We start from the raw sequence: 57,671 nt of genomic DNA on the forward strand, positions 1-57,671 counted from the left end.
GTCAGCTCTTGCTGACGCTGCACAAGCGTGGTGCGTAACTGCGCCAGTTGCTTTTGCTTCGGTGCAATTTGCCCGTGCAGATTGCTCAACCGCTGGCGTAATGGGCGAAGCTGCGCATGCTGCGCCAGCGCCGTCGCTACCTCTTGCGGCGAAAGAGTCAGCGAGGGTTGCGTCAGCGCATCGAGCTTGCGCGTATCGTTCTCCCGTAGCTGCTGCCACTGGCGCAGTTGGGTTCTGGCGTCGGACTGCTGGGCCAGAAGCGCTTTCCATCCTGCCAGTTCGCTACTCCATAAGCGGAAGTTTTCATGCTCCTTCAGCCAGTCGGTTAACGTTTGTTGTCCGGCGAGCATGGCGGCTGACTGCGTTTGCGCCTGCTGACGAATACGACCGCGCAGCGCTAAGCTGCTTTGTAAGCGAGCATTTACTTCCTGAATCTTCTGTCTTGTGCGGTCAATAGTAGCCGTTTGTTCCTGGATTCGCTCCCAGTGCGGACGTAACGCTCTGGCTGGCAGTGCCAGGCTCAGTACTGCCAGCTGCGGCTGCGCATCTTCTTGCGCCTGAAGCACTGCCTGTAATGCCTGCTGGTGACGGTTTAAATCCGCCTGTAGCTCATTTTGCCGAATGAGCCAGTTGAGGTGCTGTTGCTGGGCTTGCTGGCTGGTAAGGTATTGTTTTTCTTCGTCAGTAAGTGCCTGCAAACTTTCCGTCAGGGACTGTACCTGCTCTGGCGCTAACAGCGCCACGCCGCTGGCCTGGGCCTGCAGTTTTTCCAGCTCCGTGCGCGCTGATTTGTGCTTTTCAAATACCATCGCCGAAATCTGTCCGTAGATCTCGGTGCCGGTCAGCTCTTCCAGCAGTTCGGCGCGCTCTTTCGGTTTGGCATTGAGAAATGCGGCAAACTGCCCCTGTGACAGCAGCATCGAGCGGGTAAAACGGCCGTAATCCAGCCCGGTAAGCTCGGCGGTCATCTCCAGTTTGTCTTTGACTTTATCGGCGAGGATTTTTCCGTCGGCGCAGCGGGCCAGCTCTACGCGCGGAACCTGCAGATTGCCCTCTGGCTGATTACGCGCCCGGTTCTGGCTCCAGAATGCGCGGTAGGCTTCGCCTCGCACCTCAAATTCCACCTCGGCCAGACACTCTGCGGTGTCGCGGGTCATCAGGTCGTTTTGCGACTGTGACACGGTATTCAGGCGAGGCGTTTCGTGGTACAGCGCAAGGCAAATTGCGTCCAGCAGGGTGGTTTTTCCCGCGCCCGTGGGCCCGGTGATGGCGAACAGCCCGTTGCTGGCAAAAGGTTCTGCCGTGAAATCGACTTTCCATTCTCCCTTCAGGGAGTTGAGATTTTTCAGGCGCAGGCTGAGTATTTTCATGCTTCAGCCTCCCCCGCAAGCGTCTGTACGGTTGCGCTAAACAGCTGATTAAGCCGCTCGCGCTGCGGTTCTTCGAGTTCTTCCAGCGCCAGGCGGCGGTCAAAAACCTCCGCCACGCTCAGCTCGCTTAATGTTTCACGACGTTCATTGGCCATAATACGTTCGCGCTGTTCCCGACTGCGGCGCACCAGTAACACCTCTACCGGTAAATCTTCGGTCAAGGCCTGGATTTTACGCTGCATATCATGCAGATAGTCATCGGTGGTAATTTCAATATCCAGCCACACCGGCGGCTCTTGCTGTACGTTGCGCCACTGTTCAAGCTGGGCGGTTATGGCGGCTAGATCGCCTTTCAGTACCGCAAGTTGCTGCGTGATCGGTACGGTGATATTTTCAACGGCGCTGAGTTTCCCGGCATCAAAGCTCACCAGATGCACGCATTTGTTTTTGCCGCACTCGTCAAAACTGAGCGCAATCGGCGAGCCGCAGTAGCGAATATGCTCTGTGCCACCAATAACCTGCGCCCGGTGAATATGGCCCAGCGCGATGTAGTCCGCCGGAGGGAAGTTTTGCGCCGGGAAGGCGTCCAGCGTACCGATATAAATCTCACGGACGGCGTCACTTTTACTGGCGCCGACAGTGGTCAAATGCCCGGTCGCAATGATGGGCAGATTCTGGTCACCACGTAGCGTGCAGGCGTCCTGATACTGCTGCTGGTAATAGTCGGTGATGGCTGACAGCAAATGCTGCTGTTTCTCTTGTCCGGTCAGCCCCGCCTGGCTGGTTATGATGTCGCGCGGACGTAAGAAAGGAACCGGGCACAGGATCGCCCCCGGCGTGCCGTCACGTTGCAGCAGAACCTGCGGCGCATGACCGGCGCTGGCAACGACTGTGGTGTTGAGAAACGCCAGAATATCGCGGGACTCATTGAGTGTGGCGACGGAGTCGTGGTTGCCTGCCAGTACCACCAGATGACAGCCGGTTTGCTGCAGATTAACGACAAAACGGTTATACAGCTCACGGGCATAGCTTGGCGGTGAGCCGGTATCAAAAATATCGCCTGCCACAATAATGGCATCCACCTGATGGGATTGTGCCGTTTCCAGCAGCCAGTCGAGAAAGGCCTGATGTTCAGCGGCGCGGCTCTTGCTGTAGAAATTTTGGCCCAGATGCCAGTCAGACGTGTGAAGGATGCGCATAAGAGTTCCATGACGATAAAACAATGGCGGGGATTATAACCCTGCATGGGAGAGAATATCTTGTCTCCGGGCTGTCATAATTCAATGGCCTGCGTTAAACCTGGATGATCTTTTCATAAATCTGTCATAAATCTGACGCATAATGACGCCGTATTGATACTGATGATGACAAGCAACTAATAACAGGGCAAATCATGGCGAGACGTATTCTGGTCGTAGAAGATGAAGCTCCAATTCGTGAAATGGTCTGCTTCGTGCTCGAGCAAAACGGTTTTCAACCCGTAGAAGCCGAAGACTATGACAGTGCTGTGAACCAACTCAATGAACCCTGGCCGGACCTCGTCCTGCTTGACTGGATGCTTCCCGGTGGCTCGGGTCTACAGTTTATTAAACATCTCAAGCGTGAAGCGATGACGCGGGACATCCCGGTGATGATGCTGACGGCGAGGGGAGAAGAGGAAGACCGCGTTCGTGGTCTGGAAACCGGCGCGGATGACTATATTACCAAACCGTTTTCTCCTAAGGAGCTGGTGGCGCGTATTAAAGCTGTTTTGCGTCGTATTTCGCCGATGGCAGTGGAAGAGGTTATTGAGATGCAGGGGCTAAGCCTTGATCCCACCTCGCATCGCGTGATGACTGGTGATGATCCGCTGGATATGGGGCCGACCGAATTCAAGCTGTTGCACTTCTTTATGACTCACCCAGAGCGTGTCTACAGCCGCGAGCAACTCCTCAATCATGTCTGGGGAACCAATGTATACGTGGAAGACCGGACTGTCGATGTGCATATCCGCCGCTTACGTAAGGCGCTGGAGCACAGCGGGCACGATCGTATGGTGCAGACGGTTCGCGGAACGGGATATCGTTTTTCGACCCGCTTCTGACTGACAAGAATCAGGGCCTGAAGGATTAGGCCGTTTAGGGAGTAAGGCGTTTGCTAGAACGATTGTCATGGAAAAGGTTGGTACTGGAGCTGATCCTGTGCTGCATACCGGCATTTATCCTTAGTGCTTTTTTTGGTTACCTGCCCTGGTTTTTACTGGCGTCGGTAACGGGCCTGCTTATCTGGCATTTCTGGAATTTATTACGTTTGTCCTGGTGGCTATGGGTCGACAGAAGTATGACGCCCCCGCCGGGGCGCGGCAGTTGGGAACCGCTGCTGCATGGACTGCATCAAATGCAGTTGCGCAACAAAAAGCGCCGTCGTGAACTGGGTAATCTGATTAAGCGCTTTCGCAGCGGGGCGGAATCGCTACCCGACGCAGTGGTGCTAACCACCGAAGAAGGCGGTATTTTCTGGTGTAACGGACTGGCTCAGCAGGTTCTTGGACTGCGCTGGCCGGACGATAGCGGGCAAAATATTCTTAACCTGCTGCGCTACCCGGAATTCACACAATATTTGAAAACGCGCGATTTTAGCCGGCCCATCAATCTGGTGCTCAATACCGGACGGCATCTGGAAATTCGCGTAATGCCCTATACCGATAAGCAATTGCTGATGGTGGCGCGCGACGTTACCCAGATGCATCAACTGGAAGGTTCACGACGTAACTTTTTCGCCAATGCCAGCCATGAACTGCGTACCCCGCTGACGGTGCTGCAAGGCTATCTGGAAATGATGCAGGAGCATCCGTTAGAAGGGACAACGCGCGAAAAAGCGCTGCATACCATGCGTGAACAAACGTACCGGATGGAAGGGTTAGTGAAGCAACTGCTAACGCTGTCAAAAATTGAGGCTGCGCCAGCGCTGCAATTGAATGAGAAGGTCGATGTGCCCATGATGCTGCGCGTGGTTGAGCACGAAGCGCAAACGCTGAGCCAGCACAAACATACGTTTACTTTTGATGTTGATAACAGCCTGAATGTGCGGGGTAACGAGGAGCAGTTGCGTAGCGCTATCTCGAATCTCGTCTATAACGCGGTGAACCATACGCCTGCGGGAACGCACATTACCGTACGCTGGCAGCATGTGCCTTCGGGGGCGGAATTTTGTGTGGAAGACAACGGTCCAGGCATTGCCGCCGAGCATATTCCACGCCTGACCGAGCGTTTTTATCGCGTAGACAAGGCGCGATCGCGGCAAACGGGCGGGAGCGGACTCGGGCTGGCCATCGTGAAGCATGCCTTGCATCATCACGACAGCCGTTTGAATATCGACAGCGAACCCGGCAAAGGGACGCGATTTAGTTTCGTGATCCCGGAACGTTTAATTGCCAAAAATAACGGTTAAGGCGTATTCGTAAGATAATCTTTCCAAAAGCCAGCGTAAGCTGGCTTTTTCTATATGGTCAATATAAGTATCCTGAATTTTACGACGTTTGGTTGTTTTTTGTTCGAACTATTACCCATACCTTTTTCCATGAAATGGTGTTTTGTGCTAACCCTATTTTTCATATCGCTATATTGTTCTGGTTTTTGGATCCCACCTTGCTTTAAAACGTTATAAGCGTTTAAATTGCGCTCCAGGTGCTGTCATACCGACTGCATTTACGCGGTAAATCGAAAAACTATTCTTCGCCGCGCCAGGTCGGGAGTGTTTCCCGCTGGAATTGAGCAAAAATGCCGCTGTATTGTCCCCCAGGGAAAGGCAAAAATTTACTATTTTCAACACCACATCCACAGGCAGTAAGACTTTATGACCCATCAGTTAAAATCGCGCGATATTATCGCTTTGGGATTTATGACATTTGCACTGTTCGTTGGTGCAGGTAACATTATCTTCCCCCCAATGGTTGGTTTGCAGGCAGGTGAACACGTCTGGACTGCGGCTTTTGGCTTTTTGATTACCGCCGTGGGTCTGCCGGTGCTTACCGTTGTCGCACTGGCGAAAGTCGGTGGCGGTGTGGACCGACTGAGCACGCCTATTGGTAAAGTCGCTGGACTGCTGCTGGCGACCGTTTGCTATCTGGCTGTTGGGCCGTTATTTGCTACCCCGCGTACCGCGACGGTCTCTTTCGAAGTCGGGATTGCACCGCTGACCGGTGACTCCGCACTGCCACTGCTTATCTACAGCGTGGTCTACTTCGCGATTGTGATTCTGGTTTCGCTGTATCCCGGCAAACTGCTGGATACGGTGGGTAATTTCCTGGCACCGCTGAAAATTCTGGCGCTGGTGGTTCTGTCTGTCGCCGCAATCGTCTGGCCAGCAGGTCCGATCAGCAATGCGATGGAAGCCTATCAAACTGCGGCGTTTTCTAATGGCTTCGTGAACGGGTATCTGACCATGGATACGCTGGGCGCGATGGTCTTTGGTATTGTTATCGTTAACGCCGCTCGCTCGCGTGGCGTTACAGAAGCGCGTCTGCTGACCCGTTACACCGTTTGGGCGGGTTTGATGGCGGGCGTGGGCTTAACGCTGTTGTATCTCGCGCTGTTCCGTCTGGGTTCAGATAGCGCGATTCTGGTCGATCAGTCTGCTAACGGCGCGGCAATTTTGCATGCGTATGTTCAGCATACCTTCGGTGGTGCAGGGAGTTTCCTGCTGGCGGCGCTGATTTTTATCGCCTGTCTGGTCACCGCGGTTGGCCTGACCTGCGCATGCGCAGAGTTCTTTGCCCAGTATGTTCCACTGTCTTATCGTACGCTGGTATTCATCCTCGGCGGCTTCTCGATGGTGGTGTCTAACCTGGGACTGAGCCATCTGATTCAGATCTCTATTCCAGTGCTGACGGCCATCTATCCGCCATGTATCGCACTGGTTGTATTAAGTTTTACCCGCTCCTGGTGGCATAATTCTTCCCGCGTCATTGCACCTGCGATGTTTATCAGCCTGATTTTTGGTATCCTTGATGGCATTAAAGCTTCTGCAATTGGCGACGTGTTACCAGCCTGGACCCAGCGTTTACCGCTGGCGGAGCAGGGGCTGGCGTGGTTGATGCCAACAGTCGTGATGGTGGTCCTGGCCGTTATCTGGGATCGCGCGGCGGGTCGACAAGTGACCTCCAGCGCACACTAATATCACTGACAATAAGTTTTAACCACGGGGCTATTAACATGGCCCCGTGGTTTTTTTATTGTGTTAACAGGTTAGGAATCGATGGAAAGTAATAACAAGCTAAAGCGTGGGCTGAGCACCCGGCACATTCGCTTTATGGCATTAGGTTCAGCAATTGGTACCGGGCTGTTCTACGGCTCGGCCGATGCCATCAAAATGGCGGGGCCAAGCGTGTTGCTGGCCTACATTATCGGCGGCGTAGCGGCGTATATTATTATGCGCGCGCTGGGCGAAATGTCAGTTCATAACCCGGCTGCCAGCTCTTTCTCGCGCTATGCGCAGGAAAACCTCGGACCGCTGGCAGGCTACATCACCGGCTGGACCTACTGTTTTGAAATCCTGATTGTCGCCATTGCCGATGTGACCGCCTTTGGTATTTACATGGGCGTCTGGTTCCCGGCGGTACCGCATTGGATATGGGTACTTAGCGTGGTGCTGATTATCTGCGCCATCAACCTGATGAGCGTGAAGGTGTTTGGCGAGCTGGAGTTCTGGTTCTCGTTCTTTAAAGTTGCCACCATTATCATCATGATTGTCGCCGGGTTCGGCATCATTATTTGGGGGATTGGCAACGGCGGGCAGCCAACCGGGATCCATAATCTGTGGAGTAACGGTGGTTTCTTCAGCAACGGCTGGCTCGGCATGGTGATGTCGCTACAAATGGTGATGTTCGCCTACGGCGGGATTGAGATTATCGGTATTACCGCAGGCGAAGCCAAAGACCCGGAAAAATCTATTCCGCGCGCCATCAATTCTGTACCGATGCGCATCCTCGTGTTTTACGTGGGGACACTGTTCGTCATTATGTCGATTTACCCGTGGAACCAGGTCGGTACCGACGGTAGTCCATTCGTTCTGACATTCCAGCATATGGGGATTACTTTTGCCGCCGGGATCCTCAACTTTGTCGTCCTGACCGCATCGCTGTCGGCGATCAACTCTGACGTCTTCGGTGTGGGTCGTATGCTGCATGGTATGGCGGAGCAGGGCAGCGCCCCGAAAATGTTTGCCAAAACGTCGCGTCGTGGCGTGCCGTGGGTCACGGTGATGGTGATGACCATTGCGCTGTTGTTTGCGGTGTATCTTAATTACATCATGCCGGAAAATGTCTTCCTGGTGATCGCCTCTCTGGCAACTTTCGCAACTGTTTGGGTGTGGATTATGATCCTGCTCTCACAAATTGCTTTCCGTCGTCGTCTGCCGCCGGAAGAGGTCAAAGCGCTAAAATTTAAAGTGCCGGGTGGGGTGGTCACGACCGTTATTGGCCTGATTTTCCTGGTCTTTATCATCGGGCTCATCGGCTACCATCCGGATACTCGCATTTCGCTGTACGTTGGCTTTGCATGGATTGTCCTGCTGCTGGCTGGGTGGGTTTTCAAACGCCGTCGCGAGCGTCAACTGGCTGAAGCGCAGTAATATTTTTGCCGGGTAGCCTGTCGTTACCCGGCAATTTTCTCCTCCCCCAAGCTCCTCCCCCAATAAACGTTAAGATGAGGAGTGATCCTGCACTTCGCTATGGCAAGGTGACGTCATTATCATCAAAGGGGATACGTGATGTTGAACGCCTGGCACCTTCCGGTTGCCCCATTTGTTAAGCAAAACAAAGATCAACTGACGATTACGTTATGGCTGGCGGGGGAAAATCCACCCCAGCGGGTGACGCTACGCGCAGAAAATGATAACGAAGAGATTTCGCTGAGCATGCACAAGCAGCGTAGCCAGCCGCAGTCGGGCGTGACCGCGTGGCGAGCGGCGATCGATCTCTCCAGCGGTCAGCCTCGAAGACGCTATAGTTTTAAATTACTTTGGCGCGACCGTCAGCTGTGGTTTACCCCACAAGGATTCAGCCGTTTTCCGCCTGCGCGTCTGGAACAATTTGCGGTTGATGTGCCGGATAATGGTCCTCAGTGGGTCGCTGACCAGATTTTTTACCAAATTTTCCCGGACCGTTTTGCCCGCAGCCAGTCGCGTGAAGCTGATCAGGATAACGTCTATTATCACCACGCTGCCGGACACGATATTGTGCGGCGCGAATGGGATGAACCGCTTACGGCTCAGGCCGGTGGCTCAACGTTTTATAGCGGTGATTTGGACGGTATCAGCGAAAAGCTGCCGTACCTGAAAACGTTAGGGATCACGGCGCTGTACCTGAATCCGGTGTTTACCGCGCCGAGCGTGCATAAATACGATACCGAAGATTACCGTCATGTTGATCCGCAATTTGGCGGCGACACGGCGCTGCTGCGCCTGCGTCACAACACGCAACAGCAGGGCATGCGCCTGATTCTGGACGGTGTTTTTAACCATAGCGGCGATTCGCACGCCTGGTTTGACCGACATAATCGGGGAACGGACGGGGCGTGCCATAACCCAGAATCTCCCTGGCGCGACTGGTATCATTTCTCAGCCGACGGCGTTGCGCTCGACTGGCTGGGATATGCCAGCTTGCCTAAGCTGGACTTTTCTTCGGAAAGCCTGGTAAATGAAATTTATCGCGGCGAAGACAGTATCGTCCGTCACTGGCTGAAAGCGCCGTGGAGTATGGACGGCTGGCGTCTTGATGTGGTGCACATGCTGGGAGAGGCAGGAGGCGCACGTAACAACCTACAACACGTGGCTGGCATTACGCAGGCGGCGAAAGAAACCCAGCCAGAGGCGTATATAGTGGGCGAGCATTTTGGCGACGCGCGCCAGTGGTTGCAGGCCGACGCGGAAGATGCCGCCATGAACTATCGCGGTTTTACCTTTCCGATCTGGGGATTTCTCGCCAATACCGATATCTCATACGATCCGCAATCTATTGACGCCCAGACCTGTATGGCGTGGATGGATAACTACCGCGCGGGGTTGTCGCATCAACAGCAATTGCGCATGTTCAACCAGCTCGACAGCCACGATACTGCTCGCTTTAAGTCTCTGCTCGGTAAAGACGTCGCACGTTTACCGCTGGCGGTGGTGTGGCTGTTTACCTGGCCGGGCGTACCCTGTGTTTACTACGGCGACGAAGTGGGACTGGACGGAAATAACGATCCGTTTTGTCGCAAACCGTTCCCGTGGCAGCCTGCAAAACAGGACGCTGACCTGCTGGCGTTGTATCAGCGTCTGGCCAAATTACGTCACCAGAGCCAGGCGCTCCGCCACGGTGGATGTCAGGTGATTTACGCCGAGGATAACGTGGTGGTGTTTGTACGGGTGCTAAACCGCCAGCGCGTATTGGTGGCGATTAACCGTGGTCCCGCCTGCGAAGTGGTCCTGCCTGCCTCGCCATTATTGAGCGTCAGTCAATGGCAGCTCAAAGAAGGAACAGGCGTGCTTGTCGACGATATCCTGACGCTGCCGGCAATTTCCGCCTCGGTGTGGTCAGGTCATTGATACAAGCGCGCCACCTCCGGGCTTGCCAGCAGCGCTTCGCGCCACCAGCGCTGCGCCAGCCCATCGCGGTTATTACGCCATGCCATATAGGCCACGTCTTTTTGGCGAAATGAGATGACCGCTTTTTCCACCAGCTCGCCCGTGGCAAGCCACGGGTTGGCAATATGGCGGGGGAGAAATCCGCATCCCATGCCTGCTCGCAATAGCATCACCTTACTGTGGAAATCATCGACGCGGATCTGCGCCTGCTCCTCCATCAGGTTGGTTTGTAACGGATGACAAAAGCGGGCGCTGTCGCTGATAACAATCGCCCGATGCAGACACAGCTGTTCGTTCGTCAGACCGTCAGGTGCTGCAGCCAGCGGATGATCAGGCGCAACGACAAACACATTGTCCAGCGTGCCGAGCATTTTGTAAGACCAGGCCGCTGACGTTGGCGGTTCATTAATCGCCCCCAGAATGATATCTGCTCCATTATGGGTCAGCTCCTCCCATGATCCTGCCAGCGTGTGGTGGGTAAAGCTCAGGCGGGTTTGCATATTAAGCGCGTGAAATTCATCGATAATGGGCAATAGCGCGGCGAAAGGAAAAGAGTCGTCCAACGCAATCGCCAGCTCTTTTTCCCAGCCTGAACTTAGCTGTATCGCTTGCTTTTCGAGATCTTTGGCCGCGCTCAGCAGCAAACGTCCTTTTTCCAGCATCATCTGCCCGGTGTCGGTAAATTTTGCCCGATGCCCAGAGCGGTCAAGCAATTCGATATTCAAATCGCTTTCCAGCTTCTGAATCATATAGCTGAGTGCCGCAGGGGTTTTAAACAGCGATTCGGCCGCCGCAGCAAAGGACCCCTGTTTGTCGAGTGCGTCGAGGATTAGCAATACATCCAGATTGATGCGCATAAGCAAAAAATATCCTGAAAATTAAACCCCTCTGTTTTACCGAATGGAGAAAAACAATGCCAGTGAATAAATTAGATGAGACATGCGCATTTTTTTGACATTGTTTAAGATATATCGCAACACAGAACGAATAGTTTCACTAGACAGTAAGTTTTCTTTAATAACTCGTTAGAAATTTCCCGCTATACTCAACAAGCTTTCTGATTCAGGATCCTGCTGCTGACGGCAGAAACAGACCGTTGCCTTTTAACTTATTGATTAAGAAGGTGTGCTATGTCTATTCGGGAACTGATTGACCCACAAAACTCTACGCTAATTTTTATTGATCATCAGCCGCAAATGTCATTTGGTGTGGCGAATATCGATCGCCAGACATTGAAAAATAATACCGTCGCATTAGCGAAAGCCGGGAAAATATTCAATGTTCCAGTGATTTATACTTCTGTGGAAACAAAAAGTTTTAGCGGATATATCTGGCCAGAATTATTAGCGGTACATCCTGATGTGAAACCGATTGAACGCACCTCGATGAACTCTTGGGAAGATGCGGCGTTTGTGAAGGCCGTAGAAGCGACCGGGCGTAAAAAACTGATTATCTCCGCGCTGTGGACCGAAGTGTGTCTGACTTTCCCGGCGCTGATGGCGCTGGAGGCGGGCTATGAAGTGTATGTGGTAACAGATACTTCAGGCGGCACGTCGGTGGATGCCCATGAGCGTTCCATTGACCGCATGGTACAGGCGGGTGCCGTACCCGTGACCTGGCAACAGGTACTTCTTGAGTATCAGCGCGACTGGTCCCGTAAAGAAACCTACGACGCTGTCATGGCTCTGGTGCGCGAGCACAGCGGTGCCTACGGTATGGGCGTGGATTACGCCTATACCATGGTGCATGGCGCGCCGGAACGTAAAGCCTGAATACACTTCATCCTTCATGCTGCATCTTTGTTGGCTTCGCTTGCGTACCCCGGTCGCTTACTGATGTAAGCTCCCGGGGATCCACAACCTTGCCGCCTCGATGCACCATGAATGATTTTGTGTATTGCTTTCCTGGCCTAAGCGGTCTGTTTCCTCTCAACAAGGAATCCTTCATGGCGCAGAACAAACATGTGACGTTGGTGATTACCCACACCCTGCTGCCTGAGCAGGCACAGCGATATGAGCAATGGCTGGGGAAAATTATGCCAGTGGCGGCCGAGTTTCCCGGTCATCTCGGGGCGAATGTGATTCGCCCTGCGGATGGCGACAACCTGTGGAATATCATTATTCGTTTCGACACGCTTGAGCATCTTTATAACTGGACCCAGTCCGATACGCGCCGTGGGCTGGTAGAAGAGATTGCTCCGATGCTGGCGGAAGGTGATAAAACCGAAATTCGTACCGAAGCCGCGTTCTGGTTTACTCCGCCCGCGCCCCATGTACGTCAGCCGAGACGCTGGAAACAGTTTCTGATAACCCTGCTGGTGATTTTTCCCAGCACCAATCTGGTGCCGTGGTTGACCGGCATTGTGTTGCCTGCATTGAAGGGTTCGTTACTCCTGCATCTGATCAATGATGCCTGTGTGGTTGCGTTGGTGGTCTGGTTCTGGATGCCCATCGTAACCCGTCTGTTTGCCGGATGGCTGAAAAAAGTCTGACCGGTTTCTCAGGAGATTGTTATGTCGCAAACTGCCACACTGATTCTGACTCACGGAAAAATTCATACGCTCGAAAGACAAAACCCGCAGGTCGAGGCGGTGGCGATCGCCAACGGTAAGATTCTGGCGACCGGTAGCCATGATCGGATCATGAGCTTTGCCACCGAAGGGACGCAGATTGTCGATCTGCAGGGGCATACGGTGATCCCCGGTCTGAACGATTCACACCTGCACCTGATTCGCGGCGGTCTGAATTACAATCTGGAATTACGTTGGGAAGGCGTGCCGTCACTGGCGGACGCGCTACGTATGCTCAAAGAGCAGGCGGACAGAACGCCGTCGCCGCAATGGGTACGCGTGGTGGGCGGCTGGAGTGAATTTCAGTTTGCCGAACGGCGCATGCCAACCCTCGAAGAACTCAATGAAGCGGCCCCGGATACCCCGGTTTTTGTTCTGCATCTCTATGACAGAGCGCTGCTGAACCGCGCCGCGCTGAAAGCCGTCGGCTACACCAAAGCAACGCCGGAACCGATGGGCGGCGAGATTGTACGTGACAGCAACGGCAACCCGACCGGCATGCTGATTGCCAAACCCAACGCCATGATCCTCTATTCGACGCTGGCAAAAGGACCAAAACTGCCGCTGGAAATGCAGGTTAACTCGACCCGCCAGTTTATGCGAGAGCTGAACCGTTTGGGACTGACCAGCGCCATTGACGCGGGCGGTGGCTTCCAGAACTATCCGGAAGATTACGAGATAATTGAACAGTTACATGCCAACAAGCAGATGACGGTGCGTATTGCCTACAACCTGTTTACCCAGCGTCCTAAGCAGGAGCTGGAAGACTTTGAACGCTGGACCGACATGCTCAAGCCTGGGCAGGGGACTGACTTTTACCGTGCCAATGGGGCAGGGGAAATGCTGGTCTTCTCGGCTGCGGATTTTGAAGACTTCCTCCAGCCGCGCCCGGATCTGCCGGAGGGTATGGAAGATGAACTGGAGCGCGTGGTTCGTCACCTGGTGGAGCACCGCTGGCCGTTCCGCCTGCATGCCACCTACGATGAATCCATCAGCCGTATGCTGGACGTGTTTGAGAAGGTAAATCGCGATATCCCGTTCAATGGCCTGCACTGGTTTTTCGATCACGCCGAAACGATTACTGAACGGAATATCGAGCGCGTTAAAGCGCTGGGTGGCGGGATTGCGGTTCAGCACCGAATGGCATTCCAGGGGGAATACTTTGTCGATCGTTATGGCAAAGATGCGGTCAAACATACACCGCCAGTGGCAAAAATGCTGGCGGCTGAAGTTCCGGTCGGGCTGGGAACTGACGCCACCCGCGTGGCCAGCTACAACCCGTGGACCGCGCTCTATTGGCTGGTTTCGGGTCGTACTGTTGGCGGAATGGCGATGTACGATGATAACAACCGCCTGCCGCGCGACGTGGCGCTGGAACTGTGGACGGCTGGCAGCGCCTGGTTCTCCAGCGAGCAGGGTAAGAAAGGGCGCATCGAGAAAGATCAATTGGCCGACCTGGTGGTGCTGTCCAAAGACTACTTCAGCGTGCCGGAAGAAGAGATCAAAGGTATTGAGTCAGTGATGACCATTGTCGATGGCAACGTGGTGTATGCGGCCGGGCACTTCACCCCACTTGCACCGCCGGCCATCCCGGTTGTGCCGGACTGGTCGCCGGTAGTGAAGGTGCCGGGGCACTATCGCGCAGCGCCGCCTGGTGCGGCAAAAATTGGCGCCATAGTGCAGATGCACCAGTGCTGCGGTAGCTGCGGCGTACACGGTCATCAGCATGATATTGCGCGTCAATCAGGCATTCCGGTGTCGGATGACCGGGCTTTCTGGGGCGCGCTTGGCTGTTCCTGTTTCGCGTTTTAATCTCTCATTGCAGTCCCTGCCCAGGGGCTGTGCAGTGTGGTGCAAGCGTCTGTGACTCAGACTAATGCCGTCGTGCCAACGGCTGTAGAAGTGCTAACCGGTTAAACGTGTTATACAGAAGTAAGAAGCGGGGGATAAATTAAATAATCCGTAATAATTAATAATCAGCGGTGAATCATATAAATTATCATCGAGCCTACCGAAACAATACCATAATAAAAAGCCCAGTTCCCATAGCCTAAACAAAGCGAAGTGATGGTGCAACTTATTGTGGCAAGTGTCAGTATGAAGAAAATGGCTTGCATCACTTTGTGATATCTAAACATAAATATTTTCTCCTGTACGTCATTCTTGAAAAGAAATACTCGCCTCCCGATTTGAGGAGGGCGAGTATTTTTTAAATCACATCAGAAGTTATAATTAAATACGGCCATTGCCCCCTGACCTGTCTGGTGTTCAGATGCGTCGAGGTTGTAGTTGATACCGAAACTTACATTTCCTTTCTGCGCCTTCACACCGAGTTGTCCTGAGAACGAAGTATCATCAACAATCGTTGAAGACAGTGTATCGGATGCGTTAATACCGTAGGTACGAATATGCGTTTTCGCGTTGGTGTCGCCAGTAACCGGAATGACCGACAGATCGGCTTGCGGGCTAACTGCCCAGCCAGAATCAAGCGAGTATGTGGTGCTTAAACGCACGCCAACCGGGAATTGCCAGAGGTTCTGCTTCTGCTCAGCGGTATCAAACAGCTTCTCTCCGGACTGGGTAGTAGTATCAAAACGTTCAGTTTTGAGTTGTACATAGCGTACACCGGCGTGTGGAACGATATCGATAGAGGACAGGTTGTACAGGTATTCACCCGTAATTCCCGCAGTCAGCATTTCGGAATCAATATCCGCTTTTAACTTACTGCCCATATCCACCCAAGCCGGAAGATTCTGCTCAACGTCATTACTGTTCCTGGACAATCCTAAATCAACGGTCACGCTGAAATTATTATTTGTCCAGTTTTCATAAAACGTTGCACCCCAAAAATCAACATCATTTTTGGTATATTGCAGATCTCCTTTGGACGATGATTTACCGGTTCCGGAATGGAATGCTAAACCGCTGCGCAAATTACCCAGAGAGGTTTGATGAGTGATATCTGCGCCAATCATTAAACCAAAGTAATTAACATTATTGCCGGTTTCCAGTGCGCCAGTTTTAAAACCACTGTTACTGTCGTGGCCATACAGTGTGCTGGCCCAGAAATTCAGACCTTCAGCTCCTGCGTCAGGTTGGAGTTTGCTGTTAAGCACTGAGTTACGATCGTTGATCGCTTTGGTGGCAGACAACCCTGTGGACAGGGTAGTGTTCTGCACACCTCCGGCCACAGCCAACTGCGCTGCACTGTTAATGGTTTTCACGATATCCTGCGTAGAGACGTAAGGATTATCTATCGCACGTGACAGGAAACGAACGCCGGCAGACTGACTTTGCGTGTCATTGATTCCCTGGCTCATCATAGTATCCAGCGTTTGCGTCAGTGCGACGCCAGGTAACGCGTCAGCAGAGGATTTAGCCTCCGTGGTGACCTGCAATTGTCCGCTGTCTACATCCCAGTGACGTGTTGCAGATAGCAGTCGGTTGGTCAGTAAATTTTCACCATTCCATCCCTTTTCCGATACACCTGTTTGAGTGGAATCATCGATAGGACCTGGTGAACCACCGTTAAAACCGTCGACAATATAATAGGTCTGACTGGCTTTGGCGTCGGCAATGTAAAGGCTGGCGCTGTCGCTAACGTTGAGCGTTCCATTTTCAGCTGTGAGCGCATACTGCCCGCCGGCAATGGTTTTGCCATTCACCATTAACAGTGAATTATCGGCAAAAGTAGCCGTATTGGCATTTGCGCTGGGGGCTGAGGTCTGTGAACCATCCACAACCAGACTACCATGGTCTTTATCCAGCAATTGCGGGGCATTAATGGCTAATGCGGCGGTAATCCCGTCAGCAGACCATTGCAGACCCGTTTTGGCAAACTGTGTTTCAGCCCACTCGGTCGTTGCCTCACCCAGGACCAGTAAGGCGTTTTGCCCGGCAGTGAGCTTGCCGTCAATTTTGTCATCGATAAATTGCAGCGCAGCTTTGGAAGCCTGACTGATGGTGCTATTGGTTTGCCATTGCGGATCAAGGAACAGAGATGCCCCGTTCAGGCTTACGTTCTGTGCGAGCAGATGTCCCGCAGCGCCCTGATCTGCGGTAGTGCCCACATTGATAGTCGTACCTGAGTCGGCGTTGAGTGCAGCGGTTTGCAATACACCATTGACCTGCATATTGGCGTCTTTCATATCAATTTTAGACGCTTGTAACGCCGCGCTGTCTGCAATGGTAATGGCGCTGTTTTTGTTTGCTAAAATTTCTCCGGAAACGCTGTATTTGCCACCAGCGACCTGTAAATTCCCATTGTCCAGGTTTACGGTGGCATTCAACGAACCTGTGGCTCCGGACAGAGAAGCATGACCCAACTGCAATGTACCCTCTTTGACATTAACACTGACACTGGCGTCTTCCCCTGCGGAAACAAGGCTGGTGTTGTCTTTACCAGCTACATCACCGGTTAAGGTCAGCGTTTTGTTGCCTTTCACAGTGACACTGGCGGTGTTGCTTTCACTGGCAGCCAACACAAGGTTTTTTACGCCAACACTGTTTGAGCTGCCGTCTTGATCTTCACTGTTTTTTTCACCACCAATAACGATGTCGCTTTTTGTTGATTCGACAGTAACACCGGCAAGCACGGTGTTTTCACCCACAGCACCAACCGTGTCAAAATCTACACTACCAGCAGGACCAGTACCATCAGCAGACACCACGTTGCCCAGCATAATAAGTTTGGCATTGTCCACCAGACCATTAACAGATTTTACATAATCGAGGTTAAATAGCGCATCAGAGAGCGCTAATGTGCCATCGTTGAAAGATACCTGCTGGCCTGTGGTGTTCAGGCCGGTGGCAGAAGTATTAAGACCGTTACTACCCAGACCATCAGTAAATATTTGCGCTGAGCTGGTTTGCAAAGTTCCATTATCGATGGTTAACGAAGCGTCGCTGCTCAAAGAGATATAATCTGCCTGTAGCGTGGAATTACCTGCTACGGTGAGTGCGCCATTGCCCGTTATATTAACATCAGCAATGATGTGATTCCCCGTCAGATTGAGTGCTGACCCTACGTTTGTGTCATTCAGACCATTGAGGATGGTACTTTTACCCAGCACGTTTAACACCGTAAAATCGACAAATTTACTGCCGTCTAATTCAGTGACTTCTTGGCCTAACTCAAGAGTGGAATTGGTTTTGTTGCCGGTGATTTTATTAACATTGCTGGTTGCAACATTATCGCCCAGAGACACCTGGGCTTGATTGCTCTTGCTGACGTTGATGTCGCCGAGTACTTTCGAGTTGTCATTAATACTGACAATACTTGTGCCCTTACCGGTGACAATATTACCGGTGAGTGTTGTTTGCTTTGTCAGTTCAATATTGACATCTTCAGAATATCCGGCTTGTACAGAACCGAAAATGTTACTTTCAGAAGCAGTAATGTTAACGGAGTCAGATCCGCCGGTAAAAATACCTGCTTTCCAGGTTTCTGAGCCTAACTGACTGTTATCAATATCGACAATTACATCGCCTGTGTCACCGAGATCGACATAAATACCATATCCGCCATCACCATTTTGATTTGCCACCCAGTTTTTGTTCTTTGCCACCCCATTTTTAAGGGCATTATCATAGTTGGTATCCATCTGAGCGCCGTTAAGCTGAGCGTCCTTTAAGTTGATGGCTATATTAGTGTCGGTGCCAGACCCTCCTGATTCGATAAAATCAACGGTGGCCTTGGTCAGATTGAGGGTAGACTGATTACCAGCAAGATCGGTTTTGCTAAAATTAATGTAGTATCCGCTCAGGTCAAGATCAGTAACATTTACTGTTCGACTTAGAAGGTCGTGATGTGGAGGGTTAAAATAGATATTACCTTTATTACTGGCGGAATCGAGAGAGGCTTCCTCCTGGGTGTTACTAAAGTTCCAGGCATAAATTCCTTTAACGGCAGTATCACCGGCGCCAGAGTTAGGCTCCAACAAACTCCAGTTAAGCCCACTCACCATACCAGAGCCTTCATCAGAAGCTGTAGCAGTACCTGATATTGCGAGTAGTATAGAGACGACTAATATCTTTTTTGAGAAAGAAACGCTTTTTTGCGACATAAATAAATCCTTATATTTGCTAACACATGGCACTTCTATAAAATAGGGGTGAAACAATAGAAACCGCATCGTGATTGATAGCGATTTTTTATTTTGGAATTTAAATGAGCTCTATATACGCGACATACTATTATTTATGCGCGGCTTTCTTGTCGGGTTTTTTCCAGTTTGTTGGTCCTGCATTTACCGTCAGTGAGTGAATGAAATCTCTGCTGCAATGGCGTATACCTAAAGCTTGCATCATCATCCAGCGATAGTGGTACATCACTTTTTCACTTCTTTTCAATTGTTTTGCAGTTTCCCGAAGTGAAATGCCTCTGGCTAACCAATCCAGCGTAATTGTTCGTGTGCGTGATGAAGGTATCACTTCTGATAACCTTCTTCTGATCCACCTTTCAAGTGAACCTAATACCACCTGCGGAGGAACGCTTGCACAAAAAACTCTGAGCCGAGGATATGCAGCTGAGAATATTGGTGACGTAAGATGCTCAGCAATGCCTATATTGGGATATCCAGATATTAAAGCATCATATTCCTTTAGCAATATCCCACCAAAATACTCAGCAACCATACGATCTGAGTAGAGAAAATAATGCTGAGTACAAATCATTTGTGCTTGAGGAAAACTTTTACGGAGAGCCAGGATTAATGCCACATATCTTCCTGGTGGGACATCCAGGATGATTATATGTGGTGGCGGTCCGGTATATTCGCACAACTCACTGATGGTGAGTTGTGGCAATGAAATATAGTTATCAGGAGTTTTTTTACCGCTGATTAAATTTTGTAATGCAGCCGCATGCGTCCAGTCTGCGGAATAAATAAAAAACCGCGTGCATTTATCTTTACTGCTCATGCATATCTCTCCCTAATCTGCAAGAAAAACACTGTTAACAATGTGGTTTCCTGGAGAAATCCTAATCTGCTGATAAATTGATGTGTAATGATTAAAATCGATCGATAAGATCTGTTTTTTTAATTGAATTTGTAGAATGATAAGTAAAAAGTGTTAATATTTGTTGGAATAATTAGCACAGTTAATAAATTTATAACTTATTTATAAGCGCTATGATTAACATGGGTTTTTTATAGCGTGCTATTTTGAAAAGAAAGAGGAATGCCTTATATAACAATGGGATAAGAATTAAAATGCAATGTGTGTGGCGGCATTATTCAGATGTGAAGACATTAAATATATTTATTGCATGTTGGTTAAATTTAGCGAGTTCACTCTTCCTTTATTGCTCTTTGTCTTAAAAATTCAGATATCATCTTAAAATTGTTAGGAAAATTCTTAGAGAAAAATATGTTGATGCGTTAAGGATGTTTATCCAGAGATAGGACAAAAAAACGGTTATGACGTCATTTACTTACTTCAAAATGAGCGGAGAGGTATAAGGAGAAAGGGATGACTGGAGACTAATAACCAGATGTAAAAAAGGCCCGCATTTGCGGGCCTCTTACGATTCATGCCATTTACAGGCTGGAAACGTTCTCGGTCAGGTATTTTGCTACGCCGTCCGGAGACGCGTTCATACCTTCTTTACCTTTTTCCCACTGTGCCGGACATACGTCGCCGTGCTCTTCGTGGAACTGCAGCGCGTCAACCATGCGCAGCATTTCGTCGATGTTACGACCCAGCGGCAGATCGTTAACCACCTGGTGGCGAACAACGCCGTTAGCGTCGATCAGGAAAGAACCGCGCAGAGCAACACCTGCTTCAGGATGCTCAATGCCGTAGGCTTTCTGGATTTCGCGTTTGATGTCAGCAACCATTGCGTATTTCACTTCACCAATGCCGCCTTTTTCGACAGGGGTGTTACGCCATGCGTTGTGGACAAATTCAGAGTCGAAGGAAACGCCAACAACTTCAACGCCGCGCTTCTGGAATTCTTCGTAACGTTTGTCGAATGCGATCAGTTCAGACGGGCAAACGAAGGTGAAGTCCATCGGCCAGAAGAACAGAACGGTAGTTTTACCGTTGGTATGCTGCTTGAAGTTGAAGTTTTCAACGATCTCACCGCTACCCAGTACCGCAGCTGCTGTGAAATCCGGAGCCTGACGAGTTACCAGTACCATATAATTCTCCTGCAATGTTAAGGGGTTTTTGGAACGCAACGCGGGCCAGTATAGAGAGTGTTCGGGAATAAGACAAAGAGGCGCTGGCAATCAATGAGACAGGTTTTGTCTATCAATCTTTTGCCGGATAGCGGCTGCTGCTTATCCGGTGCATGATGCGGGCTATAATCAAAGGGATTTACGTCGCGCCTGTCCCATCATTTGGGGATAAAACTGCCAGAAACGTTCTTCTAACGCATCGTAGTGCGTATCGAGGTCATACCATGAGTCGCGCAGGGCATCGAGCCGCGGGCGGCGGCTGGCCATGCCGTTCAGGACGTTCTGGATAAAATCCATATTCCGATAGCGCTCGAGCCATTTCTCCGACCAGATGTAGTTGTTCAGATTGATAAAGCGCGGCGGCGATTCCGGTAAAATAGGGGTCACCTGGGCGCGGGCATAGCGTACAAAGTCCGTCAGCGGGAAGTCGGGGGAGATTTCCGACCAATGGCGCGACAGAAAATGATCCCACATGACGTCCAGCGTAATCGGTGCGACGCGGCGCGTTTCGCTGCGAAACCACTCTTTGGCTTCACGCACCTGTGGCAGGTTATCGGTCATCACGTCGATACGACGGTGCATAAAGATGCCCTCCACCACGTCGGGCGAATAGTGCGTTTGGGGATTACCCCGGACAAAATCCGCCAGTAGATTACCGGAAAGCGAGCTGTCGGCGAGGTGAGCCAGATGCAAATGTGCAAGAAAATTCATAGTTAAATGTTTATCCAGAGGGGTAAAGGTTGCAGGGAGAACGCCCCGGCACTAGACTACCCGCCTCTTATTTTAGTCTGAGTCAGTGTCATGCGCGTTACCGATTTCACCTTTGAACTACCCGAATCCCTGATTGCCCACTATCCGCAGGCTGAACGCAGTAGCTGCCGCTTGCTGTCTTTGGACGGGCCGACGGGCGCGCTGACGCACGGTACTTTCACCGATTTGCTCGATAAGCTCAACCCTGGCGATTTGCTGGTTTTTAATAACACCCGCGTTATTCCGGCGCGTCTGTTTGGGCGTAAAGCCAGCGGCGGCAAGATTGAAGTACTGGTCGAGCGTATGCTGGATGACAAACGGATTCTGGCGCATATTCGCGCCTCTAAAGCGCCGAAGCCGGGTGCCGAGCTGCTGCTGGGCGATGACGAAAGCATTAAAGCAACGATGGTGGCGCGCCATGACGCGTTGTTTGAAGTCGAGTTTGATGACGAGCGTAGCGTGCTCGATATCCTCAACGCGATTGGCCATATGCCGCTGCCGCCATATATCGACCGTCCGGATGAAGACGCTGACCGCGAGCTGTACCAGACCGTGTATAGCGAAAAACCAGGGGCTGTCGCCGCGCCGACCGCCGGTCTGCATTTTGACGAACCACTGTTGGCAAAACTGCGTGATAAAGGTATCGAGATGGCGTTCGTTACGCTGCACGTGGGGGCGGGTACCTTCCAGCCGGTGCGCGTAGATACCATCGAAGATCACATTATGCACTCCGAGTATGCGGAAGTGCCACAGGATGTGGTTGATGCTGTGCTGGCGGCGAAAGCACGCGGCAACCGCGTGATTGCGGTAGGTACCACCTCCGTACGTTCACTGGAAAGCGCGGCGCAGGCGGCCAAAAATGACCTTATCGAGCCGTTCTTCGGTGATACGCAAATATTCATTTATCCAGGCTATAAATATCAGGTGATTGATGCCCTGGTAACCAACTTTCACCTGCCGGAATCGACACTGATTATGCTGGTTTCCGCATTTGCTGGTTATAAAAACACCATGCACGCCTATCATGAAGCGGTAAAAGCGGAATATCGCTTTTTTAGTTACGGTGATGCCATGTTTATCACGTACAATCCGCAGGCTATTTCTGAGCGCGTTGGGGAATAAATCCGCGATGCGAGTGTTTAACGTCGGACTGTTTTTCTGACGCAGGAGTTAAAATGAGATTTGAACTGGACACCACAGACGGTCGCGCCCGCCGCGGCCGCCTGGTTTTTGATCGTGGCGTAGTGGAAACGCCTGCTTTTATGCCGGTCGGTACTTATGGCACCGTGAAAGGCATGACGCCGGAAGAAGTTGAAGCGACCGGCGCACAGATCATCCTCGGTAACACCTTCCACCTCTGGCTGCGCCCGGGTCAGGAAATCATGAAGCTGCACGGCGATCTGCACGATTTCATGCAGTGGAAAGGACCGATCCTCACCGATTCCGGCGGCTTCCAGGTATTCAGCCTGGGCGACATCCGTAAGATAACCGAGCAGGGCGTGCATTTCCGTAATCCGATCAACGGCGATCCGATCTTCCTCGATCCTGAGAAGTCTATGGAGATTCAATACGATCTCGGTTCCGATATCGTGATGATCTTCGACGAATGTACACCGTATCCGGCCGACTGGGACTATGCTAAACGATCGATGGAGATGTCTTTGCGTTGGGCGAAGCGCAGTCGCGACCGTTTTGATAGCCTCGGCAACAAAAATGCGCTTTTTGGCATCATTCAGGGCAGCGTTTACGAAGATTTACGTGATATCTCCGTCAAAGGTCTGGTAGATATCGGCTTTGATGGCTACGCTGTCGGCGGTTTGGCTGTTGGTGAACCGAAGGAAGATATGCACCGCATTCTGGAGCATGTTTGCCCGCAGATTCCGGCTGATAAACCGCGTTACCTGATGGGCGTTGGTAAACCAGAAGATCTGGTTGAAGGCGTGCGTCGTGGTATCGATATGTTTGACTGCGTGATGCCAACGCGAAATGCCCGTAATGGTCATTTGTTTGTGACTGACGGCGTGGTAAAAATTCGTAACGCGAAACATAAAAGCGACACCAGTCCGCTCGATGCTGAGTGTGATTGCTACACCTGTCGCAATTATTCGCGCGCATACTTGCATCATCTTGACCGTTGCAACGAAATATTGGGCGCGCGACTCAACACGATTCATAACCTTCGCTACTACCAGCGTTTGATGGCGGGTTTACGCAAGGCTATTGAAGAGGGTAAATTAGAGAGCTTCGTGACCGATTTTTACCAACGTCAGGGTAGACCAGTTCCACCTGTGAACGTTGATTAATTTTAATAATGAGGGAATTTGAATGAGCTTTTTTATTTCTGATGCGGTAGCGGCAACAGGTGCTCCGGCGCAGGGCAGCCCGATGTCTCTGATTCTGATGCTGGTGGTGTTTGGTCTGATTTTCTATTTCATGATCCTGCGCCCGCAGCAAAAGCGTACCAAAGAACACAAAAATCTGATGAACTCCATTGCGAAAGGCGATGAAGTGCTGACGAACGGTGGTCTGGTGGGTCGCGTGACCAAAGTAGCAGAATCCGGCTACATCGCTATCGCGCTGAACGACACCACTGAAGTGGTTATTAAACGTGATTTCGTAGCTGCCGTTCTGCCGAAAGGCACCATGAAGGCGCTGTAATTTATTGTTTTCCCAAAGGGAACTGCCGTGTTAAACCGTTATCCTTTGTGGAAGTATGTCATGCTGATCGTCGTGATTGTCGTCGGTCTGCTCTATGCGCTTCCCAACCTGTATGGTGAGGATCCGGCTGTTCAAATCACTGGCGTGCGCGGTGCTGCCGCCAGTGAGCAAACGCTGATCCAGGTCCAGAAAACGTTACAAGAAGATAAAATCACACCTAAGTCTGTGGCTCTGGAAGAGGGTGCTATTCTCGCGCGCTTCGACTCCACTGATACCCAACTGCGCGCTCGTGAAGTGTTAATGGGCGTATTGGGTGATCAATACGTCGTGGCGCTTAACCTTGCTCCGGCAACCCCGCGTTGGCTGGCAGCCATTCACGCAGAACCGATGAAACTCGGTCTTGATCTGCGTGGCGGCGTTCACTTCCTGATGGAAGTGGATATGGACACCGCGCTGAGTAAGTTGCAGGAACAAAATATTGATAGCCTGCGCAGCGATCTGCGTGAAAAAGGCATTCCTTATACTACCGTTCGCAAAGAAGATAACTACGGTCTGAGCATCACTTTTCGTGATAGCAGCGCCCGTGATGAAGCTATCTCTTACCTGAGCAAGCGTCACCAGGATTTGGTTATTTCTAGCCAGGGCAGCAATGCACTGCGTGCGGTGATGACCGATGCGCGCCTGAGCGAAGCCCGTGAATACGCGGTACAGCAGAACATCAACATTCTGCGTAATCGTGTTAACCAACTGGGTGTTGCTGAGCCGGTTGTACAACGTCAGGGTGCTGACCGCATTGTGGTCGAACTGCCGGGTATTCAGGATACCGCGCGGGCGAAAGAAATTCTGGGCGCTACCGCGACGCTGGAATTCCGTCTGGTAAACACCAACGTTGACCAGTCTGCTGCGGCATCCGGGCGTGTACCGGGTGATTCGGAAGTGAAACAGTCTCGTGAAGGTCAGCCGGTTGTGCTTTACAAACGCGTGATCCTGACCGGTGACCATATCACCGATTCCACTTCCAGCCAGGACGAATACAATCAGCCGCAGGTTAACATCTCGCTGGATAGCGCGGGTGGTAACATCATGTCCAACTTCACCAAGGACAACATCGGTAAGCCGATGGCGACCCTGTTCGTGGAGTACAAAGACAGCGGTAAGAAAGATGCCAACGGTCGCGCCGTGCTGGTGAAACAGGAAGAGGTGATTAACATCGCCAACATCCAGTCTCGTCTGGGCAACAGCTTCCGTATTACCGGTATCAACAACCCGAATGAAGCGCGTCAGCTTTCTCTGCTGTTACGTGCCGGTGCGTTGATTGCGCCGATTCAGATTGTGGAAGAACGTACCATCGGCCCAACCCTGGGTATGCAGAACATTAAACAGGGTCTGGAAGCCTGTCTGGCCGGTCTGGTGGTGTCTATCCTGTTCATGATCTTCTTCTATAAGAAGTTCGGTCTGATCGCCACGAGTGCGCTTATTGCGAACCTGGTACTGATTGTCGGTATTATGTCGCTGCTGCCGGGCGCTACGCTGAGTATGCCGGGGATTGCGGGGATCGTCTTAACCCTTGCTGTCGCGGTCGATGCGAACGTACTGATCAACGAGCGTATCAAAGAAGAGTTGAGTAACGGGCGTTCGGTGCAGCAGGCCATCAATGAAGGTTATGCGGGCGCATTTAGCTCCATCTTCGATGCGAACATTACGACGCTGATTAAGGTCATTATCCTGTACGCAGTCGGCACCGGGGCAATTAAAGGGTTCGCGATTACTACCGGTATTGGGGTAGCGACGTCGATGTTTACCGCAATTGTCGGTACACGTGCCATCGTAAACCTGTTGTATGGCGGCAAGCGCGTCAAAAAGCTGTCAATCTGAGGAGTGCGAAGTGGCACAGGAATATACTGTTGAACAATTGAACCACGGCCGTAAAGTCTGGGACTTTATGCGCTGGGACTACTGGGCTTTCGGCATTTCAGGTTTTCTGCTGATCGCGGCCATCGTGATTATGGGCGTGCGCGGCTTTAACTGGGGTCTCGATTTCACCGGTGGTACGGTCATTGAAATCACGCTGGAAAAACCAGCGGAAATGGACGTGATGCGCGATGCGCTGGAGAAAGCGGGCTTTGTTGACCCGCTGCTGCAGAACTTCGGCAGCAGCCACGACATTATGGTGCGTATGCCGCCAACCGAAGGCGCAGACGGCGGTCAGGTGCTGGGTAGCAAAGTGTTGAGTGTGATTAACGAATCCACCAACCAAAACGCGGCGGTGAAGCGAATTGAATTCGTGGGGCCGAGTGTGGGTGCAGACCTGGCGCAAACGGGTGCGATGGCGTTGATGGCGGCGCTGATCTCCATCCTGGTGTACGTCGGTTTCCGCTTTGAGTGGCGACTGGCGGCAGGGGTAGTTATCGCGCTGGCGCATGACGTAATCATTACACTTGGGATCCTGTCGTTGTTCCATATCGAGATTGACCTGACTATCGTTGCATCGCTGATGTCAGTAATCGGTTACTCGCTGAACGACAGTATCGTTGTATCTGACCGTATTCGTGAAAACTTCCGCAAAATTCGTCGCGGTACGCCTTACGAAATCTTTAACGTGTCATTGACTCAGACGCTGCACCGTACGTTGATTACGTCCGGTACGACGTTGATGGTTATTCTGATGCTGTTCCTGTTCGGTGGTCCGGTACTGGAAGGCTTCTCGTTGACGATGCTGATCGGTGTTTCCATCGGTACTGCATCTTCTATCTACGTGGCATCGGCGCTGGCGCTGAAGCTGGGTATGAAGCGTGAGCACATGCTGCAGCAGAAGGTTGAGAAAGAAGGGGCGGATCAACCGTCGATTCTGCCTTAACCCATCAAGAGTGGAAATACTTGAATCCCGATCGTAAGGTCGGGATTTTTTTTGCCTGTGATTTAGCGGCAGACCATTATTGGTTTCGGTCGCCACACTACTGACAGTATGCTGTCAGTAGCACTGTCTTATAGTCCTTCTGACACTACTCACACAGGCAGGAGGAAGTATGAACAACGTCATTAACTGGTTTGAAATCCCCGTGGCAGAAATGGATCGCGCCATTGCATTTTATGAGCCCGTGATGCAGGTTTCTTTGCGTCGGGAAAATATGGACTGCGCCGAGCTGGCTGTATTCCCGCATCAGGATCCTGCTCCCGGCGGAGCGCTGGCTAAATTTGACGGCATTACGCCTTCAGCGCAGGGCGCTATTATTTACCTGCATACGGACGATTTGGCTGCAACGCTTGAGCGTGTCGCCACCGCTGGCGGCCACTGCGTGTTTGGCCCGCTCGAACTGGGGCAAGACATTGGCACGATTGCGCTGTTTACTGACAGCGAAGGCAATCGCGTTGGTTTACATCAACCCGCGTAATTTTTTCAGCACTGAGGATTAATATGTCCAGACGCGCCGACCGCTTGTTTCAGATTGTACAAATCCTGCGTGGCAGGCGAGTGACAACGGCGGCGCTGCTGGCAGAACGTCTGGAGGTATCTGAACGGACGATTTATCGCGATATCCGCGATCTCTCTTTATCCGGCGTGCCCATTGAAGGTGAAGTGGGCAGTGGATACCGCCTAATGGCAGGATTTGATTTGCCGCCGTTAATGTTAACGCAACACGAATCAGAAGCGTTGATGGTGGCTATTCGGCTGCTGAAAACATGGGGTGGGGATTCACTCTCACAGGCGCTGGAGTCTGCGCAGGAAAAAGTGCTGGCGATATTGCCGTCAGAGAGTCGGCGCAGGGCCGAGCAAACACGGATTTTCGCACCTGATTTTGGTAATCAGCCGCATTCACGCAGTGCGTTCGATCTCATTCATCGCGCGGTTTCGGCGCAGCAGACACTAGCGCTGCATTATCGCGATGAGGTCGGGAATCTTTCCTGGCGCGATGTTCAGCCGCTGGGACTATTTTTCTGGGGTGAGCACTGGCTGCTCGTTGCATGGTGTGAAAAACGTGACGATTATCGCTGCTTTCGCGTTGATCGATGTCTGAAGATCACGCCACTCGACAGGTACTTTCGCGAATCAGCGGATCGCTCGCTAAGTGACTTTTTACGTAAAGTACGCTGTGAAGACCAGCCATAAAAAAGCCAGCGGTTAAGCTGGCTTGTCTGCGGACAGATTGGCTGAATTAGAAGTTGTAACCTACAACCAGGTAACCACCCCAACCGGTAGATTTCGCGCTGAAATCGCCTTCGCCCCAGTTCAGAGTGTCGCCACCTTTCCACTGACCGCCGTTATGGAAGTAACGCGCCACTACGGAGTAGTGCCAGTGATCGTAGTTCAGCGCCAGAACGTGGCTGGAAGCGATAGAGTTGCTGGTGCGGTTCGGATCGTCACCCAAATCTGAGCCCCAGTCGAAGTTGGTGAAGCCGATGTAAGTTAACTGACCGCCCCATACCTGAGTGATCGGCACAAAGTATTTCACTTTGAAACGGTAGCCATCCCACTCGTTTTCGTTGGATGCGCCATAGTTCTGCCACTGGTATTTAGCATACACGTTCAGAGACAGACCCATCGGCAGACCGGTATCGATATCGGTACCCAGACCCATATACCAGGTGCTCTGGCGACTGGCTTTGTTATCACCCATATCGTAGATGTAGTTGTTGGCGAAATACCATTCTTTGAACGGACCAAAGCTCAGGTCAGCGCCGGTCAGTTTGTCGATAGAGAAACGCGGTTCGATTTCCATAAACAGCGGAGAACCGTCAGACCAGATGCCTTTATCGTTGCCGTTACCCCAGTCGAAGGTTTTAGGAATATCGATGTAGCCATAGAAGTCAAACCAGTCTTTTTTGGCAAACGCTTCATATTCCAGATACACGTCGTTGTTCAGTTTCGGGGAGAAACGGGTGTGGTAGCTACCCACCACGTTGACGCTCTGGTGCCACCAGTCGGACAGATATTGCGGTTTGTCATTTTCTGCTGCGTTGGCAGTAAAAGACGAGGAGAGCGCCAGCACTGCACCGGCTGCAAGTAATGTTTTTTTCATATGTATGCCACTGTTTGAAATCCCTTTCGGGAGTGAAAAATGCGCAATTTGCGTTTCTAAATATTTCGTAATTCTTCGGTGCCTATTATAAAAATCATTGTTCACAAAAATATGTCTTGTTTCACAGTTCTATCATTTACGTAATCGATTGCGTTCACGTTTGCGTACTTTAGGCGGCGAATTGTACTGGCTCTCATCAATGTTGCCAAGTTTTACCAGAAATATCGGTTATGTCAGAGGAGTAACAAAATAGACGGGAGTGGTGTTGCGGAACGCACAAAACGTTCCGCAAAAAAGTTTATTGACTAACAGGTTGAACGTCGTGGATGCGAACAAAACCTAACTGTTCGCGAGTGAGACCATTTATCTGCAGCGGAATGTCGACGTCGCTGGGGGCAAGAATACTTGCCGGGGCGTTGACCAATTGGTTGTGAACGTTCACTTCCTGATAGTTGTCCGTGGTACCCTGAATTTGCCCGTATTCGACGGTGGCGCTAAAGGCGGGTAAAGGCGTGTTGGATTCACCCTGAATCCGCAGCGTCAGGCGCGTTCCGTCGGCGTTCGGCGCAATATTTATCAGCGACATGCGTAACGTGCCTATCTGGCTGTCCAGTCGGGCAGGGGTTTTGGAACCTGGCAGCAGATAGACGCCGCTGGTCGATTTTGCGTTCAACATATTTTGCTGGGTAATTTTTACCGTTTCCTGATTGAGCTGCGTCATCTCTTTATTCAACGTGCTAACGCTTTGATGCATCTGGCGTACTTCACTTTGCTGCGCGCAGGCGCTAAGGCTAAAGAGACTTCCCACCAGGAGAATTCTTAGGTAACGTCTTGTCATTGTGATCACTCCCTTTATTGTCGCGATAGCATAATGGTAGTGCGCACTGAGCGCGAAGGCATCGATCCTTTGTCTCAAAAGCGCTGCGCCTTTGTTGTCACGCCAGTTCAGGGTAAAATAGATTTCTGTTAACCACTGAGGTACAGGACGCCGTATGCATTGCCCATTCTGTTTCGCCGTAGACACTAAGGTAATTGACTCTCGTCTTGTCGGCGAGGGCTCCTCAGTACGCCGCCGTCGGCAGTGTCTGGTCTGTAACGAACGTTTCACCACTTTTGAAGTGGCTGAACTTGTCATGCCGCGTGTTGTGAAAAGCAACGATGTGCGTGAACCTTTTAATGAAGATAAGCTGCGCAGCGGCATGCTCAGAGCGCTTGAGAAACGCCCGGTCAGTTCTGATGACGTCGAAATGGCGTTGAACCATATCAAATCACAACTGCGTGCCACTGGCGAGCGTGAGGTGCCGAGCAAGATGATTGGCAACCTGGTGATGGAGCAGTTGAAAAAACTCGATAAAGTCGCCTATATCCGCTTTGCCTCGGTGTACCGTAGTTTCGAAGACATCAAAGAATTTGGCGAAGAGATTGCTCGCCTACAGGACTAAGCCATGCAGGATGAATTGTACATGGCGCGCGCGCTGAAGCTTGCTGCGCGCGGACGTTTTACCACTCACCCCAATCCCAACGTGGGCTGCGTGATTGTTAAAGATGGGCAGATCGTCGGTGAAGGGTATCATCACCGCGCGGGCGAACCGCATGCCGAAGTCCATGCCTTGCGGATGGCGGGAGCAAAAGCGCAAGGGGCAACCGCCTATGTCACGCTTGAACCCTGTAGTCATCATGGGCGTACGCCGCCGTGCTGCGAGGCGCTGATTGCCGCAGGCGTGTCACGTGTGGTTGCCGCGATGCAGGATCCCAATCCGCAGGTAGCAGGTCGTGGGCTCTATCGTTTGCAGCAGGCTGGCATTGACGTCAGCCACGGGCTGATGATGAGCGAGGTTGAGCAGCTTAATAAGGGCTTCCTGAAGCGTATGCGTACGGGATTCCCCTATGTGCAGCTTAAGCTTGGTGCCTCGCTTGATGGACGTACGGCAATGGCCAGCGGTGAAAGCCAGTGGATAACCTCGCCGCAGGCGCGTCGCGATGTGCAACGTTTACGAGCGCAAAGCCATGCTATTTTAACCAGCAGCGCTACGGTATTAGCCGACGACCCTCAGCTTACTGTGCGTTGGTCGGAGCTTGGAGAGTCTACCCAGGCCAGTTACCCGCAGGAAAATCTGCGCCAGCCGATCCGCATTGTTCTTGATAGCCAGAATCAGGTCACGCCGGAGCATCGAATTGTGCAACAGCCAGGAGAAACCTGGATTGCCCGGACTAAAGACGACCCTCGCAGTTGGCCGGAGACGGTGCGTAGCCTGAAAGTGCCGGAACATAACGGGCATCTGGATCTGGTGGTGCTGATGATGCAACTGGGTAAGCAGCAAATTAACAGCATTTGGGTTGAAGCTGGCCCAACGCTGGCGGGCGCGTTACTACAGGCCGGTTTGGTTGATGAGCTAATCGTGTATGTTGCGCCTAAACTGTTAGGCAGCGATGCGCGAGGATTATGTGTGCTTCCAGGCCTTGAGAAACTGGCCGACGCCCCCCATTTCAAATTCAATGAGATACGCCAGGTGGGCCCGGACGTTTGCCTGCATTTAACGACTGCGTGAGGCTTTCTGATTTAGAGGAAGCAGCGCACAGAATATTATGATAAAATCCGCCCCCCTTACGGGGCTATAAATCGAACCCGAAGGAAGAATATGAACATTATTGAAGCTAACGTTGCTACCCCGGACGCTCGCGTCGCCATCACCATTGCGCGTTTCAACAACTTTATCAATGACAGCCTGCTGGAAGGTGCGATCGACGCCCTGAAACGTATTGGTCAGGTTAAAGATGAAAACATTACCGTTGTTTGGGTTCCTGGTGCCTATGAGCTGCCGCTGGCGGCTGACGCTCTGGCGAAAACCGGTAAATACGACGCGGTGATTGCGCTCGGTACGGTGATCCGTGGCGGTACCGCGCACTTCGAATATGTGGCTGGCGGTGCAAGCAATGGCCTGGCGCATGTCGCTCAGGACAGCGGCATTCCGGTAGCCTTCGGTGTTCTGACCACCGAAAGTATTGAACAAGCCATCGAACGTGCTGGCACTAAAGCCGGTAACAAAGGCGCAGAAGCTGCACTGACTGCGCTTGAAATGATTAATGTATTGAAAGCCATCAAGGCCTGATTTTTGTAAGGGGAAATCCGTGAAACCTGCTGCTCGTCGCCGCGCCCGTGAGTGTGCCGTCCAGGCGCTCTACTCCTGGCAGTTGTCCCAGAACGACATCGCTGATGTTGAATACCAGTTCCTGGCGGAACAGGACGTAAAAGATGTCGACGTTCTGTATTTCCGTGAACTGCTGTCCGGGGTGGCGACTAACAGCGCGTACCTGGATGGCTTAATGAAGCCTTACCTGTCTCGCCTGTTGGAAGAGCTGGGTCAGGTAGAAAAAGCCGTGCTGCGTATTGCGCTGTTTGAACTGTCTAAGCGTAGCGATGTGCCATACAAAGTGGCCATCAATGAAGCGATTGAACTGGCGAAAACCTTCGGCGCTGAAGACAGCCACAAATTCGTGAACGGTGTACTGGATAAAGCAGCACCTGTGATTCGCCCCAACAAAAAGTAATTCCGAGGCCGGTCGGATGGTGGAACGTGTTTCCACTATCCCCGGCTTTTTCTTTTTTTCTGCTGAGGCATAACGTATGGCATGTGGCGAATTTTCCCTGATTGCCCGTTATTTTGACCGCGTAAGAACCTCTCGTCTTGATGTCGAAACCGGTATTGGCGACGATTGCGCACTCTTGAATATCCCTGAAAAACAGACGCTGGCGATCAGTACCGATACGCTGGTGGCTGGCAACCACTTCCTCCCTGACATTGATCCCACCGATCTCGCCTGGAAAGCGCTGGCGGTGAATTTGAGCGATCTGGCGGCGATGGGGGCGGACCCTGCATGGCTGACGTTAGCACTCACGTTACCTGAAGTCGATGAAGCCTGGCTTGAAGCCTTCAGCGATGGCCTGTTTGAACTGCTTAATTACTATGATATGCAGCTGATTGGCGGTGACACCACGCGTGGGCCACTGGCGATGACGCTGGGTATCCATGGCTACGTTCCTGTCGGACGGGCCTTAAAACGCTCCGGAGCGAAACCGGGAGACTGGATTTATGTGACTGGCACACCGGGCGACAGCGCGGCGGGGCTGGCGATTTTACAGAATCGGTTGCATGTTGGAGATGCAAAAGACGCAGACTATCTGCTTAAACGTCATCTGCGGCCAACGCCGCGCATCTTGCAGGGTCAAGCCCTGCGCGATCTTGCCAGTGCGGCTATCGATATTTCTGACGGCCTGATCTCCGATCTCGGGCACATTATTAATGCCAGCGGCTGCGGCGCGCGGGTTAACGTTGATGCGCTGCCTTACTCTCCGGCATTTGCCCAACACGTGGAATCGGAACAAGCGCTGCGCTGGGCGCTCTCGGGTGGTGAAGATTATGAGTTATGCTTTACTGTACCGGAAATTAACCGTGGCGCGCTGGACGTCGCGCTGGGGAATCTCGGCGCATCGTTTACCTGTATCGGGCAGATGAGCGCGGATGTGGAAGGTATTCACTTTACGCGCGACGGAAAACCCGTCACGTTCGACTGGAAAGGATATGACCATTTTGCCGCGCCTTAAAAAAGATGTCGCCAAAAGTCGCCTGAGCATGCGCAACCCGTGGCATCTGTTGGCCACCGGTTTTGGCAGTGGGCTGAGTCCAATTGTTCCTGGCACGATGGGATCGCTGGCGGCGATCCCATTTTGGTATTTAATGACGTTTTTGCCGTGGCAACTGTATTCACTGGTGGTCATGTTGTCTATCTGTATTGGCGTTTATCTGTGCCATCAAACGGCGAAAGATATGGGCGTGCACGATCACGGCAGCATTGTCTGGGACGAGTTTGTCGGGATGTGGATAACCCTGATGGCGCTTCCGACCAATGACTGGCGGTGGGTTGCTGCGGGTTTTGTGATTTTCCGTATTCTGGATATGTGGAAACCGTGGCCGATCCGCTGGTTCGATCGCAACGTGCATGGCGGAACGGGGATCATGATCGATGATATTGTGGCCGGGATACTTTCTGCCGGGATCCTCTATTTTATCGGCCATCACTGGCCGGTAGGTATCATTTAAATGCTTTTGCCGGATGGCCGCGTAAATGCCTCATTCGGCCTACAAACGGCCCGATAAGCGCAGCGCTATCGGGCATTGCCAGATTATTTAAATCCCACCACCGGATGTTGTTTGTACGGCGTCTCCAGCTCGGCGATCTGCTCCGGCTTCAGTGTTAAATCCACCGCATTAAGCAATTCATCCAGCTGTTCCTCACGCGACGTACCGATAATCGGTGCGGCCACACCGGGTTTGCTCAGCAGCCAGGCCAGTGCGACCTGTGCCCGCGTGACGCCTAATTCCTCACTGATACCGGCGAGCCGTGCGGCAATTTGTGCATCGTTTTCATCGCTCTCGTTGTACAAATTTTTACCGACTTCATCAGAAACCAGACGTGCAGTGGTTTCTCCCCAGGGGCGTGTCAGGCGACCACGCGCCAGTGGACTCCATGGGATCACCGCAACGCCTTCCTGATAGCAAAGCGGCAGCATTTCGCGTTCTTCTTCGCGATAAATCAGGTTGTAGTGATCCTGCATGCTTACGAACTGCGCCCAGCCGTGTTGTTTCTGTAAGGCCAGCGCCTGAGCAAACTGCGAAGCGTGCATGGATGAGGCGCCGATATAGCGCGCTTTACCGGCTTTAACAACGTCGTTCAGAGCTTCCAGCGTTTCTTCGATTGGCGTGTTGTAATCCCAACGGTGAATTTGCAGGATGTCGACATAGTCCATACCCAGACGTCTGAGGCTGTCATCGATCGAGCGCAGGATTTGTGCGCGGGATAATCCTTCTGCTAAATCATCAACCTGGTGAAAAACCTTGGTGGCGACCACGACATCTTCGCGGCGGGTGAAATCACGCAGCGCGCGACCGAGAATCTCTTCGCTACTGCCAGCGGAGTAACTGTTGGCGGTATCGAAAAAGTTAATGCCACCCTCAAGGGCGTGTTTGATTATCGGGCGGCTGCTTTCTTCAGGTAGCGTCCAGGCGTGATTGCCGCGATGGGGTTCGCCAAACGTCATGCAGCCCAGGCAAAGGCGGGAGACACGAAGGTCGGTTTTTCCTAAGGTGTTGTATTTCATCAATCCACTCCTGCTTAGCTCGTGATGAGTTAAGCATAGCAGGAGCGGAGAGGGGATTATGCCAGCCAGGCCTTGATTTTGGTCTCAATGCCAGCGGCATCAAGACCCAGATCGGCGCGGGCCTCCTCCTGAGTCCCCTGCGGGATGAAGAAATCAGGCAGGCCAATGTTCAGTACCGGAACGGGCTTGCGATGAGCCATCAGCACTTCGTTTACGCCGCTGCCAGCACCGCCCATAATGGCGTTCTCTTCAATGGTGACCAGCACTTCGTGTTGAGCTGCCATTTCCAGGATCAGCGTTTCATCCAGCGGTTTCACAAAGCGCATATCCACCAGCGTGGCGTTCAGCGACTCGGCGACCTGAGCGGCTTCCGGCATCAGGGTACCGAAGTTGAGAATCGCGACTTTCTCTCCGTGACGTTTCACTATACCTTTCCCGATAGGCAGTTGTTCCAGCGGCGCCAGCTCAACGCCCACCGCGTTACCGCGCGGATAGCGCACTACCGTTGGACCATCGTTATAGTGATAGCCAGTGAACAGCATCTGGCGACATTCGTTCTCATCGCTTGGGGTCATAATGACCATTTCCGGGATGCAGCGCAGGAAGGAGAGATCGAACGCCCCCTGGTGGGTTTGTCCATCTGCACCAACGATACCCGCCCGGTCAACGGCGAACAGGACTGGCAGTTTCTGAATGGCGACATCATGCAGCACCTGATCGTAAGCGCGTTGCAGGAAGGTAGAGTAAATAGCCACGACCGGCTTATAGCCGCCAATCGCCAGACCGGCAGCAAACGTCACCGCGTGCTGCTCGGCAATTGCCACATCGAAGTAGCGGTCCGGGAACTTACGTGAGAATTCCACCATGCCGGAGCCTTCGCGCATCGCCGGGGTGATCGCCATCAGCTTATTGTCTTTCGCCGCGGTTTCGCACAGCCAGTCACCGAAGATTTTTGAATAGCTTGGCAGGCCGCCGCTACTTTTCGGCAGGCATCCGCTGGACGGATCGAATTTGGGTACCGCGTGGAAGGTAATTGGATCTTTTTCCGCTGGCTCGTAGCCACGACCTTTTTTGGTCATGATGTGCAGGAACTGTGGACCTTTCAGATCGCGCATGTTCTTCAGCGTAGTGATAAGCCCCAGCACGTCGTGACCATCCACCGGGCCGATATAGTTAAAGCCCAGCTCTTCAAACAGCGTACCCGGAACAACCATGCCTTTGATGTGTTCTTCGGTACGTTTGAGCAGCTCTTTAATCGGCGGTACGCCGGAGAACACTTTCTTTCCGCCTTCGCGCAGCGAAGAGTAAAGTTTGCCGGAGAGCAATTGCGCCAGGTGGTTATTCAGCGCACCGACGTTTTCTGAGATCGACATTTCGTTGTCGTTCAGAATAACCAACATGTCGGGCTTAATATCACCCGCGTGGTTCATCGCTTCAAACGCCATGCCAGCGGTGATGGCGCCGTCGCCAATCACGCAGACGGTACGACGTTCTTTGCCTTCTTTCTCGGCGGCAACCGCAATACCGATGCCAGCGCTGATAGAGGTCGAGGAGTGTCCGACGCTCAGTACGTCATACTCGCTCTCACCGCGCCACGGGAACGGATGCAAACCGCCTTTTTGGCGAATCGTACCGATTTTATCGCGACGGCCGGTCAGAATTTTGTGTGGGTAAGCCTGATGTCCCACATCCCAGATTAACTGGTCAAACGGGGTGTTGTAGACGTAGTGCAGCGCGACGGTGAGTTCCACCGTGCCCAGACCAGAGGCGAAGTGCCCGCTGGAACGGCTTACGCTGTCGAGCAAATAGCGGCGCAGTTCGTCGCAAAGCTTTGGCAGGCTCTCTTTTGGCAGCAGGCGTAACTCCTGGGTGGAGTCGACCAGCGCCAGGGTCGGGTATTTGGCTATATCAAAACTCATCGCAAGCTCATGGGATATGTTGGTTTATTTATCACGCTGGATTATATAGTCCGCTAGCGCTTCCAGTGCCGAGGTATCGAGTGACTGTGCGGCCAGCAGATTCAGCGACTGGCGGGCATCTTCGATTAAATCCCGGGCTTTATTCCGGGCTTGCTCAAGACCCAGAAGTGCAGGATAGGTACTTTTGCCAAGCTGCTGGTCAGCACCCTGACGTTTACCCAATATTGCAGTATCGCCCACCACATCCAGGATGTCATCCTGAACCTGGAAAGCCAGGCCGATGCTTTCTGCATATTTGTCGAGTGTTGCCAGGCATTCTCGCCCTTTGTCACCTGCGCTTAATGCCCCCAAACGTACGGCGGCGCGAATCAATGCCCCGGTTTTGTGGCGGTGAATACGCTCCAGCGCATCCAGCTCAACCTGATGGCCTTCGGCTGCCAGATCCAGTGCCTGGCCGCCGCACATTCCGGCGATACCGCTGGCCTGGGCCAGTTCAGAGATCATCGCGATGCGGTCACGGTCAGACACTTCCGGCATCGGGGCGTCGCTGATAATGGAGAACGCCAGCGTTTGCAGCGCATCTCCGGCGAGGATCGCGTTTGCCTCGCCAAATTTTACGTGGCAGGTCGGCAGACCGCGGCGCAGGTCATCGTCGTCCATCGCGGGTAAATCATCGTGCATCAACGAATAAGCATGGATGCACTCGACGGCTGCCGCGGGAGCATCAAGCGTACTCAGGCTGACGCCAAACATCTGACCGGTCGCGTACACCAGAAACGGGCGCAGACGTTTACCGCCTAATAATGCGCCATATTGCATGGTTTCGACCACGGGAGTGTTCTGAAAGGGCAGTGGCGCGATAAAACGGCTCAGTGCCTGATTGGCCTGCTCAACGCAAGCCTGTAGCTGCTGCGTAAAATCCATTTACTCATTATCCGGTGTAAAAGGCGTAAGGGCGGCGTCTTCAGTATCTGACAGCAGGATTTGCACGCGCTGTTCAGCCTGTTGCAATTTAACCTGTCCCTGACGCGCCAACTGTACGCCTCGTTCGAATTCGTTCAGCGCTTCTTCCAGCGGCAGGTCGCCGCTTTCCAGGCGGGTAACAATCTGTTCCAGCTCGCTCAGCGCTGTTTCAAAACTGGCTGGCGCTTCATTTTTCTTCGGCATAATGAATGTCTGACTCTCTGTATTGGCAGCACAAGACTATGGTAACGGACTCGCACTGATAAGCAAATAACGCGCAATGGTAAGGCGATGTGCACAGGATGACCATGATGGTGGTATACTTGCGCGCCTGGATGCAGCCGCAGGGTATGGGCTGCTGTATTTTTTTCCATTACAAGTCATTCAGACTTGCCAAAGAACCATTGCCGCCATGAAGTTTATCATTAAATTGTTCCCAGAAATCACCATCAAAAGCCAATCTGTGCGTTTGCGCTTTATAAAAATTCTGACAGGGAACATTCGTAACGTTTTAAAGCACTATGATGAAGACCTTGCCGTTGTCCGTCACTGGGATCACGTTGAGGTTCGCGCGAAAGATGAAAGCCAACGCCTGGACATTCGCGACGCGCTAACCCGTATTCCGGGGATCCACCATATTCTCGAAGTAGAAGACGTGCCGTTTACCGATATGCACGATATTTTCGAGAAAGCGCTGGTACAGTATCGCGATCAACTGGAAGGTAAGACCTTCTGCGTTCGCGTCAAACGTCGCGGTAAGCATGAGTTTAGCTCTATTGAGGTGGAACGCTATGTTGGCGGTGGACTGAACCAGCATATTGAATCCGCGCGCGTGAAGCTGACGAAGCCGGACGTGACGGTGAATCTTGAAATCGAAAACGACCGCCTGTTGCTGGTTAAAGGCCGCTATGAAGGTATCGGCGGTTTCCCGATAGGGACACAGGAAGACGTACTGTCGCTGATCTCGGGTGGTTTCGACTCCGGCGTGTCCAGCTACATGCTGATGCGTCGCGGCTGCCGCGTACACTATTGCTTCTTCAACCTGGGCGGGGCAGCGCATGAAATCGGCGTTCGCCAGGTGGCGCATTATCTGTGGAACCGCTTTGGTAGCTCGCATCGCGTGCGTTTTGTTGCCATCAACTTTGAGCCGGTAGTGGGCGAGATCCTGGAGAAAGTCGACGACGGTCAGATGGGCGTGGTCCTCAAACGTATGATGGTACGCGCGGCGTCGAAAGTCGCTGAGCGCTACGGCGTACAGGCGCTGGTAACCGGTGAAGCGCTGGGCCAGGTGTCCAGCCAGACGCTGACCAACCTGCGCCTGATCGATAACGTTTCTGACACCCTGATCCTGCGACCGCTTATCTCCCATGATAAAGAGCACATTATCAATCTGGCACGTGAAATTGGTACCGAGGACTTTGCCCGTACTATGCCGGAATACTGCGGCGTGATTTCAAAAAGCCCGACGGTGAAAGCAATTAAGGCGAAGATTGAGGCCGAAGAAGAAAACTTCGATTTCTCGATCCTCGATAAAGTGGTTGAAGAAGCGAACAATATCGATATTCGTGATATCGCCCAGCAGACGCAGCAGACCGTGGTGGAAGTGGAAACCGTGAGCGGCTTCGGCCCGAACGATGTGATTCTGGATATCCGCTCTGTGGATGAACAGGATGACAAACCGCTGAAGGTTGACGGCGTGGACGTCGTTTCTCTGCCGTTCTACAAGCTGAGCACCAAATTCGGCGATCTGGATCAGAGCAAAACCTGGCTGCTATGGTGTGAACGCGGGGTGATGAGCCGTCTGCAGGCGCTTTACCTGCGCGAGCAGGGCTTTGAAAACGTGAAGGTGTATCGCCCATAATTGAGCAAACACCATGTTGAAGGCCGGATATGGCGGTTACGCCGCCATCCGGCAATACAACGTTATTATTCAAAACGCATGGGAAGCGTTTTCCCGTTCGACTCCCAGACGCCCTGATAAACCCCGTCTTTTAAATCCAGTGTTATTTTCTCTTGCGATTGTTCAGCTGCAGACGTCTTCAGTTCATAATGTTGATTATCGGCCGTATCGCACTTACCGGTTAATTCAATCGGTGCGCCAAATTTCTGGTAAAAGTAAGCCCCGTCAATAAAATCACCGTATTTGCACTCCACCTTCAACACAATACGCATGCTTTTTCCCAGCGTGCCGTACATCACCTTGCCGTCAATGCCGGGGGCGGGCTCAACCGGTGTTGTACTCTTTGCGCCAGTCAGATACTGGCCGTATGACGTGAGCTGATTATGCAGTTCTGCGGTAGGTATTTTCGTGGTGAAATCGCCCAGATCGTCGAGCGCACGGCTGGCATGGTTGCTACAGCGTCCATTCAGGAAGGCCAAATGGTCTTTTTGCAGAGAGAATTTATCGATGTAGTACAAACCGTCGGTGTAGGTTGCGCATGATGCGTAGAATTCGGCATAGTCAAAATCATCGCCTTTCTCTTCTTTTATTTGCGCCGACGTCTGCGATTTATGCGCATCAACAAAGGTGTCGATTTGGCCACGGATATCTTTTCTGATGCGGGTATTTAATTCGGCCATCGTAGAGCGGGAAAAGAGATCGTTGAGGGTAATTGCTGCGCCGTTGGCTAAATCGAAGCTGAGCGGTACATTGTACGATTCACAATACGCGCCGCACCCTTCGACAAACATGTTCAGTGACAGTATTTTGTCGTCGCGATACTCAACCGTGTAATCAAGGTTTGCGGTGGCGTTTCTCTCTGCTTTGGCGAACTGCTTCAGCGTAGCCTGTGGGTTGCTACCCGGCAACTGATTGATAAAGCTTGCGAAAATATAATCGTTAATGCGTTTAGCGACCTGAGGGTTATCCGTTGAAGTAAACCACGGCACGCGATACTGTATCTCAGCGCTTGCGGGGTAGCGATATTCAAGGTTTTTTATTTCAAGTTGCGTTGCTGCGGCGTAGCCGGAAAGGAGCAGTAAAGCCACTGCGCTCAGATATCCTTTCATTCTTATTCCTTGTAGGTAAGTGGCCTGAAGATTTATTCGTAGTAGTTATAAATTCCCGCAGCCATCACCAGCTGTGACGCTACCTCATGGGCTTTTTCACGACTAACCAACAGATCAATGATTTTTAAACCGAAATCGATGGAGGTTCCCGGTCCCTGGCTGGTTAACAGGTTAACGCGCGGATCCCACACGACGCGCTTGTCCTGCCATTGCTCCGCGGGGATCTTGTCTTTCAGCGCCGGGTAGCCGGTCATGTTGCCGATGGGAAAAATGTCGTGTGGGACGAGGACGGTCGCGGCAGCGGCGCAGATTGCCGCGACTATGCGTCCGGAGCGATGAAACTGTTTCACGGTTTCGACCAGCAGGGGACTGTCGCGAAAGCACTCGGCGCCTTTGACACCACCGGGCAGCACGATGATGTCGAAATCGCCGTCGGCAACTTCGACTAATGGCGCATCCGCCAGCAGTTTCACACCGCGCGAGCACACGATCGTCAGGTTGCCATCGCTGGCGACGCTGGCGGTTGTGACCTTAATTCCGCCGCGAACCAGCAGATCGATAGTAGTAACTGCTTCGGTTTCTTCACTACCAGGGGCGAGACATACCAGTGCTTGAGCGCTCATACTCACTTTCCTTTCTTTTAACCATTTCAAACAGGCGGGCATTTTCCGGAACGGCGATGCCGTGCGCGCGTGCGCGTTTTAACAAATAACCGGTAATGTAGTCGATCTCGGTATGACGCATGGCGCGAATGTCCTGCAGCATAGATGAGATATTTTCCGCCGTACTGTCAATCACTTGCTCGACATAATAGCGTAAATCATCCGCTGATGTGTGGTGGCCTTCGCGTTCGATTACCGCTGCCACTTCCTCGCAGATGAGCGCTATTTTTTCCGGATGGTGGCGTAACTCACCGTTTGGGCAATCCCATAATGCGGTCAGCGGGTTAATGACGCAGTTGACGGCCAGCTTGCGCCACAGCTCGGCGCGAATAGTGTTGTGCCAGGCGACGTCCGGCAGCACCTCTTGCAGGGTTTCAGCCAGATAGCTGAAATCTCCGTCTTGCTCACGCGCCGGTCCAATACGCGTTGTTCCCTGAGCGACATGAATGATGACGTTCCCGTCACGGCGCGCTGCGTGGGTGGTGGTACCCATCAGCAAGGGTTGCTTAATGTTATGTAACTCTTCAATCGTCCCCATGCCGTTGTGAATAAGCAGAATGGGCGTGGTTTCAGCCAGAATTGCGGCCAGGCCTTTTACCGCATCAGAAACCTGCCAGGCTTTCAGGGTGACCAGCAGCAGGTCGCTTTTTGCCAAAAAGTCGGGGTCGTTTGCCGTCAGGGATTCATTAAAAACTGAGCCATCCGTGTCGATCAGGTTTACGCTGCAGTAGGGTTGCGGTACGCGCAGCCACCCTTGCACCTCATGTCCATGTTTGCACAGTGCTGTAAGCCATAGCTGTCCTAACGCTCCACATCCCAGTACGGTAATTTTCATTCTTCCTCCTCACCTGCAACAACACCAGGTGTTAATCCATTTCGACCGCACCCCATTATTGTTCGCAGATGTCACTACCACGTACAATGAAGGGATACAGCCTAGTATAGCGCTGTCTGTTGAGTAACTTTGCAGGTATTATGCTTTGCATCAAAAATGAAGGGAGAGGAAAAGATGCCATCTTTCGATATTGTCTCTGAAGTTGATCTTCAGGAAGCCCGTAACGCGGTGGATAACGCCAGCCGTGAAGTCGAGTCACGCTTTGATTTTCGTGGCGTTGAAGCCACTTTTGAGCTGAATGAGTCAAATAAGACGATTAAGGTGCTGAGCGAGTCTGATTTCCAGGTCAATCAGCTGCTGGATATTTTACGTGCAAAGCTGCTGAAACGCGGTATTGAAGGCACGTCGCTGGACGTACCAGAGACCTTCGTGCACAGCGGTAAAACCTGGTTTGTTGAAGCTAAGCTGAAGCAGGGCATTGAAAGCGCGGTGCAAAAGAAAATCGTTAAGCTGATCAAAGACAGCAAGCTGAAAGTGCAGGCGCAGATTCAAGGCGAAGAAATTCGTGTGACCGGTAAGGCGCGTGACGATCTGCAATCCGTCATGGCGCTGGTTCGCGGCGGCGATCTCGGCCAGCCGTTCCAGTTTAAGAACTTCCGCGATTAAGTCGTAATGCCTGATCCGGCCTACAGGTCGCACATGCTATTTGTAGGCCGGACAAGACGATAGTCACCATTCGGCACTCTTCACGCCTGGCTTATCGCTTGCTCAACTTCGAATCGATTGGTCACTTTGCTGTCGATTTTCACGTAGGCTGAATGCTCTTTCGCCACGATTAACACTTCGCTTATCCCTTCTTTCGCCAACAGACGCTGCTTCAACGTGTCATCCGCGGCAATTTCTGGTGGGATTTCCACGCGCAGGCTGCTGACGTAAGGCGGTTCTTTCATTGTGCTTGCCACCAGTAACCAAATGGCTGCCAGCAGCGCGCCAGCCAGGAATACGGCCTGACCATCAAACATTTCGACCACCCAACCACCGAGTGAACCGCCAATCGCCACGCCAAGAAACTGGCTGGTGGAGTAAACGCCCATCGCCGTGCCTTTATAACCTGCAGGTGATTCTTTGCTGATAAGCGAGGGGAGAAGGGCTTCCATCAGGTTAAAGGCGAGGAAGAAAATCTGCACGCCCGCAATCAGACCCCAGAAACGAATGTTAGCGCTCCATAATACGATCTCTGCGATAAGGATCAGTAACACGCAGGCGAGGAACACGCGTTTCATCTTGCGCTTCACTTCGGCGTAAATGATGAACGGCACCACGGAAACAAAAGACAGCAGCATCGTCACCAGATAAATTTTCCAGTGTTCGGCGGCGGGGAAACCGGCTTTCGCCAGTTGTCCTGGTAACGCGACGAAAGTGGACATCAACAAAATGTGCAGGCACATGATGCCGAAGTTGAGCTTCAGCAGTTTAGGCTCCGCCAGCACTTTGCTGAAGCTGCCTTTTACCATGCCCGACTCGCGGTTCAGCACGTGGTTGGTACTATTGGGAACGACCCAAATAGTCAGCACGATACCCGTGGTGGCAAGAGCGGCAATCATCCAGAACAGCGCGTGGAGCCCCAGCGCATGGGTAACGATGGGCCCCAGCACCATCGCAATGGCAAAGGTGATACCAAAGCTGACGCCGATAAACGCCATCGCTTTGGTGCGGTTTTGCTCGCGGGTTAAGTCGGACAACAGCGCCATTACGGCGGCGGCAATTGCGCCAGAGCCTTGTAGGGCGCGGCCAAGAATAATTCCCCAGATAGAATCGGAGAGCGCGGCAATCACGCTGCCGAGAACGAATACCGCCAGTCCGCCGACGATAAGCGGCTTACGGCCGATGCGGTCAGAGAGTAAACCAAAGGGGATCTGGAAGACGGCTTGCGCCAGGCCATAAATGCCGATGGCAAGGCCTATCAGCGCTTCGCTGGCACCCTGTAGCGCCATGCCGTACGTGGTCAGAACTGGCAGAACCATAAACATGCCAAGCATGCGCAACGAGAATACGGTCCCTAAACCCCAGGTGGCGCGCAACTCACCGGGCGTCATTTTGTAATCGTTCATTCCCACCTCTGTATTAATTTCGCGCCTAGTGTAAAGCGGGGAAGGAATGGGGTAAACCTCTACGATATGTGGAATTGTGTAGCACGGAAACTTAAATAGTTACGGTTGCAACTAATTTACTTGCGATAATTACAGGTGTAGTCTTTTTGTGGTTATTACTAATGGAAACAGGGAAAAGGAAAATGGTATTTCGTAATAAATATCACCAATTGATTCAGGCTGATGACGGTATTCAATGGACATCATTCTAATGAGTATTCAAGACGATGTGTTAAAGCTTTTCAGGGAAGAAATACCCGGGTATTTGGATGAAAACTGGAAAGAGGTTCCTTTAGAACTCGACTCAGAACTATTTGATGTCCCCGGTGATGACCTCCACAGTGCTCTGACTCGATATGAGAAAGAGTTTAAAGTCGATTTATCATGTGTGAACTGGAAACCGTATTATCCGTGGCACAATTTGCCACTATTCACTAGATGGTTCAAAGCTAAATGGGAAGAAGTAGAAGGCACACGTTTACCTTTAACCGTAAGGATGTTTGCGGAGTCAGCAAAGGCGGGGAAATGGTTGTTTGAGATCTGGCCTGATGAACAAAAAGACGAGACCTGATGCTGTCAAAATCGGGTAGTAAATAAAAAGGATGCCGAAGTACCCTTTTAGCATTCGCTGAATTTACCCAACCAAGGTCAACAGGGTGTATGAATAATACATCATAAAGTCTAATGATATCATGATATTAGTACGACTAAAGATCGCATACAGTGGACATCCTTCTGATGAGAAATTATGAAGCTGAAGTTATTGAGTACATCATGAAGAATTACCCAATCAGGGAACGTTGGTTCAGACCTGGTCTTAAGCAGGTCACTAAACAATGGACCCTTGAGGATGATTTTCAGTTTGTTCCGGAAGATGCGTATGATTTTTTAGCTGATTTATTTGAGCATTTTGATATTGAATATTCGAAGTTTGATGGAAGGAATTATATTGAACAAGAATCCACTTTCTGGCGAAAAGATCCTCCTGAAATTGAGTTGAAGCCTTTGACAGTAGGTATGATTATTGAATCAGCAAAGGCTGGGAAATGGCTTTACGACTGAATAACATTCCTGCCAATAAAAAGGGTGCCAGAGCACCCTTTTCGTATCTGCAGATTCTTACCAGACGTAAGTCAGCAGGTTCTGCGAGTTTGGCACCATAAAGTCGACGGACATCATCACGGAAAGCGCGGTAATGGCGATGATGGAGAAGCCGAACAGCTTGCGCGCCCAGACTTTGTCATCTTCCACTTTATAACCGCGCAGCGCCATGCCCAACCACCAGACACTCACCGCCGCAGCAACAATCAGGTATTTGTAACCTGCATAGCCGCCCAGGGTTAGCATCAGCGTGGCGATAGCAAATGCCACGATGTACAGCGTGATATGGTTTTTCGCGACCGAAATACCTTTCACCACCGGCAGTACAGGGATGTTGGCAGCCTGATAATCCTTGAAGCGGAAAATCGCAATCGCGTAAGAGTGCGGCATCTGCCACAGGCTGAAAATAGCCAGCAGAATCAGCGCACCGCTATCGAACGCACCGGTTACGGCGCAGTAGCCAATCACCGGCGGCGCAGCGCCGGAGAGTGAGCCAATCAGCGTGCCATAAACGGAATGGCGCTTCATGTACAGGCTATAGACGCCCACATAGACCACGAAGCCCATTACCCCCAGCCAACAGGCCAGAGGGTTCGCGCCAAACCACAGCAGCATAAAGCCAGCAATACCCAGCAGGGAGGCGTATACCAGCGAGACCGCAGGGGAAATCAGACCTTTAACCAGCACGCGGTTTTTGGTCCTCTCCATCTTCCTGTCGATATCCCTGTCGATGTAGTTGTTAAATACACAACCCGACGCCACAACCAGTGACACCCCAACCAACGTGTAGATAAACAGGGGATAATCAATGCTGCCTTTCGAGGCCAGCAGGAACCCCCCAATCACCGAGATCAGGTTGCCAAAGATGATGCCTGGTTTCGTTACTTGCAGGTATTGCTTAAACATCATAATCGCCGCTCTTAGTGCATCATCATGTTGTAGTTAAGGTTCCACATAATCCAGATGGAGCCCACAACCAGGATGGCGATGATTAGCACAGTAAAGACAAAGGCCGTCATGTTCCAACCTTCATCAGATTTGCTATTCATGTGCAGGAAGCACACCAGGTGCACCAGAATCTGTACCACTGCCATTGCCAGAATAGTTCCCAGAATGACGGCCGGAGAGGCAGAACCTGTCATCACCATCCAGAACGGAATGACCGTCAGGATGATCGACAGGATAAAACCTGTCATGTAGGTTTTTACGCTGCCATGGGATGCGCCGCCGCTCTCGTTAGCATGACTCATTACATCGCCCCCATCAGATAAACAACAGTGAACACACAGATCCATACCACATCCAGGAAGTGCCAGAACAGGCTCAGGCACATGATGCGGGTACGGTTAGTACTGGTCAGGCCGCGACGAGCGACTTGCACCATCAGCACCGCCATCCAGATAAGACCGGAGGTGACGTGCAGACCGTGCGTGCCGACCAGCGCGAAGAACGCAGACAGGAAGCCGCTGCGATCCGGGCCCATACCGTTAACAATCAGGTGATGGAATTCATAGAGTTCCATCCCGATGAATCCGGCACCGAACAAGAAGGTCAACGCCAGCCAGGAGATAACCTGGCTCTTGTTGTTCTTGTACATGGCGATCGCTGCCATGCCGTAAGTAATGGAGCTGAATAACAGCAGGAATGTTTCAACCAGAACGAACGGCAGTTCAAAAATGTCCTTACCTGTTGGGCCACCTGCGGTGCCGTTCACCAGAACGGCATAGGTTGCAAACAGAATAGAGAACAGAATGCAGTCGCTCATCAGGTAGACCCAGAATCCGAAGATCTTGGTCTGGCCTGCATCGTGGTGCCCATGTTCGTGCGCGTGGGCAGTCGCGTGCGTTAAAGTATCAGTTGCCATTTTTCAGCCCTGCCTTAGTAATCTCATCGAAATGCTGGTTTTCCAGTTTTTCGATTTCCGGGACCGGCACGTAGTAATCCACGTCTTCATCAAAGCTTTTCACAATCCAGCTGATGATCATGCCTGCGAAGCTTGCAATCGCCAGCCACCAGATATGCCAGATCATGGCGAAACCAAACAGTGTTGCGAAGGCGGTAATGACGATACCGGCACCGCTGTTCTTCGGCATATGAATCTCTTCATAGTGCGCAGGCTGCTTGTACGCTTCACCTTTTTCTTTCATTTCCCAGAAGGCATCACGCTCGTGAACGTGCGGCACAACGGCAAAGTTATAGAACGGAGGCGGGGAAGAGGTTGCCCACTCCAGCGTACGACCACCCCATGGGTCACCGGTCAGGTCACGGTTCTGCTCACGGTCGCGAATGGACACGTACATCTGAATGAACTGGCACAGGATACCGAGTGCAATCAGCGCGGCACCACAAGCGGCAACAACCAGCATCGGATGGAACTGCGGGTCAATCTGCTGGCTGAGGCGACGGGTCATACCCATAAAGCCCAGCACGTACAGCGGCATAAATGCCACGAAGAAGCCGATGATCCAGAACCAGAATGCGCGTTTACCCCAGGTCTCGTTCAGCGTGAAGCCAAACGCTTTCGGCCACCAGTAGGTCATCCCCGCGAAGCAACCAAATACCACGCCGCCGATGATAACGTTATGGAAGTGCGCAATCAGGAACAGACTGTTGTGCAGTACGAAGTCGGCACCCGGAACCGCCAGCAGTACGCCGGTCATGCCGCCGACTGAGAAGGTCACGATAAAGCCAATCGTCCACAGCATTGCTGAGTGGAATACGATACGGCCCTGATACATGGTGAACAGCCAGTTGAAGATCTTCACCCCGGTCGGGATGGCGATAATCATGGTGGTAATACCGAAGAAGGCGTTTACGTTTGCGCCGGCACCCATGGTGAAGAAGTGGTGCAGCCAAACAATGAACGACAGAACGGTGATACACACGGTTGCCCACACCAGCGAGGTGTAACCAAACAGACGCTTACGCGAGAAGGTTGCAGCGACTTCGGAGAATACCCCGAATACTGGCAGGATCAGAATGTACACTTCCGGATGGCCCCAGGCCCAAATCAGGTTGATGTACATCATCATGTTGCCGCCCATATCATTGGTAAAGAAATGGGTGCCCAGATAGCGATCCAGGGTCAGCAACGCGACGGTAACCGTCAGGATTGGGAAAGAAGCGATAATCAGGATGTTCGCGCACAGAGACGCCCAGCTAAATACCGGCATCTTGAACATGGTCATTCCTGGCGCACGCATCTTAATGATGGTCACAAAGAAGTTGATACCAGTCAGCGTTGTACCAATACCGGACAACTGGACTGCCCATATCCAATAATCGACCCCGACGCTTGGACTGTACTCTATTCCCGAGAGCGGCGGATATGCCAGCCAACCGGTCTGAGCGAATTCACCTACGCCCAGAGACAGGTTAACCAGGATTACGCCGACAACGGTGAACCAGAAGCTCAGGTTGTTCAGGAATGGGAACGCAACGTCACGTGCGCCGATCTGCAGCGGAACCACCAGGTTCATCAGACCGATAACAAATGGCATTGCCACGAAGAAGATCATAATCACGCCGTGAGCCGTGAAGATCTGGTCGTAGTGGTGAGGTGGCAGGAAACCCGCTTCACCTGCTGAAGCCAGCGCTTGCTGACTACGCATCATGACGGCATCTGCAAAGCCACGAATCAACATGACGATTGCGACGATGACATACATGATGCCAAGGCGTTTGTGGTCAACCGAAGTCAGCCACTCTTTCCACAGGTAGGTCCACTTACCGAAGTAAGTGATTAGGCCCAGTAAGGCCGCACCACCGATGATAATGGCAGCGATCGTAACCATGACAATGGGTTCATGGAACGGCACTGCATCCAGCGTCAATTTTCCGAACATCGTATTCTTCCTCGGCCCCTTAGTGAGCGGATTCCGCGTGGCTCATGTCCATGCCTTCGTGTGCGTTGTGCTCACCTTCGGGTTGGGTCATGTCCATGCTCTTACCGTGAGCCATAAATTTGTTAATAACGTCTTTAAACAAATCAGGTTTCACGTTGGAGAAGTATTCCACCTGGTTGTATTCGCTTGGCACAGCCACTTTTTCGAACGCAGCCATGTCGCTCATGGTGTTCGGAGACTGTTTAGCTTTAGCAACCCATTGGTCGAATTCGGCGCGGTCCTTTGTTGCGATAGCCTTGAACTTCATACCGGAGAAGCCTGGTCCGCTATAGCTTGCGGAGATACCATCATAAGTACCGACTTCGTTGGCGATCAGATGCAGTCGAGTCTGCATACCGGCCATGGCATAAATCTGGCTACCCAGACGCGGGATAAAGAAGGAGTTCATCACGGAGTTAGATGTCACTTTGAACTCAACCGGAGTATTCGCCGGGAAGGCGATTTCATTCACGGTAGCGATACCCTGTTCCGGATAGATAAAGAACCATTTCCAGTCCATGGAAACCACTTCGATGGTAATGGGCTTCTCGTCATGCGCCAGCGGTTTGCTTGGCTCAAGAGCGTGAGTGGTTTTCCAGGTCAGTACGGCAAGGAAAATGATGATTAAGATCGGCACCGTCCAGACCACAGCTTCCACTTTATTGGAGTGTGACCAGTTCGGGCTGTACTTCGCATCTTTATTGCTTGCACGATACTTCCAGGCAAAACCAACAGCCATCAAGATGGCTGGAATAACGACAATCAACATCAGGCCAAATGCCGTCAGTATCAGTGAACGTTGTTCCAGTCCAATCTGTCCTTTAGGGTCAAGCAGCGCAGAATTACAGCCACTGAGTAACGCAGTGCCTGCAATTAATGACAACCATCCCAAACTTTTATTGTATTTCCTGAGTCTCATTTAACGACCTCAATTCCACGGGACCGGGTGGCGTTTAAAGTGTGAGGGCATTTTACGGGAAGGTTACATTACTGTAAACATCCTTGGATCTGTGTTACTGGGTTCTGCCATGCGTGTCACATATGTTACAATATATGTCGCTTTGACTTTAAGAACCTGTTGCAACATCACGTTATAACGAAAGCGGACAGGCGGAGGAGATGCTGAGGGTAATTGGTATAACCAATACGAAAATAAAACAATTAATTAACAATTAATTATCAATAAAAAGACAACTCAGGAACAAAAAATAAATCTGTAGTGGCTGAATCGAGTAAGGAAAATAGAATATATAAAAGGCGTCAATAATTTCCAAATTCTTTGGCGCACAAAATAACAAATATTATTTTTATCAATTGTTGTTTATTTAGCCGTTATAATTACGCAGGGTGATTACAACGGCTTATTAATACGGATTTTTACGCCAGACGGGTTTTGCGCAGAGCCAGATAATCCAGCAATCCGCCAAAAATGACCCCGCAGACGGCGACCGTCACTGAGACTTCAAGCAGTTCCGGCAGGAAGGAGAAGTGAGTGTAATCGAGGGCGTTCATCGTCAGCAGTAGCAGCCAGACTGCCAGCAAACAGCAACCCACTACCAGCGTCATTAATGCCAGACCGTACGCTCCACGAAATTCCGTGCGTGGAAGAAAGCTTTCATTTTGCCAACTATGCTCCAGGGTCTGACGACAAACCAGCAACAGTATGAGACCAGGGATCGCGGCAAACACCGAGAACAGATAAAACGTCGGCCATCCGTGCGCTTCGACAAACCAACCCGCTACCGGGCCAACATAAACGCGACCAACGGCTGAAAGCGCGGAGAGCAAGGCGAACTGGGTCGCTGAGAAGGACTTATTGCACAGCGTCATTAATAAAGCGACAAACGCTGCCGTGCCCATTCCGCCACACAGGTTTTCAAAGAAGACGGCGGCCGCCATACTGAACATGTGTTTGTCAGTGATGGACAATAGCCAGTAGCCTGCATTTGACGCCCCTTGCAGAATGCCAAATATCAGCAATGCGCGGAACAGCGAAAGACGCTGCATCAGGATCCCACCGTACAATGCACCAACGATGGTTGCCAGAAGCCCGAGCGTTTTATTCACCACGCCGACTTCACCCGCATCAAATCCGACGCCGCGGATTAAAAAGGTGGTGGTCAGACTCATGGCGAAGGCATCCCCAAGCTTATACAACACAATAAGCAGCAGGATAAGCCAGGCGTTGTTACGACCAAAGAAGTCGCGCAACGGAGCCGCCACTGCCTGCTCCAGCGTTTTGGGCACCGGAATGGCATCAGTCGGTTCGGGTGCTAACAATGTGGCAATGATGCAAGGTATCAGCAGCGCCGCCATCAGCCAGTACATGCCTTGCCAGCCCAGCCAGCGATCGGCCATCCACAGAGCCAGCCCACCGGAAACCAGCATCCCTAAACGATAGCCCAACACGCTGATTGCTGCGCCAGTGCCACGTTCTTCGGCAGGTAACACGTCGGTTTTCCAGGCGTCGAAGACGATATCCTGCGATGCTGAACAAAACGCGATCACCACGGCCAGTGCGGCCATCCAGCGCAGTTGTGTGCCGGGCTCAAGAAAGCCCATCGCGGCGATAGAAATGAGTAACAGCACCTGGGTTGCCAGCAGCCAACCGCGGCGTCGACCTAAAAATGGCGGCGTGTAGCGGTCCATAAGCGGGGACCAGAGGAACTTAAACACGTAGGCCTGGCCGACCAGAGAAAAGAAACCAATGGTTTTAAGATCGATATTCTCAACCGTCATCCATGCCTGAAGCGTACCTGAGGTCAGTGCGAGCGGTAAACCGGAAGCAAACCCCAGAATGAGCAGGATAGCTGAACGTGGTTGCTGAAAAATACGTAAGTAATGACTGGACATGGGCTTCTATAGGCCCGACGAACGCCGGGCCATATGGGCAGAAATTAACGCGCGTTCTGCTTGATGAAATCGTGAACGCTGGTGTCCTGAGACATATCAGCGATGGTGTCGGTCAGCACGCTGTTAACGGCGTCAGCGATATTTTTGTTAGAGGCCTGCAGAGCACCTTCAACAGAATAGCTTGCGCGGTAATTTTTGGTCATCTTGTTGCCGTTAGCCGCGGTCGCAATGATGGCGATATCTGCTTTGGTGGCGATGTTATAACGCACGCTACCCTGAGATACGTCAGCGTATAGCTGGCTAACAATGATTTGCAGGTTTACAGCACCGTTCGGCCCAATCATATAGCCGCGTGCGGTCATCTGTTTTTCCAGCACTTCTTGCAGCAGGAAACGCAGATCGCGGGACGCGGTCAGGGTAACCAGCTGGTTGTCGCGGGTGACTTTTGCCAGCGCTTGATCCTGACGCTGGTCGGCACCGTTGATGCTAACGGTCACGCCCATCAGGCTTGGGTCCTGCTGCGGCAGCGTAATCTTCGGGGAGACTTCAATAGTGGTTGGCGGCGTTGCGCATCCAGCTAACATGAACAGCGCGACTAACGGGAAGAGGATTTTTTTAAACATGCCAGGGCTCTCAGCGAATCTAAATTGTATGGTTGGAGAAAATTCCCGCCATCATAACATCGCCAACGATGAGGGGAAGTGGGTAACGCATGTAAATTCATTGTGTTGTCCGTTTTATGACTTTCTAAAGACCATAAACGGGATTTTTGCAATAAATCGAAGTGAGGATTCAGTGAACTTCATCCGTTTGGCTGAAAAATCAGACAAGCGCTAATTTTTTGTTGCTAAGGTGTAATGAAAACGGTAAAAGCGGCTAGTATTTAAAGGGATGGGTGACATCTCAGCGTTGTCGGAGGAAAAATTTCATGATGATTCGTGAGCAAATAGAAGAAAAATTAAGGGCAGCGTTCGAACCCGTATTCCTCGAAGTTGTGGATGAAAGCTATCGTCACAATGTCCCGGCCGGTTCTGAAAGCCACTTTAAGGTTGTGCTGGTTAGCGATCGCTTTACAGGTGAACGTTTTCTTAATCGTCATCGGATGATTTACAGCACGTTAACGGCGGAGCTTTCCACAACCGTTCATGCCCTTGCCCTGCATACCTACACCATTAAGGAGTGGGAAGCGTTGCAGGATACGATCTTTGCATCGCCTCCGTGTCGTGGGGCGGGAAGCATCGCGTAAAAACGGATTTGCAACAACCGACGCTTTTCCAGTATGTTGCTACAGATTATGTGAAAACGGCCTGCGGGCCGTTTTGTTTTGTCTGAATTCTGGGGGTGTCGTACAGTATTCAGACAAAAATTAGCCGGGAATTGTGAAAAAAGCCGCAGCAACGCGCGATAACCGTTCTCGACTCATAAAAGTGATGCCGCTATAATGCGCGTCTTATTTTTCGGAATGTCTTCGGGATGATTCTGACGACAGGGAATGTGATTGATTATGAGAACATCCCAGTTCCGCGAAGCCAACAACCTGTGCTTGCGGAGAAGAGTTGACCGAGCACTGTGATTTTTTGAGGTAACAAGATGCAAGTTTCAGTTGAAACCACTCAAGGCCTTGGCCGCCGTGTAACGATTACTATCGCTGCTGACAGCATCGAGACCGCTGTGAAAAGCGAGCTGGTCAACGTAGCGAAGAAAGTGCGTATTGACGGTTTCCGCAAAGGAAAAGTACCGATGAATGTTGTTGCTCAGCGTTATGGCGCGTCTGTTCGCCAGGACGTTCTGGGCGACCTGATGAGCCGCAACTTCGTTGACGCGATCATCAAAGAAAAAATCAATCCGGCTGGCGCACCGAACTACGTTCCGGGTGAATACAAGCTGGGTGAAGATTTTACTTACGCGGTAGAGTTCGAAGTTTACCCGGAAGTTGAGCTGACTGGCCTGGAAGCAATCGAAGTTGAAAAACCGGTTGTTGAAGTTACTGACGCTGACGTTGACGTGATGCTGGACACCCTGCGTAAGCAGCAGGCAACCTGGAAAGACAAAGACGGCGCTGCTGATGCAGAAGATCGTGTAACCATCGACTTCACCGGCTCTGTAGACGGCGAAGAGTTCGAAGGCGGCAAAGCGTCTGACTTCGTTCTGGCGATGGGCCAGGGTCGTATGATCCCAGGTTTCGAAGAAGGCGTTAAAGGCCACAAAGCTGGCGAAGAGTTCACTATCGACGTGACCTTCCCGGAAGAGTACCACGCTGAAAACCTGAAAGGTAAAGCCGCTAAGTTCGTTATCAACCTGAAGAAAGTTGAAGAACGTGAACTGCCGGAACTGACTGAAGAATTCATCAAACGTTTCGGCGTTGAAGATGGTTCCGTCGCGGGTCTGCGCGCTGAAGTACGTAAAAACATGGAGCGCGAGCTGAAAGGCGCAGTGCGTAACCGCGTTAAGTCTCAGGCGATCGAAGGTCTGGTAAAAGCTAACGACATCGACGTTCCGGCTGCGCTGATCGACAGCGAAATCGACGTTCTGCGTCGTCAGGCTGCACAGCGTTTTGGCGGTAACGAGAAACAAGCGCTGGAACTGCCGCGTGAACTGTTCGAAGAACAGGCTAAGCGTCGTGTAGTTGTTGGTCTGCTGCTGGGCGAAGTGATTCGCACCAACGAGCTGAAAGCTGACGAAGATCGCGTTAAAGGCCTGATCGAAGAGATGGCTTCTGCTTACGAAGATCCGAAAGAAGTTGTTGAGTTCTACAGCAAAAATAAAGAGCTGATGGACAACATGCGTAACGTCGCTCTGGAAGAGCAGGCTGTTGAAGCCGTTCTGGCGAAAGCGAAAGTGACTGAAAAAGCCACTTCCTTCAACGAACTGATGAACCAGCAGGCGTAATTCGTCGCTTTTTTAGCACGAATTTCCTACGCAAGCCCGTCACCTTTTGGTGGCGGGTTTTTTTTTGTCACGCATTTTGCATGGGAAGAGTGCGAAAACAGCGTTTCAGTGTTAGCGTTACAACAAAAGATTGTTATGCTTGAATTATGGCGATGTCGTACCCATTACTGAGGGACTAGCTGATAATCCGTCCATAAGGTTACAATCAGCACAGCAGGTTTTTTCAAATTTTATCCAGGAGACGGAAATGTCATACAGCGGCGAACGAGATAACTTTGCACCCCATATGGCGCTGGTGCCGATGGTCATTGAACAGACCTCACGTGGTGAGCGCTCTTTTGATATCTATTCTCGTCTACTTAAGGAACGCGTCATTTTTCTGACCGGCCAGGTCGAAGACCATATGGCTAACCTGATCGTGGCGCAGATGCTGTTCCTGGAAGCAGAAAACCCAGAAAAAGATATCTACCTGTACATCAACTCCCCTGGTGGGGTGATCACTGCCGGGATGTCTATCTATGACACCATGCAGTTTATTAAGCCGGACGTCAGCACCATTTGTATGGGCCAGGCGGCCTCAATGGGCGCGTTCCTGCTGACCGCCGGGGCGAAGGGTAAACGTTTTTGCCTACCTAACTCTCGCGTCATGATCCACCAACCTCTGGGCGGTTACCAGGGCCAGGCAACGGATATTGAAATTCATGCCCGTGAAATCCTGAAGGTAAAAGGGCGCATGAACGAACTTATGGCGCATCATACGGGTCAATCTCTTGAGCAGATTGAACGTGATACCGAGCGCGATCGCTTCCTCTCTGCTTCTGAAGCGGTAGAGTACGGTCTGGTCGACTCGATTTTGACCCATCGTAATTAATGCCCAGCGCGCATGTGTGCCGCTATAATTACCTGGAGCGGCACAACGCTGACTAGCGTCTTGCGCCTGAGAATGGCATTTGCGTCGTCGTGTGCGGCACAAAGAACAAAGAAGAGGTTTTGACCCATGACAGATAAACGCAAAGATGGCTCGGGCAAATTGTTGTACTGCTCTTTTTGCGGCAAAAGCCAGCATGAAGTGCGTAAGCTGATTGCCGGACCATCCGTGTATATCTGCGACGAATGTGTTGATTTATGTAACGACATCATTCGCGAAGAGATTAAGGAAGTAGCACCGCACCGTGAACGCAGTGCGCTGCCGACGCCACATGAAATTCGCAACCATCTGGACGATTATGTTATCGGCCAGGAGCAGGCGAAGAAAGTGCTGGCGGTCGCGGTATACAACCATTACAAACGTCTGCGCAACGGCGACACCAGCAATGGCGTCGAGTTGGGCAAAAGTAACATCCTGCTGATTGGCCCAACGGGTTCCGGTAAAACGCTACTGGCTGAAACGCTGGCGCGCCTGCTGGACGTTCCGTTCACCATGGCTGATGCCACCACGCTGACCGAAGCCGGTTATGTGGGTGAAGATGTTGAAAACATTATTCAGAAGCTGCTGCAGAAGTGCGATTACGACGTGCAGAAAGCACAGCGCGGGATTGTCTATATCGATGAAATCGACAAGATCTCTCGTAAGTCTGACAACCCATCTATTACCCGTGACGTTTCTGGCGAAGGCGTGCAGCAGGCGCTGTTGAAACTGATTGAAGGTACGGTTGCCGCCGTTCCGCCGCAGGGGGGGCGTAAACATCCTCAGCAGGAATTCCTGCAGGTTGATACCTCCAAGATCCTGTTTATTTGCGGTGGGGCATTTGCCGGTCTGGATAAAGTCATTGCTAATCGTGTTGAAACCGGCTCCGGCATTGGTTTTGGCGCAACGGTAAAAGCGCAGTCTGACAAAGCCAGCGAAGGTGAACTGCTGTCGCAGGTGGAACCGGAAGATCTGATCAAATTTGGTCTGATCCCTGAGTTCATCGGTCGTCTGCCGGTTGTGGCAACGCTGAGCGAACTGAGCGAAGAAGCGCTGATCCAGATCCTCAAAGAGCCGAAAAATGCCCTGACCAAGCAGTATCAGGCGCTGTTCAATCTTGAAGGTGTTGATCTGGAATTCCGTGAGGAAGCGCTGGATGCGATCGCCAAGAAAGCGATGGCGCGTAAAAC

Annotated in this window: 53 protein-coding genes (2 of these 53 running past the window's edge); 29 read left to right on the plus strand and 24 right to left on the minus strand. The window is 51.8% G+C overall.

Annotated elements, in window-relative coordinates; genetic code table 11:
• Positions 1–1,370, minus strand: the 5' end (the start) of a protein-coding gene (gene sbcC / locus On2M_RS09400) for an exonuclease subunit SbcC (RefSeq protein ID WP_210904707.1). Its footprint begins 1,774 nt before the window's first position; only the first 1,370 of its 3,144 coding nucleotides appear in the window; it begins with the start codon at positions 1,368–1,370; its stop codon lies beyond the left edge, outside the window.
• Positions 1,367–2,569: an exonuclease subunit SbcD gene (gene sbcD / locus On2M_RS09405; protein WP_151218599.1), complete on the minus strand. Its 1,203-nt coding sequence runs from the start codon at positions 2,567–2,569 to the stop codon at positions 1,367–1,369. The genes sbcC and sbcD overlap by 4 nt, the downstream gene beginning before the upstream one ends.
• Positions 2,570–2,763: 194 nt before the next feature.
• On the opposite strand from sbcD, the gene phoB reads away from it, so the two are divergent.
• From phoB to malZ, 5 genes are all read left to right on the plus strand, one after another.
• On the plus strand, positions 2,764–3,453 hold the full coding sequence (gene phoB / locus On2M_RS09410; RefSeq protein ID WP_151218600.1) for a phosphate response regulator transcription factor PhoB: 690 nt from the start codon (positions 2,764–2,766) through the stop codon (positions 3,451–3,453).
• Positions 3,454–3,503: 50 nt separating this feature from the next.
• Positions 3,504–4,799, plus strand: a complete 1,296-nt coding sequence (gene phoR / locus On2M_RS09415; RefSeq protein ID WP_187252930.1) for a phosphate regulon sensor histidine kinase PhoR — start codon at positions 3,504–3,506, stop codon at positions 4,797–4,799.
• Positions 4,800–5,204: 405 nt separating this feature from the next.
• A complete protein-coding gene (gene brnQ / locus On2M_RS09420) occupies positions 5,205–6,524 on the plus strand; it encodes a branched-chain amino acid transporter carrier protein BrnQ (protein WP_016152017.1) in 1,320 nt (439 codons plus the stop codon).
• An 81-nt stretch (positions 6,525–6,605) separates the two neighbouring features.
• Positions 6,606–7,979 carry a proline-specific permease ProY gene (gene proY, locus On2M_RS09425; protein WP_151218601.1) on the plus strand — a complete coding sequence of 458 codons (1,374 nt, stop codon included), beginning with the start codon at positions 6,606–6,608 and terminating at the stop codon, positions 7,977–7,979.
• A 138-nt stretch (positions 7,980–8,117) separates the two neighbouring features.
• Complete coding sequence (gene malZ / locus On2M_RS09430) at positions 8,118–9,935, plus strand: maltodextrin glucosidase (protein ID WP_210904708.1); 1,818 nt, start codon at positions 8,118–8,120, stop codon at positions 9,933–9,935.
• On the opposite strand, the gene On2M_RS09435 is transcribed toward malZ, so the two are convergent.
• On the minus strand, positions 9,929–10,831 hold the full coding sequence (locus On2M_RS09435; RefSeq protein WP_210904709.1) for a LysR family transcriptional regulator: 903 nt from the start codon (positions 10,829–10,831) through the stop codon (positions 9,929–9,931). The two genes, malZ and On2M_RS09435, sit on opposite strands and share 7 nt — an antisense overlap.
• Before the next feature lie 273 nt (positions 10,832–11,104).
• Between On2M_RS09435 and On2M_RS09440 the strand changes: the two genes are divergently transcribed.
• The 3 genes from On2M_RS09440 (at position 11,105) to On2M_RS09450 (ending at position 14,355) form a co-directional block, all read left to right on the plus strand.
• Positions 11,105–11,746 carry a hydrolase gene (locus On2M_RS09440; protein ID WP_187252927.1) on the plus strand — a complete coding sequence of 214 codons (642 nt, stop codon included), beginning with the start codon at positions 11,105–11,107 and terminating at the stop codon, positions 11,744–11,746.
• A 173-nt stretch (positions 11,747–11,919) separates the two neighbouring features.
• Positions 11,920–12,465 carry an antibiotic biosynthesis monooxygenase gene (locus On2M_RS09445; RefSeq protein ID WP_151218604.1) on the plus strand — a complete coding sequence of 182 codons (546 nt, stop codon included), beginning with the start codon at positions 11,920–11,922 and terminating at the stop codon, positions 12,463–12,465.
• 21 nt (positions 12,466–12,486) lie between these two features.
• Entirely contained in the window at positions 12,487–14,355 is a 1,869-nt protein-coding gene (locus On2M_RS09450; RefSeq protein ID WP_210904710.1) for an amidohydrolase, read from the plus strand.
• A 407-nt stretch (positions 14,356–14,762) separates the two neighbouring features.
• Here On2M_RS09450 and On2M_RS09455 read toward each other — a convergent pair whose 3' ends face one another.
• The 4 genes from On2M_RS09455 to acpH all read right to left on the minus strand — a co-directional run bounded on the left by On2M_RS09455 (position 14,763) and on the right by acpH (position 21,437).
• Positions 14,763–18,608: an autotransporter outer membrane beta-barrel domain-containing protein gene (locus On2M_RS09455; RefSeq protein ID WP_210904711.1), complete on the minus strand. Its 3,846-nt coding sequence runs from the start codon at positions 18,606–18,608 to the stop codon at positions 14,763–14,765.
• Between the two features lie 130 nt (positions 18,609–18,738).
• Positions 18,739–19,464, minus strand: coding sequence for a response regulator transcription factor (locus On2M_RS09460; protein ID WP_210904712.1), 726 nt, complete (start codon positions 19,462–19,464; stop codon positions 18,739–18,741).
• A gap of 620 nt (positions 19,465–20,084) precedes the next feature.
• The gene (locus On2M_RS09465; RefSeq protein ID WP_151224855.1) at positions 20,085–20,687 is read right to left on the minus strand and encodes a peroxiredoxin C; all 603 of its coding nucleotides are present in this window, start codon (positions 20,685–20,687) and stop codon (positions 20,085–20,087) included.
• A gap of 168 nt (positions 20,688–20,855) precedes the next feature.
• Positions 20,856–21,437, minus strand: a complete 582-nt coding sequence (acpH, locus tag On2M_RS09470; RefSeq protein WP_151224856.1) for an ACP phosphodiesterase — start codon at positions 21,435–21,437, stop codon at positions 20,856–20,858.
• 90 nt (positions 21,438–21,527) lie between these two features.
• On the opposite strand from acpH, the gene queA reads away from it, so the two are divergent.
• The 7 genes from queA to On2M_RS09505 all read left to right on the plus strand — a co-directional run bounded on the left by queA (position 21,528) and on the right by On2M_RS09505 (position 28,242).
• A complete protein-coding gene (gene queA / locus On2M_RS09475; protein ID WP_151218609.1) occupies positions 21,528–22,598 on the plus strand; it encodes a tRNA preQ1(34) S-adenosylmethionine ribosyltransferase-isomerase QueA in 1,071 nt (356 codons plus the stop codon).
• A gap of 53 nt (positions 22,599–22,651) precedes the next feature.
• Positions 22,652–23,779 carry a tRNA guanosine(34) transglycosylase Tgt gene (gene tgt / locus On2M_RS09480; protein WP_210904713.1) on the plus strand — a complete coding sequence of 376 codons (1,128 nt, stop codon included), beginning with the start codon at positions 22,652–22,654 and terminating at the stop codon, positions 23,777–23,779.
• Between the two features lie 22 nt (positions 23,780–23,801).
• Positions 23,802–24,134, plus strand: a complete 333-nt coding sequence (gene yajC / locus On2M_RS09485) for a preprotein translocase subunit YajC (RefSeq protein ID WP_003021544.1) — start codon at positions 23,802–23,804, stop codon at positions 24,132–24,134.
• Positions 24,135–24,161: 27 nt separating this feature from the next.
• Positions 24,162–26,009 (plus strand): protein translocase subunit SecD, encoded by a 1,848-nt coding sequence (secD, locus tag On2M_RS09490; RefSeq protein WP_003021547.1) that lies wholly within the window; start codon positions 24,162–24,164, stop codon positions 26,007–26,009.
• A 10-nt stretch (positions 26,010–26,019) separates the two neighbouring features.
• Positions 26,020–26,991: a protein translocase subunit SecF gene (secF, locus tag On2M_RS09495; RefSeq protein ID WP_038638190.1), complete on the plus strand. Its 972-nt coding sequence runs from the start codon at positions 26,020–26,022 to the stop codon at positions 26,989–26,991.
• Positions 26,992–27,160: 169 nt separating this feature from the next.
• A complete protein-coding gene (locus On2M_RS09500) occupies positions 27,161–27,526 on the plus strand; it encodes a VOC family protein (RefSeq protein ID WP_151218610.1) in 366 nt (121 codons plus the stop codon).
• 23 nt (positions 27,527–27,549) lie between these two features.
• Positions 27,550–28,242: a YafY family protein gene (locus On2M_RS09505; protein ID WP_210904714.1), complete on the plus strand. Its 693-nt coding sequence runs from the start codon at positions 27,550–27,552 to the stop codon at positions 28,240–28,242.
• A 46-nt stretch (positions 28,243–28,288) separates the two neighbouring features.
• Here the strand turns inward: On2M_RS09505 and On2M_RS09510 are convergent, their stop codons facing one another.
• Complete coding sequence (locus On2M_RS09510; protein WP_003021561.1) at positions 28,289–29,152, minus strand: nucleoside-specific channel-forming protein Tsx; 864 nt, start codon at positions 29,150–29,152, stop codon at positions 28,289–28,291.
• A gap of 298 nt (positions 29,153–29,450) precedes the next feature.
• Positions 29,451–29,990 carry a DUF3251 domain-containing protein gene (locus On2M_RS09515; RefSeq protein ID WP_210904715.1) on the minus strand — a complete coding sequence of 180 codons (540 nt, stop codon included), beginning with the start codon at positions 29,988–29,990 and terminating at the stop codon, positions 29,451–29,453.
• A 154-nt stretch (positions 29,991–30,144) separates the two neighbouring features.
• Here On2M_RS09515 and nrdR point away from each other — a divergent pair, with 154 nt between their 5' ends.
• The 6 genes from nrdR (at position 30,145) to pgpA (ending at position 34,251) form a co-directional block, all read left to right on the plus strand.
• Positions 30,145–30,594, plus strand: coding sequence for a transcriptional regulator NrdR (gene nrdR, locus On2M_RS09520; RefSeq protein WP_016152032.1), 450 nt, complete (start codon positions 30,145–30,147; stop codon positions 30,592–30,594).
• Between the two features lie 3 nt (positions 30,595–30,597).
• Positions 30,598–31,701 carry a bifunctional diaminohydroxyphosphoribosylaminopyrimidine deaminase/5-amino-6-(5-phosphoribosylamino)uracil reductase RibD gene (ribD, locus tag On2M_RS09525; RefSeq protein ID WP_151218614.1) on the plus strand — a complete coding sequence of 368 codons (1,104 nt, stop codon included), beginning with the start codon at positions 30,598–30,600 and terminating at the stop codon, positions 31,699–31,701.
• Positions 31,702–31,791: 90 nt separating this feature from the next.
• Positions 31,792–32,262: a 6,7-dimethyl-8-ribityllumazine synthase gene (ribE, locus tag On2M_RS09530; protein ID WP_003021575.1), complete on the plus strand. Its 471-nt coding sequence runs from the start codon at positions 31,792–31,794 to the stop codon at positions 32,260–32,262.
• A 19-nt stretch (positions 32,263–32,281) separates the two neighbouring features.
• Positions 32,282–32,701: a transcription antitermination factor NusB gene (nusB, locus tag On2M_RS09535; protein WP_000801129.1), complete on the plus strand. Its 420-nt coding sequence runs from the start codon at positions 32,282–32,284 to the stop codon at positions 32,699–32,701.
• 76 nt (positions 32,702–32,777) lie between these two features.
• On the plus strand, positions 32,778–33,755 hold the full coding sequence (gene thiL, locus On2M_RS09540; RefSeq protein ID WP_210904716.1) for a thiamine-phosphate kinase: 978 nt from the start codon (positions 32,778–32,780) through the stop codon (positions 33,753–33,755).
• On the plus strand, positions 33,733–34,251 hold the full coding sequence (gene pgpA, locus On2M_RS09545) for a phosphatidylglycerophosphatase A (protein WP_061067419.1): 519 nt from the start codon (positions 33,733–33,735) through the stop codon (positions 34,249–34,251). The genes thiL and pgpA overlap by 23 nt, the downstream gene beginning before the upstream one ends.
• A gap of 83 nt (positions 34,252–34,334) precedes the next feature.
• Here pgpA and yajO read toward each other — a convergent pair whose 3' ends face one another.
• From yajO to xseB, 4 genes are read right to left on the minus strand one after another with little or no spacing between them, the layout of a single operon-like run.
• Positions 34,335–35,309 carry an aldo/keto reductase gene (yajO, locus tag On2M_RS09550; RefSeq protein WP_210904717.1) on the minus strand — a complete coding sequence of 325 codons (975 nt, stop codon included), beginning with the start codon at positions 35,307–35,309 and terminating at the stop codon, positions 34,335–34,337.
• Between the two features lie 56 nt (positions 35,310–35,365).
• Positions 35,366–37,228: a 1-deoxy-D-xylulose-5-phosphate synthase gene (gene dxs, locus On2M_RS09555; protein WP_187259367.1), complete on the minus strand. Its 1,863-nt coding sequence runs from the start codon at positions 37,226–37,228 to the stop codon at positions 35,366–35,368.
• A gap of 24 nt (positions 37,229–37,252) precedes the next feature.
• A complete protein-coding gene (ispA, locus tag On2M_RS09560; protein ID WP_151218616.1) occupies positions 37,253–38,152 on the minus strand; it encodes a (2E,6E)-farnesyl diphosphate synthase in 900 nt (299 codons plus the stop codon).
• Positions 38,153–38,395, minus strand: a complete 243-nt coding sequence (gene xseB, locus On2M_RS09565; protein ID WP_038638224.1) for an exodeoxyribonuclease VII small subunit — start codon at positions 38,393–38,395, stop codon at positions 38,153–38,155.
• 208 nt (positions 38,396–38,603) lie between these two features.
• Between xseB and thiI the strand changes: the two genes are divergently transcribed.
• A complete protein-coding gene (gene thiI, locus On2M_RS09570; RefSeq protein WP_005125147.1) occupies positions 38,604–40,052 on the plus strand; it encodes a tRNA uracil 4-sulfurtransferase ThiI in 1,449 nt (482 codons plus the stop codon).
• Positions 40,053–40,117: 65 nt separating this feature from the next.
• Here thiI and On2M_RS09575 read toward each other — a convergent pair whose 3' ends face one another.
• From On2M_RS09575 to panE, 3 genes are read right to left on the minus strand one after another with little or no spacing between them, the layout of a single operon-like run.
• The gene (locus tag On2M_RS09575) at positions 40,118–41,200 is read right to left on the minus strand and encodes a hypothetical protein (RefSeq protein ID WP_187259368.1); all 1,083 of its coding nucleotides are present in this window, start codon (positions 41,198–41,200) and stop codon (positions 40,118–40,120) included.
• Between the two features lie 32 nt (positions 41,201–41,232).
• Positions 41,233–41,823 carry a protein deglycase YajL gene (gene yajL, locus On2M_RS09580; protein WP_187259369.1) on the minus strand — a complete coding sequence of 197 codons (591 nt, stop codon included), beginning with the start codon at positions 41,821–41,823 and terminating at the stop codon, positions 41,233–41,235.
• On the minus strand, positions 41,786–42,697 hold the full coding sequence (panE, locus tag On2M_RS09585; RefSeq protein WP_210904718.1) for a 2-dehydropantoate 2-reductase: 912 nt from the start codon (positions 42,695–42,697) through the stop codon (positions 41,786–41,788). Before panE ends, yajL begins: the two co-directional genes overlap by 38 nt.
• A gap of 174 nt (positions 42,698–42,871) precedes the next feature.
• Between panE and On2M_RS09590 the strand changes: the two genes are divergently transcribed.
• On the plus strand, positions 42,872–43,363 hold the full coding sequence (locus On2M_RS09590; RefSeq protein WP_003831002.1) for a YajQ family cyclic di-GMP-binding protein: 492 nt from the start codon (positions 42,872–42,874) through the stop codon (positions 43,361–43,363).
• Positions 43,364–43,443: 80 nt separating this feature from the next.
• Here On2M_RS09590 and On2M_RS09595 read toward each other — a convergent pair whose 3' ends face one another.
• Entirely contained in the window at positions 43,444–44,808 is a 1,365-nt protein-coding gene (locus On2M_RS09595) for an MFS transporter (protein WP_187259371.1), read from the minus strand.
• Between the two features lie 235 nt (positions 44,809–45,043).
• Between On2M_RS09595 and On2M_RS09600 the strand changes: the two genes are divergently transcribed.
• The gene (locus On2M_RS09600; RefSeq protein WP_210904719.1) at positions 45,044–45,418 is read left to right on the plus strand and encodes a DUF1493 family protein; all 375 of its coding nucleotides are present in this window, start codon (positions 45,044–45,046) and stop codon (positions 45,416–45,418) included.
• A 167-nt stretch (positions 45,419–45,585) separates the two neighbouring features.
• Complete coding sequence (locus tag On2M_RS09605) at positions 45,586–45,909, plus strand: DUF1493 family protein (RefSeq protein ID WP_210904720.1); 324 nt, start codon at positions 45,586–45,588, stop codon at positions 45,907–45,909.
• A gap of 57 nt (positions 45,910–45,966) precedes the next feature.
• Here On2M_RS09605 and cyoE read toward each other — a convergent pair whose 3' ends face one another.
• The 7 genes from cyoE to On2M_RS09640 all read right to left on the minus strand — a co-directional run bounded on the left by cyoE (position 45,967) and on the right by On2M_RS09640 (position 53,308).
• On the minus strand, positions 45,967–46,857 hold the full coding sequence (gene cyoE, locus On2M_RS09610) for a heme o synthase (protein ID WP_210904721.1): 891 nt from the start codon (positions 46,855–46,857) through the stop codon (positions 45,967–45,969).
• An 11-nt stretch (positions 46,858–46,868) separates the two neighbouring features.
• The gene (locus tag On2M_RS09615; RefSeq protein ID WP_003021607.1) at positions 46,869–47,198 is read right to left on the minus strand and encodes a cytochrome o ubiquinol oxidase subunit IV; all 330 of its coding nucleotides are present in this window, start codon (positions 47,196–47,198) and stop codon (positions 46,869–46,871) included.
• Positions 47,198–47,812 carry a cytochrome o ubiquinol oxidase subunit III gene (locus On2M_RS09620; protein ID WP_003831007.1) on the minus strand — a complete coding sequence of 205 codons (615 nt, stop codon included), beginning with the start codon at positions 47,810–47,812 and terminating at the stop codon, positions 47,198–47,200. Before On2M_RS09620 ends, On2M_RS09615 begins: the two co-directional genes overlap by 1 nt.
• Positions 47,802–49,793 (minus strand): cytochrome o ubiquinol oxidase subunit I, encoded by a 1,992-nt coding sequence (cyoB, locus tag On2M_RS09625; protein WP_151218623.1) that lies wholly within the window; start codon positions 49,791–49,793, stop codon positions 47,802–47,804. Before cyoB ends, On2M_RS09620 begins: the two co-directional genes overlap by 11 nt.
• A 19-nt stretch (positions 49,794–49,812) precedes the next feature.
• Positions 49,813–50,751 carry a cytochrome o ubiquinol oxidase subunit II gene (cyoA, locus tag On2M_RS09630; protein WP_210904722.1) on the minus strand — a complete coding sequence of 313 codons (939 nt, stop codon included), beginning with the start codon at positions 50,749–50,751 and terminating at the stop codon, positions 49,813–49,815.
• 458 nt (positions 50,752–51,209) lie between these two features.
• Positions 51,210–52,685: a muropeptide MFS transporter AmpG gene (ampG, locus tag On2M_RS09635; RefSeq protein WP_151218625.1), complete on the minus strand. Its 1,476-nt coding sequence runs from the start codon at positions 52,683–52,685 to the stop codon at positions 51,210–51,212.
• Between the two features lie 44 nt (positions 52,686–52,729).
• A complete protein-coding gene (locus On2M_RS09640) occupies positions 52,730–53,308 on the minus strand; it encodes a lipoprotein (RefSeq protein ID WP_151218626.1) in 579 nt (192 codons plus the stop codon).
• Between the two features lie 305 nt (positions 53,309–53,613).
• On the opposite strand from On2M_RS09640, the gene bolA reads away from it, so the two are divergent.
• The 4 genes from bolA to clpX all read left to right on the plus strand — a co-directional run.
• A complete protein-coding gene (bolA, locus tag On2M_RS09645; RefSeq protein WP_003021619.1) occupies positions 53,614–53,931 on the plus strand; it encodes a transcriptional regulator BolA in 318 nt (105 codons plus the stop codon).
• A gap of 344 nt (positions 53,932–54,275) precedes the next feature.
• Positions 54,276–55,574 carry a trigger factor gene (gene tig / locus On2M_RS09650; protein ID WP_003021622.1) on the plus strand — a complete coding sequence of 433 codons (1,299 nt, stop codon included), beginning with the start codon at positions 54,276–54,278 and terminating at the stop codon, positions 55,572–55,574.
• A gap of 247 nt (positions 55,575–55,821) precedes the next feature.
• Positions 55,822–56,445, plus strand: coding sequence for an ATP-dependent Clp endopeptidase proteolytic subunit ClpP (gene clpP, locus On2M_RS09655; protein ID WP_003021624.1), 624 nt, complete (start codon positions 55,822–55,824; stop codon positions 56,443–56,445).
• A gap of 126 nt (positions 56,446–56,571) precedes the next feature.
• On the plus strand, positions 56,572–57,671 hold the 5' portion of the coding sequence (clpX, locus tag On2M_RS09660) for an ATP-dependent protease ATP-binding subunit ClpX (protein ID WP_003831013.1). Its footprint extends 175 nt past the window's final position; only the first 1,100 of its 1,275 coding nucleotides appear in the window; its start codon is at positions 56,572–56,574; its stop codon lies off the right edge, out of view.

Origin of the sequence: Citrobacter sp. On2M (assembly GCF_018035235.1) — a bacterium.
GTDB lineage: Bacteria > Pseudomonadota > Gammaproteobacteria > Enterobacterales > Enterobacteriaceae > Citrobacter > Citrobacter meridianamericanus.

Bases quoted from the DNA above. Each gene is read 5' to 3' on its own strand.
- phoB (WP_151218600.1), top strand. From the start codon at position 2,764: ATGGCGAGACGTATTCTGGTCGTAGAAGATGAAGCTCCAATTCGTGAA.
- On2M_RS09510 (WP_003021561.1), bottom strand. From the start codon at position 29,152: ATGAAAAAAACATTACTTGCAGCCGGTGCAGTGCTGGCGCTCTCCTCG.
- panE (WP_210904718.1), bottom strand. From the start codon at position 42,697: ATGAAAATTACCGTACTGGGATGTGGAGCGTTAGGACAGCTATGGCTT.
- On2M_RS09500 (WP_151218610.1), top strand. From the start codon at position 27,161: ATGAACAACGTCATTAACTGGTTTGAAATCCCCGTGGCAGAAATGGAT.
- On2M_RS09440 (WP_187252927.1), top strand. From the start codon at position 11,105: ATGTCTATTCGGGAACTGATTGACCCACAAAACTCTACGCTAATTTTT.
- On2M_RS09640 (WP_151218626.1), bottom strand. From the start codon at position 53,308: ATGTTTAAAAAAATCCTCTTCCCGTTAGTCGCGCTGTTCATGTTAGCT.
- On2M_RS09595 (WP_187259371.1), bottom strand. From the start codon at position 44,808: ATGAACGATTACAAAATGACGCCCGGTGAGTTGCGCGCCACCTGGGGT.
- On2M_RS09445 (WP_151218604.1), top strand. From the start codon at position 11,920: ATGGCGCAGAACAAACATGTGACGTTGGTGATTACCCACACCCTGCTG.
- thiL (WP_210904716.1), top strand. From the start codon at position 32,778: ATGGCATGTGGCGAATTTTCCCTGATTGCCCGTTATTTTGACCGCGTA.
- xseB (WP_038638224.1), bottom strand. From the start codon at position 38,395: ATGCCGAAGAAAAATGAAGCGCCAGCCAGTTTTGAAACAGCGCTGAGC.
- tgt (WP_210904713.1), top strand. From the start codon at position 22,652: ATGAGATTTGAACTGGACACCACAGACGGTCGCGCCCGCCGCGGCCGC.
- yajO (WP_210904717.1), bottom strand. From the start codon at position 35,309: ATGAAATACAACACCTTAGGAAAAACCGACCTTCGTGTCTCCCGCCTT.
- On2M_RS09575 (WP_187259368.1), bottom strand. From the start codon at position 41,200: ATGAAAGGATATCTGAGCGCAGTGGCTTTACTGCTCCTTTCCGGCTAC.
- On2M_RS09460 (WP_210904712.1), bottom strand. From the start codon at position 19,464: ATGAGCAGTAAAGATAAATGCACGCGGTTTTTTATTTATTCCGCAGAC.
- On2M_RS09600 (WP_210904719.1), top strand. From the start codon at position 45,044: ATGGACATCATTCTAATGAGTATTCAAGACGATGTGTTAAAGCTTTTC.
- pgpA (WP_061067419.1), top strand. From the start codon at position 33,733: ATGACCATTTTGCCGCGCCTTAAAAAAGATGTCGCCAAAAGTCGCCTG.
- On2M_RS09465 (WP_151224855.1), bottom strand. From the start codon at position 20,687: ATGGTACTGGTAACTCGTCAGGCTCCGGATTTCACAGCAGCTGCGGTA.
- On2M_RS09590 (WP_003831002.1), top strand. From the start codon at position 42,872: ATGCCATCTTTCGATATTGTCTCTGAAGTTGATCTTCAGGAAGCCCGT.
- dxs (WP_187259367.1), bottom strand. From the start codon at position 37,228: ATGAGTTTTGATATAGCCAAATACCCGACCCTGGCGCTGGTCGACTCC.
- tig (WP_003021622.1), top strand. From the start codon at position 54,276: ATGCAAGTTTCAGTTGAAACCACTCAAGGCCTTGGCCGCCGTGTAACG.
- brnQ (WP_016152017.1), top strand. From the start codon at position 5,205: ATGACCCATCAGTTAAAATCGCGCGATATTATCGCTTTGGGATTTATG.
- On2M_RS09505 (WP_210904714.1), top strand. From the start codon at position 27,550: ATGTCCAGACGCGCCGACCGCTTGTTTCAGATTGTACAAATCCTGCGT.
- queA (WP_151218609.1), top strand. From the start codon at position 21,528: ATGCGCGTTACCGATTTCACCTTTGAACTACCCGAATCCCTGATTGCC.
- yajL (WP_187259369.1), bottom strand. From the start codon at position 41,823: ATGAGCGCTCAAGCACTGGTATGTCTCGCCCCTGGTAGTGAAGAAACC.
- ampG (WP_151218625.1), bottom strand. From the start codon at position 52,685: ATGTCCAGTCATTACTTACGTATTTTTCAGCAACCACGTTCAGCTATC.
- On2M_RS09450 (WP_210904710.1), top strand. From the start codon at position 12,487: ATGTCGCAAACTGCCACACTGATTCTGACTCACGGAAAAATTCATACG.
- cyoB (WP_151218623.1), bottom strand. From the start codon at position 49,793: ATGTTCGGAAAATTGACGCTGGATGCAGTGCCGTTCCATGAACCCATT.
- acpH (WP_151224856.1), bottom strand. From the start codon at position 21,437: ATGAATTTTCTTGCACATTTGCATCTGGCTCACCTCGCCGACAGCTCG.
- nrdR (WP_016152032.1), top strand. From the start codon at position 30,145: ATGCATTGCCCATTCTGTTTCGCCGTAGACACTAAGGTAATTGACTCT.
- malZ (WP_210904708.1), top strand. From the start codon at position 8,118: ATGTTGAACGCCTGGCACCTTCCGGTTGCCCCATTTGTTAAGCAAAAC.
- On2M_RS09515 (WP_210904715.1), bottom strand. From the start codon at position 29,990: ATGACAAGACGTTACCTAAGAATTCTCCTGGTGGGAAGTCTCTTTAGC.
- On2M_RS09615 (WP_003021607.1), bottom strand. From the start codon at position 47,198: ATGAGTCATGCTAACGAGAGCGGCGGCGCATCCCATGGCAGCGTAAAA.
- clpP (WP_003021624.1), top strand. From the start codon at position 55,822: ATGTCATACAGCGGCGAACGAGATAACTTTGCACCCCATATGGCGCTG.
- thiI (WP_005125147.1), top strand. From the start codon at position 38,604: ATGAAGTTTATCATTAAATTGTTCCCAGAAATCACCATCAAAAGCCAA.
- sbcD (WP_151218599.1), bottom strand. From the start codon at position 2,569: ATGCGCATCCTTCACACGTCTGACTGGCATCTGGGCCAAAATTTCTAC.
- On2M_RS09605 (WP_210904720.1), top strand. From the start codon at position 45,586: ATGAGAAATTATGAAGCTGAAGTTATTGAGTACATCATGAAGAATTAC.
- yajC (WP_003021544.1), top strand. From the start codon at position 23,802: ATGAGCTTTTTTATTTCTGATGCGGTAGCGGCAACAGGTGCTCCGGCG.
- cyoE (WP_210904721.1), bottom strand. From the start codon at position 46,857: ATGATGTTTAAGCAATACCTGCAAGTAACGAAACCAGGCATCATCTTT.
- ribD (WP_151218614.1), top strand. From the start codon at position 30,598: ATGCAGGATGAATTGTACATGGCGCGCGCGCTGAAGCTTGCTGCGCGC.
- On2M_RS09620 (WP_003831007.1), bottom strand. From the start codon at position 47,812: ATGGCAACTGATACTTTAACGCACGCGACTGCCCACGCGCACGAACAT.
- bolA (WP_003021619.1), top strand. From the start codon at position 53,614: ATGATGATTCGTGAGCAAATAGAAGAAAAATTAAGGGCAGCGTTCGAA.
- ispA (WP_151218616.1), bottom strand. From the start codon at position 38,152: ATGGATTTTACGCAGCAGCTACAGGCTTGCGTTGAGCAGGCCAATCAG.
- On2M_RS09435 (WP_210904709.1), bottom strand. From the start codon at position 10,831: ATGCGCATCAATCTGGATGTATTGCTAATCCTCGACGCACTCGACAAA.
- cyoA (WP_210904722.1), bottom strand. From the start codon at position 50,751: ATGAGACTCAGGAAATACAATAAAAGTTTGGGATGGTTGTCATTAATT.
- ribE (WP_003021575.1), top strand. From the start codon at position 31,792: ATGAACATTATTGAAGCTAACGTTGCTACCCCGGACGCTCGCGTCGCC.
- proY (WP_151218601.1), top strand. From the start codon at position 6,606: ATGGAAAGTAATAACAAGCTAAAGCGTGGGCTGAGCACCCGGCACATT.
- On2M_RS09455 (WP_210904711.1), bottom strand. From the start codon at position 18,608: ATGTCGCAAAAAAGCGTTTCTTTCTCAAAAAAGATATTAGTCGTCTCT.